The organism is Pseudomonas pichavaramensis (assembly GCF_050473265.1).
Classification (GTDB): Bacteria; Pseudomonadota; Gammaproteobacteria; order Pseudomonadales; family Pseudomonadaceae; genus Aquipseudomonas.
The window spans coordinates 403,701-460,092 of sequence record NZ_JBJKFJ010000001.1 but is presented as its reverse complement, the minus strand read 5'-3'; the positions used below and the strand labels follow the sequence as shown (position 1 = coordinate 460,092).

Genomic DNA, 56,392 nt, shown 5'->3' with positions numbered 1-56,392 from the left:
CTCAGGGTGCGCCGGTGTACGCAAAGCAACCCGGCCGAGTTGAACAACAGGATATAAGTGCCACGACCAATCAGGCGACGCTCGCGCAATTCGGCCCGTGATACGCCGCCCAGCGGTTGATCCTGCTCGTCGACCCAGGCGACCCGCTCCTGATCCGAAGCGGCGCGATGCGCCGCCTCGGTCGCCGAGATCGCGTCCATCAACCCTGGCTCAGCAACTGGCGCAGGTCGATGATGCCGGCGTTGGCGCGGGAGATGTAATTGGCCATCACCAGCGAGTGGTTGGCCAGGATGCCGTAGCCACTGCCATTGAGAATCATCGGACTCCACAAGGTCGCCTGCGCGGCCTCCAACTCACGAATGATCTGGCGCACGCTAACGGTGGCGTTTTTCTTCGCCAGCACATCGGCGAAATCGACTTCGATGGCACGCAGCAGGTGCGCCAGCGCCCAGGCCTGACCACGGGCTTCGTAGAACACGTTGTCGATCTGCAGCCACGGTGTTTCATACACACCGCCCTCGCCTACGACACCGGACTCCTCGGCATCGTTGCCGACTTCCAGACTGCTGTTCAGGCGCACCTGACCAACGCTGGCAGACAGGCGCTGAGACAGCGAGCCCAGGCGTGTACCGGCATCGCCCAGCCAGTTGTTCAGGTTGTCGGCACGGGTATAGAACTGCGCGTTGCGCTGACCCGAATCGGCCAGACGGGCGAGATAACGATCGAGCGCCTTGATGCCTTCGCGGTATTCCGACTCGGAGGCCGGCAACGCCCAGCTCTTGTTATCGAAGTGAAAACGCGGCTCGGCCTTGGCCAGATCCGGGTCCTCGGTCGATTGCGACTGCGAACGGGAGAAATCCTTGCGCAGCGCCCGGGAAAAATCGCGCACCTGCACCAGAACGCCGTATTCCCAGCTTGGCATGTTGTCCAGCCACAGACCCGGCGGCGCCAGGTCGTTGGACAGATAGCCGCCCGGTTTGTCGAGCAGCGTGCTGGCAACCTGCTTGAGGGTTTCCACCGTGGTGTAACCCGTGACCATCTGCCGCTGCGCCTGCTGCGCCGAGGCCTGAGCGTGTTGTTGCACCTGAAAGGCGTTCGGCTCCTGGCTCCAGTACCAGCCCACGACCAGCGTCACCAGCAGATACACTCCGAGCAGCCCGCCGAGCGCGCGTCCGATCAGGCTGGTGCTGCCGCGCTCGCGCCCCAGTTTCGCGGTCTTGTCGGCATCGTCAGGCGAGCTCGCCGCGCGATTCTTCCAGTCCAGCATGGCAGTGTCCTTTTTAAGCGAATTCGAATGTTCGACCACAACCCGACCAACGGGTTGCGACCTGTTCCGCACTATAAGGCAAGCTCGCAGCAAAACGCAGGGCGTCGGGGCAAACTTACCACTGGTAAGGATGGCAACGGTTTTGCGGCTTCCCTGGGCGGAGCCGCAAATGAACTACCCCGGCAGCTTCGAAAATCCTTCTACTGCCGCTCGCTGGCGAGGTCAGAAATTGTTCCAGGCAATTTTTTGTCGCCTATTCGACAGAAATACCGCCGTCAATTGATCGGCGGCAATGCCAGTGCCCTCAACAAGTGATAGCATCAAGCCACTACTGACTTAACCACATATAGAAGTCGGCCCATGACCGAGCACCCGGACCCCAGTCGCGATCGCCTCAAGCATCACTTCGCCCAGCGCGTGATTCACCAGGCGCGCCAAGTGCTTGAAGTCTGGCAGCGCCTGCAACGCAGCGAGTGGAGCGACGCCGGCATGGCCGAGCTGACCGAGGCCAACCTGCGCCTGCTGCGCTATGCCGAGCGCTTCGAGCAAATCGAGCATGCCCATCTGGCTCAGGACATCAGCAGCAGTCTCGATGAGGTGGTGAACAATCGCGGCCGTCTCAACAGCTCGCTGATCGCCAGGCTCAACAAGGCCATGCAACGGCTGTCGAGAACCGGGTTGCGCCACAACGATGCCTTCGAGCAGACGTTCCTGCCGCCACTACGCAAGCCTGTGTACCTGGCACTGCAGGACAATCAGCGCGCCGAACGCCTGGCGCAACAGCTCGAATTCTTCGGCCTTGCTGCCCAGCCGCTCAGCGATGAACGCGCGTTTCGCGCGGCCATCACCGAACGCCATCCAGCCGCCATCGTCATGGACGTCGACTTCGCAGGTGCCGGCCTGGAGCTGGCGGACTCGATCCAGCAGGGCCTGGAACAGAAGATTCCGCTGCTGTTCTTCAGCCACTGCGATACCGATACACCGACCCGACTGGCAGCCGTACGCGCTGGCGGGCAGGAGTTCTTCACCGGTTCGCTGGATGCCTCGAGCCTGCTCGAACGCATCGAGGTACTGACCCACGTCTCGCAGTACGACCCGTACAAGGTGCTGATCGTCGACGACTCCAAGGCCCAGGCCACGCATACCGAGCGCGTGCTCAACAGCGCGGGGATTCTCACTCACACCCTCACCGAGCCAATACGGGCGATGGATGCGCTGGCCGAGTTCCAACCAGACCTGATCATCCTCGACATGTACATGCCCGAGTGCAACGGCACCGAGCTGGCCAAGGTAATACGCCACAACGACCGCTACGTCAGCGTACCGATCATCTATCTTTCGGCCGAGGACGACCTGGACAAACAGCTCGATGCGATGAGCGAAGGCGGTGACGACTTCCTCACCAAGCCGATCAAGCCACGCCATCTGATCGCCACCGTACGCAACCGGGCAGCACGCGCACGCAACCTCAAGGCGCGCATGGTGCGTGACAGCCTCACCGGTCTGTACAACCACACGCACACCCTGCAACTGCTCGACGATGCCTGCTACCGGGCACGCCGCGACGAGCAGCCGCTGGCCTTCGCCATGCTCGATATCGACCACTTCAAGAAGGTCAACGATACCTATGGCCATCCCATGGGCGACCGAGTGATCAAGAGCCTGGCGCTGTTTCTCAAGCAACGCCTGCGCAAGACCGATCACATTGGCCGTTACGGTGGAGAGGAGTTCGCCGTGGTGCTGCCGGATACCGACGAGCAATCGGCACTCAGGGTGCTGGAGGAAATTCGCCAGCGCTTCGCCGAGATCCACTACCCCGCGCAGCCGCAGGACCTTTCGTGCACCTTCAGCTGTGGTATCGCCATGCTCCAGCCAGACCTGGACGGCAACGAACTGTCCAAGCGCGCAGACGAAGCGCTGTACAAGGCCAAGCACGGCGGCCGCAACCGCGTCGAGCTGTACAGCAACGACTGAATTGAGACGCCCCGGCAAGCGCGCGCGCAAAGCGCTACAGCCCGGCTGAAACGAATCCCAGAGGCGTACAGGGACGTACCGCACATAACGTGACGCAGCTCACGCAGTCATCAGCCTGTAACCAAACCGAAATAACCTCGTTCGCATCGTTAAGTCGTCGATCGAGCCTGCCATGCGCCTCAAGCTGCTCACCAACCTCAATACCTTGCTGCTGGTCACTGTCTGCGTCGCCCTGGCCGCAACCCTGTGGTGGTCGCAGCGAGCACTGCAGCAGCCGGTACAGCTGATGGAGCGCTACCTGACACTGTCGCAGCAGTTTCAGCATGAGGTCGCCGACAACATCCAGGCTTATCTGGCCAGTGGCAACGCCGTGCAGCACAGCACTGCAACCCAGGCTCTGGATGACTTCCAACAGGCACTCGACCAACTACCACGGCAGCTCGCCGACGGGCTGCTGCCAAGCCTGGAACAACTGCGCGAGTTCAGCACCACCCAGTTGCTGGCCGCAGGCAAACTGGCCGGCGATCCACAAGGTCTGTTGCTGCAGGCAGAACGAGAGATGCTCGCCGCACTGGAACAGCTTGCCCAGTACGCCGATAGCGCCAACACGGCCGCCGCCAACAGCTATCGCAAACCACTGCAGGAAGCGGGCTCACGCCTGCTGAAACTCGCTCATGCGCGGGAGCGCTTCATCAACCAGGGCCGCAGCGAGCTACTGGGCGATGTGGAACGCGAACTCAAGGCCCTGAGTCAGCAGGTGGAAACGCTGGAGGCGCTGCCACTGCTGGGTGTGCAGGAGGCGGACAGCTCCGCCAGCATCGGTTTTGCCGCCCTGCTGGGTCTGGACGACAACCAGCAGGAACAGCAGACGCAGGATCGCGGCGTCGACCTCAAGCGCGAACTGGGCACGCTGGTCCGGCGCTATCCAGGCGAATTGCAGCGCACACGCGAACTGGTCGAGCAACGCCAGCAACTCGCCATGACCACCCACGAACGTGTGACCCAGGTGCAGCAAGCCCTGGCAGAGCTGGAGCCACTGGTGAAGGCCGAGTACGCCCGCATCCAGGGCGAGGTTCGGGTGATTCAGGGGTTGATGATCGGCCTGATCCTGCTTATCGCCCTGGTCATCGATCGCCTGCAGCGACGCCTGTCACAGGTGCTTGCACGACTGGTCCCGGCTCTGTCGAAGTGGGCCAATGGCGATTTTGCAGAAGAGATCGCCATCGACTCACGCACTCGCGAGCTGCGCGACATCGAAGATTCGCTCAACCACCTGCGCCGTTACCTGGTCGAACTGGTCGCCAGTATCCGCGGCCACGCCGAACAGGTGGCCGGCTCCAGCCGCACGCTGGCTGAGCTCAGCGGCGGGCTGCATAGCGGCGCCGAACGCCAGGCTGGCGATACAGCGCTGATTCGCGATGCCCTGGGCGAGCTGGAGGCGACCATTGGCCAAGTGGCGCAGGATGCCAGCCAGACCGCTGATGCCAGCCGCGATGCCGACCGCGCCCTCGTACAAGGTCAGCAGGTCATCGGGCAAAGTCTGGAAGGACTGCACGCGCTGGTCACCGAGGTTCAGGGCAACGCCCAGGCCATCGAACGCCTGGCGGAGGAGACAGCGACCATCGGTGGCGTGCTGACGGTGATCCGCGGCATCGCCGAGCAGACCAACCTGCTCGCTCTCAACGCCGCCATCGAAGCGGCACGGGCCGGTGAGGCTGGTCGCGGCTTCGCCGTGGTTGCCGATGAAGTCCGTTCGCTGTCACAGCGCACCGGCAGCGCCACGGCGGAAATCCAGGAAGTGATCGGCCGCCTGCAGCAGGCTGCGCACCAATCGGTGCAAGCCATGCGTGCGCAGGTCGAACACGCCGAAGCCACTGCCGGCAAAGCCGAAGCGGCCGACGGCGCACTGGACGAGATCGTCAGCGCGATTCGCACCATCGCCAGCATGGCCGAGCGTATCGCTGAAGCCACCGCACAGCAGAGCGATGCGGTCGGCGAAATTCGCGAGCACGGTGAGCGCATTCACCAGATGGGCGATGACAACCTGCAACGTATCGGCCAGGGCCGCAGCCAGGGCGAACAGCTGCTGCACCTTGGCAGTCAGTTGCACAGCGCTGTGCAGGCGTTTCGCGTATAGCGCTGCGGCACGTCAGCGCACCCAGGGAACTCGGCCTGCCGCGGCTTATCCAAGCGACGCCCATGCGCACAGAGCGCCACCCGGCCAGAGAGGCAAAATGGGCATGGACGTTTCCGGTATCATGCCGCCATCCTCCGCCGAGATATTCGTCCGATGTCACTGCGTCGCCTGCTGTTACCCCTGCTTCTGCTGTGCCTGAGCCTGCCCGCCAGCGCCAACCTGTTCGACCAGCGCCCGGCCGCCTCGCCGCTCGGCGCGCCGCTGAACAACAGCAGCGATTTCCTGCCGGTACGCGAAGCCTTCAAGCTGAGCCTGGTGAGCAGCGATGCGCAGGGCGTGACCCTGCGCTTCGTCGCGACCGAGGGTTACTACCTCTACCGCCACCGCCTGAACTTCAGCGTGGAGCCGGCCGATCTTGCCCTCGGTGCAGCCGAACTGCCTGCAGGCAAAGCCAAGCACGACGAGTTCTTCGGCGATGTCGAGGTCTACTACGGCGTGCTCGATGTTCGCCTACCGCTGGATAACCCGGACAATCGCCCGCTGCGCCTGCAAGTCGGCTATCAGGGCTGCGCCGACAAGGGCCTGTGCTACCCGCCCGAGACCGAATTCATCGAAATCGGCGACATGCCCGCCAGCACGGCGAAGAACGCTACCGACCCACAGCAGGCGGGCTGGGACTGGAAAGATCTGGCACTGTTCTTCCTCGCCGGGCTGGGGCTGACCTTCACCCCCTGCGTGCTGCCGATGCTGCCGATTCTCTCCGGTGTGGTACTGCGCGGCCGACCGAGCAATGCCCGCGGGCTGGTCCTGTCACTCGCCTACGTGCTGCCGATGGCGGCCTGCTATGCCGTGCTCGGTGCACTGATGGGCCTGTTCGGCGCCGGCCTCAACCTGCAGGCGATGCTGCAGTCGCCCTGGGTTCTGGTGCCCTTCGCCGCCTTCTTCAGCTTGTTCGCCATGGCCATGTTCGGCGTCTTCGAACTGCGTCTGCCGGCCTTCATCCGCGAGCGCCTCGATCAACGCGCCAACCAGACCCGCGGCGGCACCATCGCCGGGGCGGCAACGCTCGGCGTGCTCTCCAGCCTGATCGTCTCGCCCTGCATCACCGCGCCGCTGACCGCGCTGCTGCTGTATATCAGCAGTACCGGCGACGCCGTCGGTGGCGGCCTGCAACTGTTCGCCCTAGGCCTGGGCATGGGTACGCCGCTGGTGCTGTTCGGTGCCGGCGGCGGCGCCCTGCTGCCGAAGTCCGGCCCGTGGCTGGTCACGGTGCGCAACGCCTTTGGCGTGATGCTGCTGGGCGTTTCCGTCTGGCTGCTCGAACGCGTGCTGCCGGGCAGCCTGAGCCTGGCCCTGTGGGGCCTGCTGGCCGGCGGCGTGGCGGTGTTCCTTGGCGCCATGGAGTTCGGCCCGAAAACCCACCGGCAGAAACTCGGCCAGATTCTCGGCCTGGCGCTGCTGGTCTATGCCCTGGCGGCCTGGGTCGGCGCCCTGCAGGGTGCTAGCGACCCATTGCAGCCACTCGGCCAGTTGCAGACTGGCAGCGCTAGCCAGAGCAATACCAAGAGCGGAGCCTGGCAGACCCTGAGCAGCCCCACCGAACTCGATGCGGCGCTGGCCGCAGCCAAGGCAGCCGGGCAACCGCTGCTGCTGGACTGGTACGCCGACTGGTGCATCAGCTGCAAGGTGATCGAGCGCGAGGTGTTCGGCAATGCCGAGGTCGGCAGCAAGCTGGGCGACTGGCGCCTGATTCGTTTCGACATTACCGAAAGCAACGCCGCCCAACGCGCCCTGCTCGATCGCTATCAGCTGTTCGGCCCGCCGGCCATTCAGCTTTTTTCTGCCCAGGGTGACGAATTGCGCGATCTGCGTGTCGTAGGAGAGGTCGATGCCGCCACCTTCGCTGCACGCCTTGATCAGGCCGACAGCCGCCAGACGGCTCGCTGAGCGTCAAACGCCAGTAACACCAGGTTTATTGAATTCGCCTGGCAACGACCAAATCCAGCGCTATAGTCATATTTCTGCCGCAAACAGCGGGCATCGTGTCGACTATTGCTGACATCGCGCAGCTGCGGCATAGTCCTGCGCAGCCCGAACAACAAGGAACGCGTCCATGGCCACTCTTCTGGTGCTGCACGGCCCCAACCTGAATCTGCTGGGCACCCGTGAGCCCGACAAATATGGCGCCACCACGCTGGCCGAGATCAACCAGGATCTGGAGCAGCGCGCCCGCGAGGCCGGGCACCACCTGATGTACCTGCAGAGCAATGCCGAGTACGAACTGATCGACCGCATCCACGCAGCAAAGGGTGAAGGCGTCGACTTTATCCTGATCAATCCTGCCGCTTTTACCCACACAAGCGTCGCATTACGTGACGCGTTGCTGGCAGTGAGCATCCCATTCATCGAAGTGCACCTGTCCAACGTGCACAAGCGTGAACCTTTCCGCCATCACTCCTACTTTTCCGACGTTGCAGTAGGGGTGATCTGCGGCCTTGGCGCCAGCGGTTATCGGCTGGCCCTGGAAGCGGCACTCGAACAACTGGCCGGGCGCGCCTGACGCGACGCCCGGTAGACAAGTCCTACCTCACCTCTGGGAGTTGACCCTTCATGGATATCCGTAAAGTCAAGAAACTGATCGAGCTGCTGGAAGAATCCGGTATCGACGAGCTGGAGATCAAAGAGGGCGAAGAGTCCGTACGCATCAGCCGTCACAGCAAACAACCGGCCTATGCCGCCCAACCTGTCTACGCACCGGCCCCGGTCGCTGCTCCGGCTGCCGCCCCGGCCGCTGCCGCCAGCGCTGAAGCCGCTCCGGCTGCTGCACCGAAGCTGAACGGCACCGTCGCTCGTTCGCCGATGGTCGGCACCTTCTACCGCGCTGCTTCGCCGACCTCGGCCAACTTCGTGGAAGTCGGTCAGACCGTGAAGAAAGGCGACATCCTGTGCATCGTCGAAGCGATGAAGATGATGAACCACATCGAGGCCGAAGCCAGCGGCGTGATCGAGTCCATCCTGGTGGAAAACGGCCAGCCGGTTGAGTACGACCAGCCCCTGTTCACCATCGTTTGATGCACGGGGAGCCTGCAATGCAGAAGCTGGAGAAAGTCCTTATCGCCAACCGTGGCGAAATCGCCCTGCGTATCCTGCGCGCCTGCAAGGAACTGGGCATCAAGACGGTGGCCGTGCATTCCACCGCCGACCGTGAACTGATGCACCTGGGCCTGGCCGACGAGTCCGTCTGCATTGGTCCGGCGCCCGGCGCGCAGTCTTACCTGCACATTCCGGCGATCATCAGCGCAGCTGAGCTCACCGGCGCCACTGCCATTCACCCGGGTTACGGCTTCCTCGCCGAGAACGCCGACTTCGCCGAACAGGTGGAGAACTCCGGCTTCGCCTTCATTGGCCCGAAAGCCGATGTGATTCGCCTGATGGGCGACAAGGTGTCGGCCAAGGACGCCATGATCAAGTCCGGCGTGCCGGTGGTGCCTGGCTCCGACGGCCCGCTGCCGGAAGACGAGGAAGAAGCCCTGCGCATTGCCCGTGAAGTGGGCTACCCGGTGATCATCAAGGCCGCCGGTGGCGGTGGTGGTCGCGGCATGCGCGTGGTGCACAAGGAAGAAGACCTGATCAAATCGGCCAAGCTGACCCGCACCGAAGCCGGTGCTGCGTTCGGCAACCCGATGGTCTATCTGGAGAAATTCCTCGGCAACCCGCGTCACGTCGAAGTCCAGGTACTGTCCGACGGCCAGGGCAACGCCATTCACCTGTATGACCGTGACTGCTCGCTGCAGCGTCGCCACCAGAAGGTGATCGAAGAAGCCCCGGCCCCGCTGATCGACGAGAAGGCCCGCGCCGAAGTGCTCAAGCGCTGCGTCGATGCCTGCGTCGAGATCGGCTACCGTGGCGCCGGCACCTTCGAGTTCCTCTACGAAGATGGCCGCTTCTACTTCATCGAAATGAACACCCGTGTTCAGGTGGAGCACCCGGTTACCGAAATGGTCACTGGCATCGACATCGTCAAGGAGATGCTCAGCATCGCCGCTGGCAACCCGCTGTCGATCAAGCAGGAAGACGTGAAGATCCTCGGTCACTCGGTCGAGTGCCGGATCAACGCCGAAGACCCGGACAACTTCATGCCCAGCCCAGGCAAGGTCAAGCACTTCCATGCTCCGGGCGGCAATGGCGTTCGTGTCGACTCGCACCTGTACAGTGGCTACAGCGTACCGCCGCACTACGACTCGCTGATCGGCAAGCTGATCACCTACGGCAAGGATCGCGACGAGGCCATGGCGCGCATGCGCAATGCCCTGGACGAGATCGTCGTCGACGGCATCAAGACCAACGTGCCGCTGCACCGCGACCTGACCCGCGACAAGGGTTTCGTCAAAGGCGGCGTGAACATCCATTACCTGGAAAAGAAACTGGGTATGGACAAGCACTGAGCACGTCCTCGGAACACGGAAAGGGAGCGGCCAAGGCCGCTCCCTTTTTGCATTCTCACGCACAGGATGAACAACATGAACGGACTCACCCCGGAGCAGCGCAAGGCTGCTTCCATTGCCAGACTCCAGGCCACCGACATTCCCTACATAGACCACCTGCCGATGATCGAAGCGGCCAGCGACGTACGCGTGCGCAGCAAAGAGGAAATCGCCCGCCGCGCCATTGCCTGCCTGGTCACCATTCAGGCGGCATGCGACCGCAATGCAGGCAGCTACACGGCAGAAGCCGCGCAGTGGTGCCAAGAGCTGCTGGAACAGTATGGCGTGACTGAACTGACAGCCGCCGAGGTGCAGATCCTCAACAATCAGGGTGAACGGCAGGATGTGATCAATATGGTCTGGAAGTACGAGGCCTACTGGGTGCTACTCTGGGCCTTGGGTATCGTCGAACGACTGGACTTTCCCGACCACACCATCGACTGCGACTTCGCTATCCAGGCCGTTTCACAGCACGAGAGCTTGGCGGCATTTCTGCAGCAAACTCATCTGCGCGATATCCACAGCATCCTCGATGAGGCCGACCTGATCTATCGCTATCACTGGGCCTGCGTCGACGCCCGTCTGAAACAGGCCCCTATGCCGGCGAACATGAACGCAAGCGTAGTCATGGAACGCCACGCCGCTTTAAACTGGCTAATCGATAACGACGGTCAGGACGATTGGGACAATCCCGACGTCAGCACCTGAATCACTCCATTGCAGCCGCCTTCATGGCGCCTGAGTTAAACCCGCTGCGCCGCTCCGGCCTGCGCAGCCTGCACAGAGAAGCGCCCATGCCCTGGTTACAAGTCCGTCTCGCCATTACCCCCGAGCAGGCGGAAACCTACGAAGATGCCCTGCTGGAAGTGGGCGCCGTGTCTGTGACCTTCATGGATGCCGAAGATCAGCCAATCTTCGAACCAGACCTGGGCACCACGCCGCTGTGGTCGCACACCCATCTGCTGGCGCTGTTCGAAGCCGACACCGATGAAACCGCGCTGCTTGCTCACCTGGCACTGCTGTGTGGCGGCACGCTGCCCGAGCATCAGGTCGAACGCATCGAAGACCAGGACTGGGAGCGCAGTTGGATGGATAACTTCCAGCCGATGCGCTTCGGTCAGCGCTTGTGGATCGTGCCGAGCTGGCACGCCGCCCCCGAGCCGAACGCAGTCAACCTGCTGCTCGACCCTGGCCTGGCCTTCGGCACCGGCACCCACCCGACCACCGCATTGTGCCTGGAGTGGCTCGATGGTCAGCCGCTGGAAGGTTGCGACGTGATCGACTTCGGCTGCGGTTCGGGCATCCTCGCCATCGCCGCCCTGTTACTCGGCGCGCCACAGGCGATCGGTACAGATATCGACCCGCAGGCGCTGGAGGCCTCGCGCGACAACGCTTCGCGCAACGGCATCGACCCGGCCCGTTTCCCGGTCTACCTGCCGGCAGACATGCCCCAGCAGCCTGCCGACGTGGTGGTCGCCAACATCCTCGCCGGCCCGCTGGTTTCCCTGGCACCTCAGATCACCACGCTGGTCAAAGCCGGTGGACGCCTGGCTCTGTCGGGCATCCTCGCCGAGCAGGCCGAGGAAGTCCGCGCCGCCTATGAAGGGGCGTTCGACCTCGACCCGACGGCCGTCAAAGAAGGCTGGGTAAGGATCAGCGGCGTCAGACGCTGATCCGTACACAGTCGTTGCGTTAGACTAGCCGCCAGGATTTTTCGGACCCGCGCATGAGCGAAAGCCACGTCACCCAGTGCCCAAATTGCCGTACCAGCTTCCGCGTCAGCCAGGCGCAGCTGGCCGCGGCGCATGGTGCAGTACGCTGCGGTGCCTGCCTGCACGTGTTCAACGCCGCCGAGCAACTGTTCGGCCCTCGTGCATCCGCGCCTGCGTCCACAGCAGCGCCGGCCAGCCCAGTGACCAGCAAAGCGCAGCCCAGCGCCAAGACCCACACGCCCAAGCCGGCCGACGATACGTTGTGGATTCATGACGACCTCGACCTGGATAGCCTCGACCTCGACGAGGAACTGGCCAAGCTGGAAGAGCAGGAACAGCAGCTGTCGCAGCAGTTTCTCGCCCTTGAGCACGCGCCACGCTACGCAGAAAACTTCGCTAACAGCGGCGCCGTGCACGATGACGATGACACGCACGACGAGGCCTGGGCCGAAGCACTGCTGCGCGATGAGCAGGTAAAACGCGACCGCCTCGAGCTGCAGCCAGCTCAAGAGCCGGTGGCGACAGAACCCCCGCCGAGCAAAGCTGAAGCCGAGTTCGTTGCAACGCCCACGCGCACCCTCAGCGCTATCGACGATCTCGAAGACGCTGAGCAGCCGCGCCTTGGCGAGCTCGATCAGGAACAGCAAGAGGCTGACGCGGCCGATGCTCTGCAACCAGTCGAAGGCGACGCGAACAAGCCGGCCCGTAGCGAACCGGGGCTGCGCGAAGAGCGCCTGTTCGATCTCGACGACGAACCCCTGCAACTCGACTGGCAGCAGCCACAGGGCACATCCTGGGGACGCGTGCTCGGCTGGGGGCTGCTCAACCTGCTGGCGGCAGGCGGCCTGTTGGCGCAATACACGGCCTACAATTTCGATGAACTGGCGCGACAGGATCGCTATCGCCCGTGGTTCGAGCAGCTGTGTCCAAGCATCGGCTGCAGCCTGCCGTCGAAAGTCGACATCGAGCAGATCCGCAGCAGCAACCTGGTGGTGCGCAGCCATCCGCAATTCTCCGGTGCGCTGATCGTCGACGCCATCCTTTATAACCGGGCCCCTTTCGCCCAACCGTTCCCTCTGCTGGAAATGCGTTTCGCCGACCTGGGCGGACAACTGGTCGCCAGTCGCCGCTTCAAACCCAGCGAATATCTCGCTGGCGAGCTGGCCGGACAGAGCGAAATGCCGCCGCAGACGCCTATCCATATCTCGCTGGATATCCTCGACCCGGGCGCCCGCGCAGTGAACTACAGCCTTAGCTTCCATTCCCCTGAATAGCCTGCAAGCCACGCAGCGCCTGGGAAAAGGCCGTTCATCTAACTACTGGCGATAAGCCCATAGCTGTTCAGAATTTGTTCAAAACAGCCTTTATCCGGTCATCCAGAGCGGGTATCATGCCCACCCTTTCGCGAGCACCGACCCAGCATCGTTTCCCCTGAGGAGACGGTGATGGCCAAGTGTTGATCGCCCTTGTCTCAACTGCGAACCAACAAGCAGGGACGCCCCATGTCGGCCCCACGTATTGGCCCTTACACATTGCCCAATCTGTTGATCCTGGCCCCCATGGCCGGTGTGACCGATCGCCCGTTCCGCCAGCTGTGCCGCAGCCTCGGTGCCGGCCTGGTAGTGTCGGAGATGGTCACCAGCGATGTGCGCCTGTGGAATAGCCGTAAGTCCAGCCTGCGCTTGCTGCATGCCGGTGATCCCGAGCCACGCTCGGTGCAGATCGCCGGTGGCGACCCGCAGATGCTCGCCGAAGCGGCGCGCAAGAACGTCGAACTGGGCGCGCAGATCATCGATATCAACATGGGCTGCCCGGCCAAGAAGGTCTGCAACAAGGCCGCCGGCTCCGCCCTGCTGCGTGACGAGCCGCTGGTACGCGAGATTCTCGACGCCGTGGTCGGCGCCGTGAACGTACCGGTGACCCTGAAGATTCGCACCGGCTGGGACCGACAGAACAAGAACGGCATCACCGTGGCGAAGATCGCCGAGGATGCCGGCATCAGCGCACTGGCCGTACACGGCCGTACCCGCGCCGACCTGTACACCGGCGAAGCCGAGTACGACACCATCGCCGCCATCAAGCAGGCGGTATCGATTCCGGTGTTCGCCAATGGCGACATCGACTCGCCACAGAAAGCCAAGGCCGTGCTCGACGCCACGGGTGCTGACGCGCTGCTGATCGGTCGTGCCGCCCAAGGCCGGCCGTGGATCTTTCGTGAAATCGAGCATTACCTGCGCACCGGCAGCACCCTGCCAGCACCGAGCCTGCTCGAGGTGGAACGCATCCTGCTAGAGCACCTGGCCGCACTGCACGCCTTCTACGGCGAATTGATGGGCACGCGTATCGCCCGCAAGCATGTCGGCTGGTATCTGGCAACCCTGCCGGGCGCCAGGGAGTTTCGCGCCCAATTCAACCGTCTGGACAGTACGGACGCACAGTGCGCCCACGTTCGCGCGTTCTTCCGCGAACGGCACGATGATGGAAACGAGGTGGCCGCATGACGTTGATGACAGAGACCCTAGTGAGTGGAATTGCACCCGTGAGTGACAACACCAGCCTGAAACAGCACCTGAGCACGCCAAGCGAAGAGGGTCAGACCCTGCGCGGCGCCGTGGAGAAGGCGCTGCATAACTATTTCGCCCACCTGGAGGGCGCAGACGTCACCGACGTGTACAACCTGGTGCTCACCGAAGTGGAAGCGCCGCTGCTGGAAACCGTCATGAATTACGTGAAAGGTAACCAGACCAAGGCCTCCGAGCTGCTCGGTCTCAACCGCGGCACGCTGCGCAAGAAGCTCAAGCAGTACGACCTGCTGTAACCCTGAACTCCTGAAAAGGGCGGCCCGCATGAGCCGCCTTTTTTGCTGATATCCCCGCTCTGATGGATAGTGATATGACCGACCAGACCACCCTTCTGCCCGTCCGCCGTGCGCTGATCAGCGTCTCCGACAAGACCGGTGTCCTCGAATTCGCTCGCGAACTGGCCGCCCTCGGCGTCGAGATCCTCTCCACCGGCGGCACCTACAAGCTGCTCAAGGACAATGGTGTGGCTGCCGTGGAAGTGGCCGACTACACCGGCTTCCCGGAAATGATGGACGGCCGGGTGAAGACCCTGCACCCGAAAATCCACGGTGGCATCCTCGGCCGTCGCGCCCTCGATGGCGCGGTGATGGACGAGCACGGCATCAAGCCGATCGACCTGGTGGCGGTCAACCTCTATCCCTTCGAAGCCACCGTGGCCAAGTCTGACTGCGACCTGGCTGACGCCATCGAGAACATCGACATCGGCGGGCCGACCATGGTCCGTTCCGCTGCGAAAAACCACAAAGACGTGGCCATCGTGGTCAACACCGGTGACTACGCTGGCATCCTCGCCTCGCTGAAAGCCGGCGGCCTGAGCTACGCCCAGCGCTTCGACCTGGCCCTGAAAGCCTTCGAACACACCGCTGCTTACGACGGCATGATCGCCAACTACCTGGGCACCATCGACCAGGCCGCCGAGACCCTGTCGACCGAAGCCCGTGGCGCCTTCCCGCGCACCTTCAACAGCCAGTTCGTCAAGGCGCAGGAAATGCGCTACGGCGAGAACCCGCACCAGAGCGCGGCGTTCTATGTCGAGGCGAAGAAAGGCGAAGCCAGCGTTTCCACCGCCGTGCAGCTGCAGGGCAAGGAACTGTCGTTCAACAACGTGGCCGACACCGACGCCGCGCTGGAGTGCGTGAAGAGCTTCGTCAAGCCAGCCTGCGTCATCGTCAAACACGCCAACCCGTGCGGCGTGGCCGTGGTTCCGGAAGACGAAGGCGGCATCCGCAAGGCCTACGACCTGGCCTACGCCACCGACACCGAGTCGGCCTTCGGCGGCATCATCGCCTTCAACCGCGAGCTGGACGGCGAAACCGCCCGGGCCATCGTCGAGCGTCAGTTCGTCGAAGTGATCATCGCGCCGAGCATCTCCCAGGCAGCCCGCGACGTGGTCGCCGCGAAAGCCAACGTGCGTCTGCTCGAGTGCGGCCAGTGGCCGGCCGAACGTGCCGCTGGCTGGGACTTCAAGCGCGTCAACGGCGGCCTGCTGGTACAGAGCCGTGACATCGGCATGATCAAGGCAGAAGACCTGAAGATCGTCACCCAGCGCGCGCCGAGCGAGCAGGAAATCCACGACCTGATCTTCGCCTGGAAAGTGGCCAAGTTCGTCAAATCCAACGCCATCGTCTACGCCAAGAACCGTCAGACCGTCGGCGTCGGCGCCGGCCAGATGAGCCGCGTCAACTCCGCGCGCATCGCCGCGATCAAGGCCGAGCACGCCGGCCTGCCGGTACCGGGCGCCGTCATGGCCTCGGACGCCTTCTTCCCGTTCCGCGACGGCATCGACAACGCGGCCAAGGCCGGTGTCACCGCCGTGATCCAGCCGGGTGGCTCGATGCGCGACAACGAAGTGATCGCCGCTGCCGACGAAGCCGGTATTGCCATGGTGTTCACTTCGATGCGTCACTTCCGCCATTGATCGACAGGTGGATGGCTTCGTCCATCCACCCTACGTCACGCGAAATGTGTAGAACGTAGCCCGGATGAAATCCGGGGACGCCCTAATTGAAAGCCCCGGATTGCATCCGGGCTACGCTCAGGAGACCCCCATGAACGTACTGATCATCGGCAGCGGCGGTCGTGAACACGCCCTGGCCTGGAAAGTGGCGCAGGACAAGCGCGTCGAGAAAGTCTTCGTCGCCCCCGGCAACGCCGGCACCGCCGTCGAAGCCAAGTGCGAGAACGTCGCCATCGACGTGCTGGCCATCGAGCAACTGGCGGACTTCGCCGAGAAGAACGTCGCCCTGACCATCGTCGGCCCGGAAGCGCCGCTGGTCAAAGGCGTCGTCGACCTGTTCCGCAAGCGCGGCCTGGACATCTTCGGCCCCACCGCCGCCGCTGCCCAGCTGGAAGGCTCCAAGGCCTTCACCAAGGACTTCCTGGCCCGCCAGAACATCCCCACCGCCGCCTACCAGAACTTCACCGAAGTCGAGCCGGCCCTGGCCTACCTGCGCGAGCAGGGCGCGCCGATCGTGATCAAGGCCGACGGCCTGGCCGCTGGTAAAGGCGTGATCGTCGCCATGACCCTCGAGGAAGCCGAGGAAGCCGTACGTGACATGCTCTCCGGCAACGCCTTCGGCGACGCCGGCGCGCGCGTGGTGATCGAGGAATTCCTCGACGGCGAAGAAGCCAGCTTCATCGTCATGGTCGACGGCGACAACGTCCTGCCGATGGCCACCAGCCAGGACCACAAGCGCGTTGGCGACGGCGACACCGGCCCCAACACCGGCGGCATGGGCGCCTACTCGCCGGCTCCGGTGGTCACCGCCGACGTGCACAAGCGCGTCATGGACGAAGTGATCTACCCGACCGTGCGCGGCATGGCGGCCGAGGGCAACGTCTACACCGGCTTCCTCTACGCCGGCCTGATGATCGACAAGAGCGGCGCGCCGAAGGTCATCGAGTTCAACTGCCGCTTCGGCGACCCGGAAACCCAGCCGATCATGTGCCGCCTGGAAAGCTCCCTGGTGCTGCTGGTCGAGGCCGCGCTGGCCAAGGCGCTGGACAAGGTCGAAGCGACCTGGGACCCGCGCCCGACCGTGGGCGTGGTGCTGGCCGCCGGTGGCTACCCAGGCGACTACGCCAAGGGTGAAGTGATCGAGGGTCTGGACGAAGCCGCCAAGCTCGACGGCAAGGTGTTCCACGCCGGTACCGCGCTGAAGGACGGCCAGATCGTCACCAGCGGCGGCCGTGTACTCTGCGCCACCGCCATCGGCGCAAGCGTTGCCGACGCTCAGCAGCAGGCCTATCGCCTGGCCGAGAAGATCAGCTGGAGCGGTATGTTCCACCGCAACGACATCGGCTACCGCGCCATCGCCCGCGAACGTGGTGAAGGCTGATTGGCTGACAGACCCGCTTGCGGCTCGCGCTCACAGGTCTGCCATGGCGGCTCGGAAGTCAGCCGCCATGGCGATCAGGTCATAGCGGAACGCCCGAAGCCGCTCGCGTTGCCAGTTAGTCTGGCGAGTCACAAAAAATCGCAGGGTGCGTTTTTTGACGCTGGTTCCGCCCGCGACCCGAAGGCTGGCCGTCAGGGATGACAGGTCACAAAAAGCCGGTCTGCACCGTATTCCCCCAAGCAAATGCTTGGCTATAATCCGGCCACTTATATAGAAGGACTTGCCCGTGCGCCGGCTCAGGATTGCCATTGGACTCATCGCCAGCTTGCTGCTGCTCGGCCTCGCCGTCACAGCAAGTGCGGGTGCAAGCCCGACAAGCACAGCGACGTGGTCCTACCTGGTCGACGCCAGCGCCCGACTGGGCCTCGATGAAGTTCGCGCCCAGCGTCAGCAGTTCAAACCGCTGTCCAAACAGTCCTTCACCTTCCCTCCCAGTGATCACGCTGTCTGGCTGAGAGCCGAACTGGCCCCGCAGCAGGAACCGGTGTGGCTGTGGATCTTCTCGCCGCGCGTCCAATACCTGGACTACTACCTGCTCAGAGACGGGCAGCTCGAGCAGAACCTGCATACCGGCGAGGCCATGCCGCTGGACTCGCGCCCGTTGCCCTCGCGCTTCTACCTGATGCCGCTGCCCAACGATGGTCAGATGCGTGTCGCTTATGTGCGCCTGACCTCCAACCATCCACTGATGACTTGGTTCAAGGTGATGGACCAGGCCGAGCTAGTGAGCCTGGAGAAACCCGCCTACCTCTATGGCATGCTTTTCGGCGCACTCCTGCTGCTGACGCTCTACAACCTCATTCGCTTCCTCTACACCCGCAGCGTTAGCGGGCTGTGGTTGGCCGGGGTGAACATCGGTCTGGCCATCTGCTCGTCGGCCAACCTCGGCATATTTGCCCAGTGGCTGCCCAGCCTGGGTTACAACCAATCGCTGATCGCCGATCTTTCTGCGCTGTTCGCTGCCTTCAGCGCTCTGGCTTTTGGTCTGAGCTTCTTCCGCAGCACCCCAGCCCAGAACAACCCACTGAACCGTCTGCTGGTGGGCAACGCAGCATTGGTATTGGTCTACGCGCTGTGCATCGCCGTCACTGGCCTGTTCTGGTTCAGCTCGCTGGTCTACCTGCTGGTGGTCCTCAGCTCGCTCAACCTGTTGCTGGTCAGTGCTCTACACTGGCGCTCCGGCTACCAACCGGCACGACTGATTGCCGTCGGCATGCTGGTATTCAACCTGGGCTTCGGCTTCTTCGTACCAATATTGCTCGGCTTCGATCAGTTGAACCCGGGCTGGCTGGTACTCGGTGTGTTCAGCGTCGCCACGCTGGCCGGGCTGATCCTCAGCGTATCGCTGACCGAACGCCAACGACAGATCCAGCAGGACACCCTGCAGGAAAGCACTGCCCTGGCAGCCAGCAGCGCGGAGCTGCGCGCCAAGGCCGAATTCCTGGCCAAGATCAGCCACGAGATCCGCACGCCGATGAACGGCGTACTGGGCATGACCGAGCTGCTGCTGGGCACGCCGCTGTCAGCCAAACAGCGTGACTATGTGCAGACCATCCACAGCTCGGGCAATGAGCTGCTCACCCTGATCAACGAGATTCTCGATATTTCCAAGCTCGAATCCGGGCAGATCGAGCTGGACGACGTGCAATTCGACCTCGGAGCCCTGATCGAGGACTGCCTGGATATTTTCCGTGCCAAGGCCGAACAGCAGAAGGTCGAGTTGATCAGCTTCATTCAGCCGCAAGTGCCACGGGTGATAAGCGGTGACCCGACCCGCCTGCGCCAAGCCCTGCTGAGCCTGCTGGACAATGCCTTCAAGCAGACCGATGAAGGCGAGATTCTGCTGGTGGCCGCGCTGGATAGCAGCGATGGTCAATACCGTCTGCGCGTCGCCGTACAGGACAGCGGCCGACCGCTGCTCCCGGAGGAGCGCGATGCCCTGCTCAACGCCGAATTGCAGAGCCGCGACTTTCTCTCCGCCACCCGCCTGGGCGGGCGCCTCGGCCTGATCATCGCGCGCCAGCTAGTGCGTCTGATGGGCGGCGAGTTCGGCATCCAGGGCAGCGGCAACCAGGGCACCACCCTGTGGCTGACCCTGCCGCTGGACGCCGCGCGCCTGGAACAACCGGAAACCGATCTGGACAGCCCGCTGCAGGGCGCACGCCTGCTGGTAGTGGACGACAACGACACCTGCCGCAAGGTACTCATGCAGCAATGCAACGCCTGGGGCATGCAGGTCAGCGCCGTGCCTTCCGGCAAGGAGGCCCTGGCCCTGCTGCGTACCAAGGCGCACATGCGCGAATACTTCGATGCGGTGCTGCTCGATCAGGACATGCCTGGCATGACCGGCATGCAACTGGCGGCGAAGATCAAGGAAGACCCCAGCCTCAATCACGACATTCTGGTCATCATGCTCACCGGTATCAGCAATGCGCCGAGCAAGGTGATTGCGCGTAACGCTGGGATCAAGCGCATCCTGGCCAAACCGGTAGCCGGCTACACGCTCAAGACCACCCTGGCCGACGAACTGGCGCAACGCCCCAACGACACCCCCGCGCAAGCCGCCCCCACACCGGTGAGTGCGCCGCTGAACGTACCGGCCGACTTCCGCATCCTGGTGGCCGAAGACAACAGCATCTCCACCAAGGTGATCCGCGGCATGCTCGGCAAGCTCAACCTGAAGCCGGATACGGCCAGCAACGGCGAGGAAGCCCTCAGCGCAATCAAGGCGCAGCCCTACGACCTGGTGCTGATGGACTGCGAAATGCCGGTACTCGACGGTTTCTCTGCCACCGAACAGCTGCGCGCCTGGGAACAGAGCGAACAGCGCCCGCGCACCCCGGTGGTGGCGCTGACCGCGCATATCCTCAGCGAGCACAAGGAGCGCGCCCGTGCCGTGGGTATGGACGGTCACATGTCCAAGCCGGTGGAGCTTTCACAGTTGCGTGATCTGATCGAACACTGGATTGCCGAACGCGAACTACGCCGTCAGCGTGACGCGCTGCCACACTGATCGTCCTCTTTACCTTCCCTGCCTTTCTGCGAGCCTGCCACCATGGCATCCGAGTTGTTCAGCCTGTACCTGAAGATGCTGGTGCTCTATAGCCCCTTCTTCGTCCTCTCCTGCTTCATCGGCCTGAGCCGCGGCTACACCCTCAAGGAGCGCAAACGCCTGGCCTGGAAGGTGGCGCTGGCCACACTGATCGCCAGCGTGCTGCTGTACTTGTTCGGCAAACACATCTTCACCCTGTTCGGCATCACCATCGATGCCTTCCGTATCGGTGCCGGCTCGGTGCTGTTCATCTCTGCCCTGGGCATGGCCCAGGGCAAGTCGGCGGTGCAGAGCGACAATGTGCAGCAGGACGTCACCATCGTGCCGCTGACCATTCCGCTCACCGTCGGCCCCGGCACCATCGGCGCCCTGCTGTTGATGGGCGCCAGCCAGCCGCACTGGGATGACAAGCTGGTAGCCGTGGCGGCGATCTTTCTCGCCAGCCTCACCGTGGGCGTGGTGCTGTACCTGTCCAACCAGTTCGAGCGCCTGCTCGGCGAGCAGGGCCTGCAGATCGTCAGCCGCCTGATGGGCCTGTTCGTCTGCGCTCTCGCCGCGCAGATCATCTTTACCGGGGTGAAGAATTACCTGGTGCCGTAAGACGGCGAGCTTCGAGCCCTCGGTGCGCATGGCGCACCCTACCGCACGCCTGCAGGCCCGACGATCCCGTAGGGTGCGCTATGCGCACCCGCCGATCCATGCACCATCCGCTTACAGCGCGGCCCCAGCACGGTGCACCTCTCCTCGACGGCGCTCCTGCCCGCAATCTCAAAAATCACCTAACCACATGAAATAAAAGACTTTATAAGAAACTGGCATTCACATTGCTCTGACGATCCTAACTTGGATACAAGATGGAATCTCAAAGCATGTTCAACACCCCGATCGCTTTCACCCTCGTGCAGTGGCAACAGGCCTACCGCGACGGCCAATCGCCTGCCGAACTGCTGCACGCCCTGCGCCGGGAACTGCGCGCTGACGACAACGCCTGGATCGCCCTGGCCAGTGAAGCCCAGCTCAACGCTCAACTCGCTGCCCTGGCCAGCGCGCTGGAGGGCGTAGCAGGCGACAACAGCAAGCTGCCACTGTACGGCGTGCCCTTCGCCATCAAGGACAATATCGACGCTGCCGGCTGGCCGACCACCGCCGCCTGCCCCGAGTTCGCCTACACGGCCAAGGCCGATGCCACCGTGGTCGCACGCCTGCGCGCTGCCGGCGCCATCCTCATCGGCAAGACCAACCTCGACCAGTTCGCTACTGGTTTGGTCGGCACGCGCTCGCCGCACGGTGCGGTGCCCAACAGCTTCAACCCGGATTACGTCAGCGGCGGGTCCAGCTCCGGCTCGGCCAGCGTGGTCGCACGCGGCCTGGTGCCCTTCTCTCTGGGCACCGACACTGCCGGCTCCGGCCGCGTGCCGGCAGGCTTCAACAATATCGTCGGGCTCAAGCCGACCAAGGGCTGGCTGCCCAACACCGGCCTGGTGCCGGCTTGCCGCACGCTGGACTGCATCTCGGTGTTCGCCCTGACCGTCAGCGATGCGCTTGCAGTGGCCAACATCGCCGGCGGCTATGACGCCGCCGATGCCTACAGCCGCCAGAACCCGAACAACGCCAAGGTCGGCATGCCTGCCAAACCACGCCTGGCAGTGCCGGGCAACCCCGAGTTCTTCGGCGACAGCCAGAACCAGGCCGTCTATGAAACCGCCCTGGGCAAACTGCGCGAACTGGGCGCCGAGCTGGTGGAGATCGATTTCACCCCCTTCCAGCAGCTGGCCGAGCAGCTTTACTACGGCCCTAGGGTCGCCGAACGCACCGTCGCGGTGGAAGGCGTGAACCCCGAACACATCAACCCGGTGGTGCGCGGTATCGTCGACAACGGTCACAAGTACAGCGCCTGCGACGCCTACAAGGCCGAGTACATCCGCGCTGAACTGAGCCGTGTGATCAACGACGCCCTGGCCGGCTTCGACGCCATGGTGGTGCCGACCTCGCCGACCATCCGCACCCTGGCCGAGATGGACGTCGAACCGGTGCTGTACAACAGCCAGTTCGGCACCTACACCAACTTCACCAACCTCGCCGACCTGTCGGCCCTGGCCTTACCGGCAGGCCTGCGTGCCGATGGTCTGCCAGCCGGCATCACCCTGATCGCCCCGGCCTGGCACGACCAGGCGCTGGCCGCCTTCGGCCAGCGCTGGCAGCAGGCCGTCGCTCTGCCGCTGGGCGCCACCGGCAAGTCGCTACCGGCTCAACAGGTGAGCAGCAAACCAGCACCGGGCAGCATCCGTGTCGCCGTGGTCGGCGCACACCTGACCGGCATGCCGCTGAACTTCCAGCTCACCAGCCGCGATGCGGTACTCGTGGAACAGACCACCAGCAGCGCCAACTACCGCCTCTACGCTCTGCCCGGAACGGTGCCACCCAAGCCAGGCCTGGCGCGGGTTGCCGAGGATGGCGCCGAGATCATCGTCGAACTGTGGGACGTACCGCAGGCGCGCTTCGGCGAGTTCGTCGCTGAGATTCCACCGCCACTGGGCATCGGCAACCTGGAGCTGGCCGACGGCCGCTGGGTCAAGGGCTTCATCTGCGAGCCCTATGCGCTGGACAGCGCGCGCGACATCACCCACTTCGGCGGCTGGCGAGCCTTTATCGCCAGCACCAAGGCCTGAGTTCGCCGATGTCGCGTACCAGCCCGCGTCCACCAAGCCTGGCTGAGCGTATCTACGCTCAGCTCAAGGACGACATCTTCGAGTTCCGGCTGATGCCCGGCGACCGCTTTTCCGAAGGCGAGATCGCCGAGCGCATGAGCGCCAGTCGTACACCGGTGCGCCAGGCACTGCATCGCCTGCAACGCGAAGGCTTCCTCGAGGTGCACTTTCGCAGCGGCTGGCAGGTGCGCCCGCTGGACTTTGCCCTGTTCGACGAGCTGTACGAGCTGCGCATCGTGCTCGAACTGGAAGCCGTACGCCGTCTTTGCCAACGCCCCACGGACGAACATCCGCCTGCACTACAGAAACTGGAGCGCACCTGGATAGTGCAAAAAGAGGATCAACTGCAAGACGGTGCAGCCGTTTCACGCCTCGACGAGGCGTTTCACTGCCAGTTGCTCGAAGCCGCCGGTAACCGCGAGATGGCCCGCGTACACCGCGAGGTCAGCGAGAAGATCCGCATTCTAAGGCGGCTGGACTTCACCCAGGCGCAACGTATCGACCTGACCTACGCCGAGCACGCGCAGATTCTTCAGGCAATCCTGACTCATCACTCAGAAGAGGCACAGCAATTGCTCAAGAGCCATATAGAGGTCAGCAAGGCAGAGGTGCATTCGATCACCTTGCACAAGCTTTACGCAGCCAGACAACGCGTGGAGCAGATGCCGGCATAACCGAGCCATGACCTTCACTGCATGACCCATAACAACGCTGTCCACTTACTCACACTTGTGAATGGAGATCGCACCATGCAACGTCGCAGCCTGATCAAGGCCTTTACCCTTTCCGCTTCCATCGCCGCCATGGGCCTGAGCTGGTCCATCCAGGCCGCCGAGACCATCAAGGTCGGCATCCTGCACTCGCTGTCCGGCACCATGGCCATTTCCGAAACGTCGCTGAAAGACATGGCGCTGATGACCATCGACGAGATCAACGCCAAGGGCGGTGTACTCGGCAAGCAACTCGAACCGGTGGTGGTCGACCCGGCGTCGAACTGGCCGCTGTTCGCCGAGCGTGGTCGCCAGCTGCTGACCCAGGACAAGGTCGCCGTGACCTTCGGCTGCTGGACCTCGGTCTCGCGCAAATCGGTGCTGCCGGTCTACGAAGAACTCAATGGCCTGCTGTTCTACCCGGTGCAGTACGAAGGTGAAGAGATGTCGCCGAACGTGTTCTACACCGGTGCAGCGCCAAACCAGCAGGCCATCCCAGCCGTGGAATACCTGCTCAGCGAAGACGGCGGCGGCGCCAAGCGCTTCTTCCTGCTGGGTACCGACTACGTCTACCCGCGCACCACCAACAAGATTCTGCGCGCCTTCCTGCACAGCAAGGGCATCGCCGACAAGGACATCGAAGAGGTCTACACCCCCTTCGGCCACAGCGACTATCAAACCATCGTCGCCAACATCAAGAAATTCGCCGCGGGCGGCAAGACTGCCGTGGTCTCCACCGTCAACGGCGACTCCAACGTACCGTTCTACAAGGAACTGGCCAACCAGGGCCTGGAAGCCACCGAAGTACCGGTCGTGGCCTTCTCCGTGGGTGAAGAAGAACTGCGTGGCATCGACACCAAACCGCTGGTCGGCCACCTGGCGGCCTGGAACTACTTCCAGTCCGTGGAGAACCCGGTCAACGACAAGTTCGTCGCCGACTGGAAAGCCTACGCCAAGGCCAAGAGCCTGCCGAACGCCGACACCGTGGTCACCAACGACCCAATGGAAGCCACTTACGTAGGCATCCACATGTGGGCACAGGCCGTCGAGAAAGCCGGCACGACCGATGTCGACAAGGTGCGCGAAGCCATGGCCGGCCAGGAGTTCGCCGCGCCGAGCGGTTTCACCCTGAAGATGGACGAGAAGAACCACCACCTGCACAAGCCGGTGATGATCGGCGAGATCCAGGATGACGGTCAGTTCTCCGTGGTCTGGGAAACCGACGGCCCGATCCGCGCCCAGCCGTGGAGCCCCTTCATCGAAGGCAACGACAAGAAAGCCGACACCCCGGTGAAGTCGAACTAAGGCACAAGCCCCTCTCCCCCGGCCCCTCTCCCGCATGCGGGCGAGGGGAGACAAGCGGCACGGAGCGATGCACTGCACCGTGCCCGTCCCCTCTCCCCCCTTTCTTTTATGAATAGGGGGAAAGGGCTGGGGAGAGGGTCGCCGTAGCCCGGATGCAATCCGGGACGCTCACCCCGGATTGCATCCGGGCTACGCCAAGGACACCTTATGCCCACTGCCCTTATCCGAATTCTCCTCAGCCTGCTGCTGTTGCTGCCTCTGGCCGCGACCGCCAGCGAGGCTGACGATTTCGCCGCAGCCAACGCCAGCAAGCAGGCCAAGCTTCTGCAAAGCTGGGCTGCAGCCCCCACCCTCGAGCGCATGCCGCTGCTGCAGGCCCTGCAGCAGGGCCGTGTCGCCAGCGACGCCGACAAACGCGCCTTCATCGATCAGGACGGCACCTGGCAAGCCGCCGCTGGTGAGGGTGAAGCCAACGGCACACCGCGCAAGCTGCGCCTGAACAACCGCCTGCGCGGCCTGATCGGCGTGGCCGTCGCCAGCCATCAGTTGCTCGACGATACCGCGGCCGTGCGCCTGGAAGCGGCCCAGCAACTTCAACGCAACACCCCGCCCAACCTGCTGCCCCTGCTGGAAAGCCGCCTGAGCATCGAAGCGGACGAAGCCGTGCAGGACGCCATCACCCTGGCGCTGGCCAACCTGCAACTGAGCGACGCGGATCCAGCCGTGCGTCTGGCTGCCGTCAAACGCCTGGGGCAAACCGGCGATCCGCTGGCCCGTACTCGTCTGCAGAGCCTGCTCGATGGCGATGAAAGCGATGCCAACGTGCGCGCCGCAGCCGAGCAAAGCCTGGCCCAGGTGAAGAAAAAACTGCTGATCGGCGAACTGCTCGGCCAGGCCTTCAGCGGCCTGTCGCTGGGTTCGATCCTGCTGCTCGCAGCGCTCGGCCTGGCCATCACCTTCGGCCTGCTCGGGGTGATCAACATGGCCCACGGCGAGATGCTGATGCTCGGCGCCTATACCACCTACGTGGTGCAGCTGGCCTTTCAGAAACTCGCCCCCGGCTACCTGGAACTCTATCCGCTGGCGGCGCTGCCCATCGCCTTCGTGGTCACTGCCTGCATCGGCATGGCGCTGGAGCGCACAGTGATCCGCCATCTCTACGGCCGCCCGCTGGAAACCCTGCTGGCCACCTGGGGCATCAGCCTGATTCTGATCCAGCTGGTACGCGTCACCTTCGGCGCGCAGAACGTCGAAGTGGCCAACCCCGCCTGGCTGTCCGGCGGTGTGCAGGTGCTGCCGAATCTGGTGCTGCCCTACAACCGCATCGTCATCATCGGCTTCGCGCTGTTCGTCGTGCTGCTGACCTGGCTGCTGCTGAACAAGACGCGTCTGGGCCTGAACGTGCGCGCCGTGACGCAGAATCGCAACATGGCTGCCTGCTGCGGCGTGCCCACCGGCCGCGTGGACATGATGGCCTTCGGTCTCGGTTCGGGTATCGCTGGCCTCGGCGGTGTCGCTCTCAGCCAGATCGGCAACGTCGGCCCTGACCTCGGCCAGAGCTACATCATCGACTCCTTCCTGGTGGTAGTGCTCGGCGGCGTCGGCCAACTGGCCGGCAGCGTGCTGGCCGCCTTCGGCTTGGGTGTGGTGAACAAGTTCCTCGAACCGCAGATCGGTGCCGTGCTCGGCAAGATCCTTATCCTCGCGCTGATCATTCTGTTCATCCAGAAGCGTCCGCAAGGCCTCTTCGCTCTCAAAGGACGGGTGATCGACTGATGAACGCGATAAATCAAACGCTACTGGCCCGCGCCAGCGCCAAGCTCGGCCCCCGCGTATCCATCGCCGTCGGCCTGCTGGTGCTGGCGGTACTGCTGGCCATGCCGTTGCTGCACCTGCTGCCGGCCGAGCATGCCCTGCACGTGACGGCCTACAGCCTGACCCTGGTCGGCAAGATCCTCTGCTACGCCATCGTCGCCCTGGCGCTGGATCTGGTCTGGGGTTACGCCGGCATGTTGTCGCTGGGCCATGGTCTGTTCTTCGCCCTCGGCGGCTACGCCATGGGCATGTACCTGATTCGCGAAGCCGCTGGCGATGGCCTGCCGGCGTTCATGAGCTTCCTCGCCTGGAACGAGCTGCCCTGGTACTGGTACGGCACCTCCAGCTTCCTCTGGGCCATGTGCCTGGTGGTACTGGCGCCCGGCCTGCTGGCCCTGGTGTTCGGCTTCTTCGCCTTCCGCTCGCGGATCAAGGGTGTGTACTTCTCGATCATGACCCAGGCGCTGACCTTCGCCGGTATGCTCCTGTTCTTCCGCAACGAGACCGGCTTCGGCGGCAATAATGGCTTTACCGGTTTCACCCGCATCCTCGGCTTCGACATCACCGGCCAGGGCACTCGCGCCACGCTGTTCTTCGCCACCGTACTGCTGCTGGTCGCCAGCCTGTACCTGGGCTTTCGCCTGGCGCGCAGCAAGTTCGGCCGGGTGCTCACTGCATTGCGTGACGCCGAGAACCGCCTGATGTTCTGCGGTTACGATCCGCGCGGCTACAAGCTGTTCATCTGGGTGCTGAGTGCAGTGTTGTGCGGCCTGGCCGGCGCGCTGTACGTGCCGCAGGTCGGCATCATCAACCCCAGCGAAATGGCCCCTACGCAGTCCATCGAAGCGGCCGTATGGGTCGCTCTCGGCGGCCGTGGCACGCTGATCGGCCCGCTGCTCGGCGCCGGCCTGGTCAACGGCATGAAGAGCTGGTTCACCGTGGCCTTCCCCGAATACTGGTTGTTCGCCCTGGGCGCGTTGTTCATCGTCGTCACCCTGTTCCTGCCCAAGGGAGTGATTGGCCTGTTGAAGAAGGAGAAGGATCAATGAGAGCCACTCCGGTACCCGAAACCATGCTCGAAGCCGCTTTTGACCCTACCGGCCAGGCGCTGGACACCGGCAAAAGCGTCGGCAAAGGCGTCAACGTCCGTCATGGCACCATCCTCACCCTGGAAGACATCAACGTCAGCTTCGATGGCTTTCGCGCGCTGACCGACCTGACCCTGTACATCGGCGTCGGCGAGTTGCGTTGCATCATTGGCCCCAACGGCGCCGGCAAGACCACCATGATGGACGTGATCACCGGCAAGACCCGCCCGGACAATGGCGTGGCCTACTTCGGCGAACAGTACGACCTGACCGCCATGAGCGAGGTGGAAATTGCCCAGGCCGGTATCGGTCGCAAGTTCCAGAAACCCACGGTATTCGAGGCACTCTCCGTATTCGAAAACCTGGAGCTGGCGCAGAAGACCAACAAATCGGTGTGGGCCAGCCTGCGCGCCAGACTCAGCGGTGAGCAGAAGGACCGCATCGAGGAAGTGCTCACCACCATCCGCCTGGACGCCTCGCGCAACCGCTCGGCCGGCCTGCTCTCCCATGGCCAGAAGCAGTTTCTCGAGATCGGCATGCTGCTGATGCAGGAGCCGCACCTGCTGCTGCTCGACGAACCAGTAGCGGGCATGACCGACGCCGAAACCGAGTTCACTGCCGAGCTGTTCAAGTCGCTGGCGCGCAAGCACTCGCTGATGGTGGTCGAGCACGACATGGGCTTCGTCGGTTCGATCGCCGACCACGTCACCGTGTTGCACCAGGGCAGCGTGCTGGCCGAAGGCTCGCTGGAGCAGGTACAGAATGACGAGCGGGTAATCGAGGTTTATCTGGGTCGCTGACAGTCGGTGCGCACGGCGCACCCTACCCGACGCGGTTTATCCGTAGGGTGCGCCGCGCGCACCGCATGCTTAAGGACATCGATATGCTGCAAGTCCAACAACTCCACCAATACTACGGCGGCAGCCACATCCTGCGTGGCCTGTCGTTCGACGTGAAGGTCGGCGAGGTCACCTGCCTGCTCGGCCGCAACGGCGTGGGCAAGACCACCCTGCTCAAATGCCTGATGGGACTGATCCCGGCCAAGGACGGCAGCGTGCAATGGGAGGGCAAGGCCATCACCGGCTTCAAACCGCACCAGCGCGTACACGCCGGTATCGCCTACGTGCCACAGGGCCGCGAGATATTTGGCCGCCTAACCGTGGAAGAAAACCTGCTGATGGGCCTGTCACGCTTTCCCGGCAGCCAGGCCAAGGTGGTGCCGGAGTTCATCTACGAACTGTTCCCGGTGCTGCGCGAGATGAAACACCGCCGTGGCGGCGATCTCTCCGGCGGCCAGCAGCAGCAGCTGGCCATCGGCCGCGCACTGGCCAGCCAGCCGCGCCTGCTGATCCTCGACGAGCCCACCGAGGGCATCCAGCCCTCGGTGATCAAGGAGATCGGCGCGGTGATCAAGAAGCTCGCCGCCCGTGGCGACATGGCCATCCTGCTGGTCGAACAGTTCTACGACTTCGCCGCCGAACTGGCCGACCAGTACCTGGTGATGAGCCGTGGCGAGATCGTCCAGCAAGGCCGCGGCGAGAACATGGAAGCCGAAGGCGTACGCGGCCTGGTGGCGATCTGACGAGCGCCCCTGTGGGAGGAGCTTCAGCCGCGACAGCTTTGCTCGCCGCTGAAGCTCCTCCCACAGAGATCCGCTACCCGGCGAAATCAGACCCCTCACGCAGCAACTGACGCTTCACGCTTTCCAGGTGCAGATGTGCGCTCTCGGCATTGCCCTGCAGCATCTGCCGGCAGGCGGCGCTGGCGATCTCTGCCGAGACGGCCTTCAGCGGCCGGCCGCTGGCCATGGCCTTGAGCTGCACCTCGGCGGCGCGCTCCAGGTAGTAGAGATCATCCCAGGCCTCGGCGATGCTCGGCCCCAGCACCAGCGGGCCGTGGTTCTTCAGCATCAGCACATCGGCGTTACCCGCCGCACGGGCGATACGCTCGCCTTCCGCGTAATCCAGTGCCAGGCCCTGATAGTCCTCGTCCACCGCCAGGCGTTCGTAGAACTTCAACGCCGTCTGCCCGGCCCAGACGAAAGGCTCGCCTTCCAGCATACACAGCGCCGTGGCATGCGGCATATGCGTATGGAACGCCGCCATGGCGCGCGGATGCAGGCGATGCAACTGAGCATGGATGAAGAACGCCGTGGCCTCCGGACGCCCCTCGCCCAGCAGCACATGGCCGTCGAAATCGCAGATCAGCAGCGACGACGCCGTGACCTCGGCAAACGCCAGCCCATAGGGGTTGACCAGAAACAGGTCAGGCCGCCCCGGCACCACCACGGAAAAGTGATTGCAGATGCCCTCGCCCATGCCCAGCTGCGCCGCCATACGAAAGCAGGCCGCCAGGTCGATGCGCGCCTGGGCAATGGCCGGGCTGTCGAGCCCCGTTGCGGACGCCACCGGGGCGGTGTTGATCTGAAATGCGTGAGCCATATGCGCCACTCCTTGAACCGATGGCTACAGCCTAGCGCGCACGCGATGCCTGCCTAGGGACAGTTGCCCCGCGCCGATGAGCCAGCGGCTCTGACTCGCTGACGGGCAGCATCTGGCCCTACGGCACAACGCTGCTTTGTTCCTATGGTGAGGCCATCTGCAACGGCCAGTCTGAGGTCATCATGAGCACATCGATCAGCAACCAGTACGTCCACGATCTGGACCGCCAGCACGTCTTCCATTCCTGGTCGACCCAGGGCGCCCTCAACCCGCTGGTGATCGCCGGCGGCGAGGGCTGCACCCTGTGGGACTACTACGGCAAGCGCTATCTCGACTTCAGCAGCCAGCTGGTCAACACCAACATCGGCCATCAGCACCCCAAGGTCATCGCCGCCATTCAGGAGCAGGCCAGCAGCCTGGTGACCATCGCCCCGGCCACCGCCAACCTGATGCGTGGCGAGGCCGCCAAGCGCATCCTCGCCCGCGCCCCGGCCGGTTTCTCCAAGGTGTTCTTCACCAACGCCGGTGCCGATGCCAACGAAAACGCCATGCGCATGGCGCGCCTGTACACCGGCCGCGACAAGATTCTCTCCGCCTACCGCTCCTACCATGGCAGCACCGGTGCGGCCATCGTCGCCACCGGTGATCCGCGCCGGGTGCCCAACGAATACGCCCGTGGTCATGTGCATTTCTTCAACCCCTACCTGTACCGCAGCGAGTTCAACGCGGCGAACGAGGAGGAGGAATGCGCGCGCGCCCTGCAGCATCTGCGCCGGGTGATCGAATGCGAAGGCCCAGGCGCGATTGCCGCAATCCTGCTGGAAAGCATCCCCGGCACCGCCGGCATTCTGGTACCGCCCAAAGGCTACATGCAGGGTGTGCGCAAACTGGCCGACGAGTTCGGCATCCTGCTGATCTGCGACGAGGTGATGGCTGGTTTTGGCCGTACCGGCAGCTGGCTGGCACTGGAACACTTCGATGTGGTGCCGGACCTGATCGTCTTCGCCAAGGGCGTCAATTCCGGGTACGTGCCAGCCGGCGGGGTGATGATCTCCCAGCCGATCTGCGCCTACTTCGACACGAACTTCTTCCCTGGCGGCCTGACCTACTCCGGCCACCCGCTGGCCATGGCCGCCATCGTCGCCACCCTGGACGCCATGAGCGAGGAAGGCATGGTGGAGAACGCCCGCGATATCGGCGCACAGGTACTTGGCCCGGGCTTGCAGAAGCTCGCCGAACGCTACCCGATGATCGGTGAGGCGCGTGGCGTCGGTCTGTTCTGGGCGCTGGAGTTCGTCAGCGACGTGCGCCTGAAAACGCCGATGCCGGCAGCAGTGATGCAGGAGATGAAAGCAGCGTTGACCGCGCGCGGCCTGCTCAGCTTCGTGGTGGAAAACCGTATCCACGTGGTGCCGCCATGCATCGTCAGCGCCGCACAGGTGAACGAGGCGCTGGCGATCTTCGACGAGGTGTTCGCCCTGTTCGCGCCGCGTTTCGGCTGACGCCATAGCCCTTATGTAGGAGCCCGCTTGCGGGCGATCTCGGCACATCGCCGGCAAGCCGGCTCCTACAGCGCCGCCTGATAACCGTCGCGGCTGAAGCCCCTCCCACAGTGTCACGGGGCGTTTGTGGGAGGGGCTTTAGCCGCGACCGCCCTTCACAACCCCGCCAACACCTCGCCCAGCTTCTGCACACCCGGACGGATGCGCTCGGCGTCGATGGCATGAAAGCCCAGACGCATGAAGTGGGTCGGCGCAGGGCCGTCGCCGAGGAAGAACTGCGCACCGGACTCGATCAGCACGCTGTGCTGCGCCGCCGCCCAGGCCAGCCGCTGCGTGTCGATGCCCGCAGGTGCGGCCAGCCAGCAGGCGCTGGCGCCCGGGCTGCCCATCGGCTGGCATTCACCGAGGTCACTGCGCAGGGCCTGATAAAGCAGCTCGCGGCGCCGGCAATGCTCCTCGCGAAAACGCCGCAAATGCGCGTCGTAATGCCCCTGGGCGAGAAAGTCGGCGAGCATGCGCTGGTTGTTCAGCGGCGGGTGGCGATACATCAGCCGGCGCAATGCGCGTAGCTCGTCGATCAGTTCGGCATCGGCGACCAGATAGCCGATGCGCAGACCCGGCGAGAAGGCCTTGGACAGGCTGCTCATGTAGATCACCCGACCACTGCTGTCGCTGGCCTTGAGCGCCGGCAGTGGATGGTTGTCGAGGTTGAATTCGGCGTCGTAGTCATCCTCGATCAGCACCTGGTCGTGCTGGCGAATCTGCCGCAGCAACTCGTCTCGCCGCGCCGCGCTCATGGCCACGCCAGTGGGCACCTGATGGCCCGGCGTCACGTAGAGGTACTGACAGTCATCCAGGCGCTGGTCCACCACGAGTCCCTGGTCATCGACATCCTGCAGATGCACCTTGGCGCCGTGCAGGTCGAAAATGCTCGCCGCATCGCGAAACCCCGGGTTCTCCATGGCCACGCGTACCCCGCGCGCCATCAACAGACTGGCCAGTAGATAAAGAGCATTCTGCGAACCAAGGGTGACCAGGATCTCGTCGGCACGCGCCCAGATGCCACGCTTGGGCAGCACGCGGGTGCGCAGTTGCTCGATCAGTTGCTCATCGTCCCGGTCGAAATGGTCGCCCAGCCAGCTCTGGTCGCGCTCGCCACTCAGATTCTTGCGTGACACCTCGCGCCAGCGTTCGAGCGGGAACAGCTCACTGATCGGCTGGCCGTAAATGAAGGGATAGGTGAAACGGCTCCAGTTGCTCGGGCGCAATACGCCGTGCTTCAAACTGGGCTGCATGCGAAAGCGCGCGGCCCAATCCGGGGCAGTCGCGGCACCACTGTCATCGGATGGCTCCGGCTTACTCAGAGGCGTCATGCGTAACACGGCATCACCGGCCTGCCCACAGTAATCCGGATGCAGGTAATAGCCGCTGCGCGGCCGGCTGATCAGGTAGCCGTTGTCGAGCAGGCTCTCGTACACCAGCGCCACGGTATTGCGCGACACAGAGAGCTGCTGGGAGAGCTTGCGGCACGATGGCAGCGGCTCGTCAGCCGGGAAGCCACCACCGAGAATGGCCGACACCAGCGACTCGCGAAGCTGCTCCTGAAGGCCGCGCTGACGGTCGAAATCGAGGTGGTAGAAATGATCGATCATGGCGTTTCCCAATCAGGCGACAACCTTCAAACGTAGCAAGTAGCGCGCCATCGCCGCTGGCCAGAACAAAGGCAAAAACTGCCCCTATCGCGAGCTTGTTGCGCGTCTCTAAGGTGAAAACGAAACCGCCGTCGAGCGGCCTGGACACCACCTCTGGAGCACGCCCATGAAGCCATCGAACACCGATTCAAAACCCTTCGCTCTGCTGCGCAAACTGGCCCTGGCCACTTGCCTGGTGGGCGTCTCGCTGAGCGCCCATGCCGACCTCGACGATATCAAGTCCAAGGGCACGATGACCGTCGCCACCGAGGACGACTACGCGCCCTTCAACTTCATCGTCGACGGCAAGCCGGAAGGTTTCCACAAGGAGCTGCTGGAAGATCTCAAGGTCTACGCCAAGGAACAGGGCTTCGAGGTGAAGCAGGAAATCCTGCCCTGGACCGGCCTGCTCGCATCGGTGTCCTCGGGTCAGTACGACATGGCCTTCACCGGTGCCCTGGTCACCGACGACCGCCTGCGCGTATTCAACTTCGCCCCGCCCTTCGCCTCGGCCCAGCATTTCTATGTCAAACGCGCCGGCGATGACAGCCTCAGCGACATCGCCAGCCTGTGCGGCAAGACCGTCGGCGTGCAGGCCGGCAGTGCCCTGCTCGCGCGCCTGCCGGAACTGAAGAAGATGATGGCTGACGAAGGCTGCGAAATCGGCACCGTGACCGAATACCCGTCCTACCCCGAAGCCTATGCAGACCTGGCCAACGGCCGCCTGGACTATGTGGTCAATGCGCTGATCTCGATCAACGATCTGGTCAAGACCCGCGGCGACACCTTCGCCAAGGGCATTGCCGTATCCGGTGATGGTTTCGCTGGCTGGCCAGTACCCAAGAGCAGCCCGGAGTTGCTGCAGTTTCTTACCGGCTTCATGAATCAGGTGCGTGACAACGGCCGCCTGGCCGAGCTGCAGACCAAATGGTTCGGCGAAGCCTTCCCGAGCATGCCCAAGGAGCCGATCACCAACGTCGAGCAGTTCCACAAACTTGCTGGTATGGAATGACATTGGCCTGAGGCCATGCCCCTGGCATGGCCCTCGTAGGGTGCGCCATGCGCACCAGTGTTAGCGCTGCCAGCGTTTCGGTGCGCACGGTGCACCCTACGCCTGCGTCCTGCGCAGTGCTCGCTCAAGGCACGCCATCTGGCCCTGACCTTGCTTGAACCCTCTGCATTCCCCAATCCCTGGAGCCCGACATGAACGGACAAGCCTGGTTGTTGCTGCTCGAAGGCGCCTGGACGACTTTGTGGATCTCCTCGATCGCCATCGCCCTGGGCGTGGTCATTGGCCTGGGCATCGCCCTGCTGCGCATGGCGCGCATTCCCTTCGTCGAGCAGCTGTTGGTGCTTTACGTCAGCCTGGCGCGCGCCACGCCGCTGGTCACCCTGGTGCTGTTCATCTTTCTCTCCGCGCCGACCTTCGGCCTGGCCATGGACCGCAACAGTGCAGCGATTCTCGCCCTGACCCTGAATACCGCAGCCTTCAATGCCGAAGTCTGGCGCACTGCGTTCATCAGTTTCTCCCGCGAGCAGAAGGAGGCCGCCATGGCCTGCGGCATGACCAATGGCGTGTTCTTCCGCCGCATCATGCTGCCGCAGATGATCACCAGCAGCCTGCCCGGCCTGGTCAACGAGATGTCCTTCCTGATCAAGAGCAGCCCGGCCATCGCGGTGATCGGCATCGTCGACCTGACCCGCGTGACCAATCGCATCAGCGCCGTGACCTACGAGCCGCTGCCGCCGATTCTCGCCGCCGCCCTGCTGTACATGCTGATCATCGGCGTCCTGCTCAAGCTGCAGGCCATCGCCGAAAAGAAAGCCAACCGCCTGGCCATGTGAGGACGCCACCATGACCGAATGGAGCATCATCTGGGAGGCGCGCGGCGCCTTCCTCAATGGCGCACTCAATACCCTGATCCTGTTCATCCTCTCGGTGCTGGCTGCCTTCGCCATCGGCTGCTTCACCCTCTACCTGCTAGAGGGTCGCGGCGTGCTGGCCAAGCTGCTGCGCGGGGCGATCAACCTGATGCGCATGCTGCCGTTTCTGGTACTGGCCTACCTGCTCTACTACGGCCTGCCGACCCTGGGTATCAAGCCGAGCGCCTGGGGTGCCGGCCTGGTGGCGCTGGCGCTGTACCACGCGGCCTACTTCGCCGAGATCCTGCGCGGCGCACGCCTGGTGCTGCCGCTCGGCCAGGTCGAAGCGGCCAAGGCGCACGGCTTTCGCCCCGGCCGCCTGTTCTGGCGCATCATCCTGCCGCAGCTGGTGATCAAGACCCGCCCGCTGCTCGGTAATCAGCTGATCTACGCCCTCAAGGACACCGCCTTTCTCACCATCATCACCGTGCAGGAGCTGACCGCCGCCGCCAACTCGGTGCAGGCCACCTATTTCATTCCCACCGAAGCGTTCGTGGTGGTCATCGCCCTGTACTGGGTCATCAGTATCTGCCTGGAACTGGCGCTCAAATGGGCGAGCCGGTTCGGCGCCAAACGAGGTTTCGAACATGCCTGAGGTACCCGCGGTCCAGATCGACAATCTTTCCAAGAGCTTCGACGGCGTAGAGGTCCTGCGCGATGTCTCACTGACCGTGAACAAAGGCGAGGTGGTCAGCGTGCTGGGCTCATCCGGCTCGGGCAAATCCACCCTGCTGCGCTGCATAAACTGGCTCGAGGAGCCTGATCGCGGCACTATTCACATCGCAGGCCAGCGCATCGGCATCGACGCTCAGGGCAAGCGCATGAACAACCGCGACCTCGCGGCAATTCGCGCCAGAACCGGTATGGTGTTCCAGAGCTTCAACCTGTGGCCGCATCTGAACGTGTTGCAGAACGTCATGGAAGCGCCGATGCAAGTAAAGAAGATGCACAAGGACGAGGCCCGCGCCATTGCCCAGACGCTGCTGGAAAAGGTCGGCATGGAGCAGAAGGCGGAGGCTTATCCCTATACCCTGTCGGGCGGCCAGAAGCAGCGTGTGGCGATTGCCCGCGCCCTGGCCATGAGCCCTGAGGTGATCCTGTTCGACGAGCCGACCTCGGCACTCGATCCGGAACGGGTCGGCGAAGTACTGACGGTGATGAAGAACCTCTCTAGCGAGGGCTACACCATGATCGTGGTGACCCACGAAATGGAGTTCGCCCGGGCGGTTTCGGATCAGGTGGTGTTCCTGGAGAAGGGCCTGCTGATCGAGAAATCCGCACCGGAAAAGTTCTTCACCAACCCGGAAACAGAACGCGTGCGCAAGTTCCTCGAACTGTCCGCATGACCGCACCCGGCCTCAGGCCGGGCGCTAAATCGCACTATCGAAATGAGGTTATTCATGAGCAAGGTGGCATTCATCACAGGCGCAACATCCGGCTTTGGCCGCGCCACGGCGCGCCGCTTCGCCGAGGCAGGCTGGACCCTGGTGCTCAGCGGTCGCCGTCTGGAGCGTCTGCAGGAGCTGAAAGCGGAACTGCAGGACAAGGTGGCGGTGCACATCGCCGCCCTCGACGTACGCGATGCTGCAGCCGTACAGGCCATGGTCGACGCCCTGCAGGCGCCGTTCGACCGGATCGACGTACTGGTCAACAATGCCGGCCTGGCGCTGGCCCCGGAAGCCGCACAGAAGGTCGCACTGCAAGACTGGCACACCATGATCGACACCAACGTCACCGGCCTGGTCAACGTCACCCACGCGGTGCTGCCCAAGCTACTGGAGATCGGCAAGGGCACCAGCATCATCAACATCGGTTCGGTAGCCGGTGAATGGCCTTACCCGGGCGGCCACGTCTATGGCGCGACCAAAGCCTTCGTCAAACAGTTCAGCTTCAACCTGCGCTGCGACCTGGTATCCACCGGCGTACGCGTTACCGATATCGCCCCGGGCATGGCCGAAACCGAATTCACCCTGGTCCGCACCAAGGGCAATCAGGCGGCCTCCGATGCGTTGTACAGCACCACCACGCCGCTGACTGCAGAAGACATCGCCGAGCAGATCTTCTACGTCGCCACCCTGCCGGATCACATCAATATCAACCGCCTGGAAATCATGCCCAGCCGTCAGGCCTGGTCGCCCTTCGCCGTCGACCGGGATTGACGGAGGAGCCTCTGTGGGCGGGTCATCAACACCGATCCGCCCGTAGGGTGCGCCGTGCGCACCGCAGCAACAGATACTTTTCGGTGCGTGGCGCGCCCTACAAGATCGCCTTCAGCAGGCTGCCCAACGACAGCAACACCAGCAAGCCACCGACCAGCACCCGCAGCGGTAACGGCTGCCAGCGCGGATGTAGCCACTGGCCGAGCAGGTTGCCGGCCAGCGCCGGCAATGCCAGCTCCAGCGCCAGCCGCCACAGCGCGCCGTTCAGCACCCCCGCGAGTCCTAACCCGATCAGCGCAGCGCTACTGCTGGCGAGGAAGAACAACACCGCCGTGCCACGCAACTGGCGTGCATCGAGACCGCTGCGCAGCAGGTAGATCATCAAGGGCGGGCCGCCGGCCGAAGCCATGGTAGTCGCCAGTCCTGATGTCAGCCCCGCCAACCAGGCCATGCCCTGGCTCACCGGCGCGGCAACGGAAGGCCGCCATAACACCAACATGCCCCCGCACAAACACAGCACCGCCACCAGCGGCGCCATGATGCTGGCCGGCAGCCACAGCAACAGCCAGGCGCCCAGCGGCACCGCCAGCAGCATGCCGACCAACAGCCGCCCCAACACGCGCCCGTGTACGGCTCGTAGCGCAGCCGGCCAGAGCGTCACACTGCAGGCAACATCGAGGATCAGCGCCACCGGCACCGCTTCGGCTGGCGGCAATCGCAACATCAATCCCAGCGCCATCAGCATGGCGAAGCCAAAACCGCTGTACCCGCGCACCACTGCAGCAGCAAAGGCAATCAAGACGAACATGTGCGCTCCAAACGAGTCGATCTCCCGACTCTAGGCTCAGGCTTCACTGGCGGGCAGGGCCAGATGCGCCAGCGCTACTGGCCACCGCAATCAGACACATTCGAAACGCACCGAATTGGTTCAGGGCACGCCTCTTGCTTGCCCACTCGGTCAACTATCCTGTGGAACCCCTGCCCTGCCATGAATCTGCCTGCCGCCCTGTTCACGCCGAGCTGGCCCGCCGAACTGGAACTGGCCTATGCCCGTCACGGAGAGCGCACCACTCCAGTGCAAAGAAGGCACAAGGGCCCACTTAGAGTGCAAAAGCACCTGCATGCCGAAGGGCCGGAAGTTTGCCAGCACATCATCGTGCATCCGCCCGGCGGCATTGCGGGTGGCGATACGCTGGATATATCCGCACACGCGGGTGAGAACACCTGGGTCCAGCTCACCAGCCCGGGGGCTGCCAAGTGGTATCGCGCCGCTGGCGTCGCCCGGCAAGACCTGCGCCTGAGCGTAGAGGCTGGCGCCACGCTGGAGTGGCTGCCACAGGAAACCATCATCTATGCCGGTGCTCAGGCCGAAATGCATACGCAGATCGACCTGCACGATGACGCCCGCCTGTTCTACTGGGACATCATCGCCCTCGGCCGCCCCGCCGCCGATGAGCGTTTCAACAGCGGCCATTTTCAGGCCGCGCTGGATGTCCGCCGAGACGGCAAGCGGCTCTGGCACGAACGGCAGCGTGTAGTCGGCGACGACGGCCTGCTCGACTCGCCCATCGGCCTCGACGGTCAGCCGGTGTTCGCCACTCTGCTGGTGAGCGCTGACATCGATAACGAGTTGCTGGAGCGCTGCCGAGAATTGAAGATCGACGGTGTACGCGGCGACCTCAGCCAACTTTCGGGGCTGCTGGTGGCCCGCTGCCTGGCCTGCGAAGCGCTCAAAGCGCGCGCCTGGCTGATCGCCCTGTGGCACCTGCTGCGCCCGGCGCTGCTAGGACGCGAGGCAGTGCCACCCCGAATCTGGAGCACATGAGCACAACGAACATGTAGGAGCCGGCTTGCCGGCGATCAATAGAGGCCTAATCGCCGGCAAGCCGGCTCCTACAAATGCAGTACAACCACGCCAGAGTGGAACACCACCAGGCGACCGAAGCACTATCGCGGACAAGGCACAGCCTTGCCGCTCCAAGACTGGAGCCGTCATGGATTTGTCACCAAGAGAAAAAGACAAGCTGCTGATCTTCACCGCCGGCCTGGTGGCCGAGCGCCGCCTGGCCCGCGGGGTCAAGCTGAACTACCCGGAGGCCATGGCCTACATCTCCGCCGCCCTGCTCGAAGGCGCCCGCGACGGTCAGACCGTGGCCGAGCTGATGCACTTCGGCACCACCCTGCTGACCCGCGAGCAGGTGATGGAAGGCGTGCCGGAGATGATCCCGGAAATCCAGATCGAAGCCACCTTCCCCGATGGCACCAAGCTGGTGACCGTCCATCAGCCGATCGCTTGAGCCATGAGCTACTCGATCGTTGATGCCAGCGAAGCTGATCTGCCGGGCATCCTCGCCATCTACAACGACGCGGTGGAATTCACCACAGCGATCTGGAACGAGACGCTGGTGGACCTGGCTAACCGTCGTGCCTGGCTGGCCGAACGCACAGCCGCCGGTTTTCCCGTGCTGGTGGCGCGTGATGCCGCCGGTGAAGTGCTCGGCTACGCCAGCTACGGCACCTGGCGCAGCATCGAAGGCTTTCGCCAGACCGTCGAGCATTCGGTCTACGTACGCGCCGACCTGCGCGGCAAAGGGCTCGGCCCCGCGCTGATGCAGGCGCTGATCGAACGCGCCCGCACCGCCAACCTGCACGTCATGGTCGCCGCCATCGAGTCAGGCAATGCCGCCTCGATCCGCCTGCACCAGCGTCTTGGTTTTGTCACCACCGGGCAGATGCCCCAGGTCGGCCGCAAGTTCGGCCGCTGGCTGGATCTGACCTTCATGCAACTGATTCTGGAGTGAACACGCGATGATCCCGGGCCAATACCAGATTGCCGACGGTGAGATCGAACTCAACGCCGGCCGCCGCACCCTCAGCCTGTCGGTCGCCAACAGCGGCGACCGACCGATTCAGGTCGGCTCGCACTACCACTTCTTCGAGACCAACGACGCCCTGCTGTTCGACCGCGCAGCCACACGCGGCATGCGCCTGAATATCCCGGCCGGCACCGCGGTGCGCTTCGAGCCGGGACAGAGCCGCGAGGTAGAGCTGGTCGAGCTGGCCGGCGCGCGCCGCGTGTTCGGCTTCGCCGGCCGGGTCATGGGCGATCTTTGATGGGCGCAGTAGGGTGCGCCATGCGCACCACAAGCAACGCGGATAACAACGGTGCGCACGGCGCACCCTACGGGACGAGCCAATGAAGATCAGCAGACAAGCCTACGCCGACATGTTCGGCCCCACCGTCGGCGACAAGGTGCGCCTGGCCGACACCGACCTGTGGATCGAAGTGGAAAAGGACTTCACCACCTACGGTGAAGAAGTGAAATTCGGCGGCGGCAAGGTGATCCGCGATGGCATGGGCCAGGGCCAGCTGTGCGCCGCCGATGTGGTCGACACGCTGATCACCAACGCCCTGATCATCGACCACTGGGGCATCGTCAAGGCCGATGTCGGCCTCAAGGACGGGCGCATCGCCGCCATCGGCAAGGCCGGCAACCCGGACATCCAGCCCGATGTGACCATCGCCATCGGCGCCGGCACCGAAGTCATCGCCGGTGAAGGCATGATCCTCACCGCCGGCGGCATCGACACCCACATCCACTTCATCTGCCCGCAGCAGATCGAAGAGGCGCTGATGAGCGGCGTCACCACCATGATCGGTGGCGGCACCGGCCCGGCCACCGGTACCAACGCCACCACCTGCACCTCCGGGCCGTGGCACATGGCGCGCATGCTGCAGGCTGCCGACGCCTTCCCGATGAACCTCGGTTTCACCGGCAAGGGCAACGCCTCACTGCCCGAGCCGTTGATCGAGCAGGTCAAGGCCGGCGCCATCGGCCTCAAGCTGCACGAGGACTGGGGCACCACCCCGGCGGCCATCGACAACTGCCTGAGCGTGGCCGATCAGTACGACGTGCAGGTGGCGATCCATACCGACACGCTGAACGAGTCCGGCTTCGTCGAAACCACCCTCGGCGCGTTCAAGGGCCGCACCATCCACACCTATCACACCGAGGGCGCCGGTGGCGGCCACGCGCCGGACATCATCAAGGCCTGCGGCTTCCCTAACGTGCTGCCGAGCTCGACCAACCCGACCCGGCCGTTCACCAAAAACACCATCGACGAACACCTGGACATGCTCATGGTCTGCCACCACCTCGACCCGAGCATCGCCGAGGACGTGGCCTTCGCCGAAAGCCGCATCCGCCGCGAGACCATCGCCGCCGAAGACATCCTGCATGATCTCGGCGCGTTCTCCATGATCAGCTCCGACAGCCAGGCCATGGGCCGGGTCGGCGAGGTGATCACCCGCACCTGGCAGACCGCCGACAAGATGAAGCAGCAGCGCGGCCCGCTGCCCGAGGACGTGCCGGGCAACGACAACTTCCGCGCCAAGCGCTACATCGCCAAGTACACCATCAACCCGGCGATCACCCACGGCATCAGCCATGAGGTGGGCTCGATCGAAGTGGGCAAGTGGGCCGACCTGGTGCTGTGGCGCCCGGCCTTCTTCGGCGTCAAACCGACCCTGATCCTCAAGGGCGGGGCGATTGCCGCCAGCCTGATGGGCGACGCCAACGCCTCGATCCCGACGCCGCAACCGGTGCACTACCGGCCGATGTTCGCCAGCTACGCCGGCAGCCGCCACGCCACCAGCATCACCTTCATCAGCCAAGCCGCGTTCGACGCTGGCGTGCCGCAGCAGCTCGGCCTGCAGAAGCAGATCGGCGTGGTCAAAGGCTGCCGCGAAGTGCAGAAGACCGACCTGATCCACAACGGCTACCTGCCGAATATCGAGGTCGATCCGCAGAACTATCAGGTCAAGGCCGACGGCCAGCTGCTCTGGTGCGAACCGGCCGAGGTGCTGCCGATGGCGCAGCGGTACTTCCTGTTCTGACGAAGGAGCCGGGCGTCATGCCCGGCTCTCGCTTGTTCTGTCAGGACGCCTGCTTCATCTCGTCGTAGGCATCGAGATAGTCACCGGCCAGTTGCTGCTTCTCCTTGTCGCGAAGCAGTTTGCCGGCCATCTGGAAGAAGGTGTGTTCCTCCTCCTTGAGGTGGTGTTCCACCTTCTCCGCCAACGCCTTGGCTTGTGCCAGCCAACTGGGGCTGCTGGGATCGGTGTCTTCCAGATCCTCGATCATTTCATCCATCTGATGATGCTCGGCAATCGCGTGGCGTGACAGATCAACGCCCGCATCCTGCTGCATCAGAGGGATATAAAAATGGCGTTCCTCCGCCACCGAATGCACCGCCAACTCCTGCTTGAGCTGGGAGAACAGGGCGTGGCGTTCGCGGCTATCGCCCTGGGTGGCGACCAGCTTTTGCGCAAGTTCACGCTGAATGTCATGGCTGATGCGCAGGGCTTCGAAAATCGTCATGCAGGCACCTCTTCCTGAGTCACGGTCGTAGTAGCACTAGACCATCAACTCGGCCATAGGTGCCGTAGCGCTTGCTCAACGCAACTGGCTGTCCTTGCTGCCGCGACGGTTGTAACCGGTATATGCGGCGTTTTCCCGGTCGTGTTCGGTCTGGCATTTCACGCACAGCCGCACACCCGGGATCGCCTGGCGGCGAGCCTCGGGAATGACAGCATCACATTCTTCGCAATGCTGCAGGCTCTCGCCTTTCGGCAACTGACTGCGAGCACGCGCGACGGCGTCCTCGATACTGCTGTCGATCTGTTCCTGCACTGCGCTGTCGCTTGCCCAACCACCAGCCATGTCGCGTCTCCTTGCCTGTACAGCGCAGATATGCACCCGCGACAGGCGAAGTGCAAGTGCTGCTCGTCGCTACTCGCGCACTTCCATGAACTCCTTGGCCCAGGCCATGTAGTCCTCGGGCATGGTGTACTTGTGCGTCAGTTCGGTAGCGTTGAGGTCGCAAGGCTGGGCGCCACGCTGCTCACGCAGGCAATCGTAGGTCGCCTTGATGGCGGCGAAGTAGGCGGCGTGACCATTGACCACGATACGCACGCCCAGGCTCGCCAGGCGCTCATTGTCGCGCAGCTCGGGGTTGCCGTAGGTGACCAGCATCAGCGGCACCTTGAGGCCAGCGGCGATCTGCTCCAGGTGAGCGAAGTCCTTCACTCCGACCAGGCAGATGCCATCGGCACCAGCTTCTTCATAGGCACGGGTGCGGCGAATCACTTCGTCCACCTCCAGTACGCCGGCATGGGTGCGGGCGATGATCGACAGGTCAGGATCGATGCGCGCTTCCAACGCCGCGAGAATCTTGCCGACGCCTTCCTCGATGCTGATCAGGTCGGTGGACTTACGGCCGAACTGCGCCGGCAGCAGGGTGTCCTCGATGGTCAGCGCGGCCACACCGGCGCGCTCCAGTTCGACCACGGTGCGCATCACGTTGAGGGCGTTGCCGTAGCCGTGGTCGGCGTCGGCAATTACCGGCAGGCGCGCGACACGACCGATGCGTGCGGCCTGTTCGACGAATTCGCTAAGGGTAATCAGGGCAAAGTCCGGCGCGCCGAGCACCTGCAGCGAGGCGACGGAACCTCCGAGGATACCGACCTCGAAATCGAGATCGGCGGCGATGCGGGCGGACATGGGATCGAAGACCGAAGCGGTGTGATAGCAGCGGTCGGAAGCCAGCAGGGCACGAAAGGCACTGCGTAGCTCATGGTGGGATGCACGTTGCAGGATGGGCATGGGGCGTATTCCAAAGTCGGTTGAATCGCTTTTTCTCTTTTTAATAATCGCGTAGACGTGACGAATGCTAGCGCAAGGCACTTGCTGCCAGCTTTCAGGCAGGCCTACGAGGCCGATAACCAGCAAATTATCGGCCAGCCAGCTCGGCAGGCAGTGCCGGGAAGAATCCACCGCCGGTCAGCAGACCGTAGGCCATCCAGCCGGCGACGGCCAGATAGAACAGACGCGGTAGCCAGGTCGCCAGCATCTGTTGCTGCGAGGCCAGCTGCTGCGCCTGCATGTGGGCAAAACGCAGCAGCGCCTCTCCTGGCCGCCCCGTCGCCTCACCGGTATTGAGCACGCCGACAAGCATGGATTTGCCGGTGAAGGACAGCGCATCGAAAGCACGCGCCAGCGACTGCCCACTGCCAACCCGAGGCGCAAGACTGGCGAAATCCCGCCGCAACCGCGCGTTGCTCATCACGCTGCAGGCGCGTGGCAAGGCATCGAGTACGGGCATTCCGGCTTCCAGCAAGAGGCCGAGGCTATCGCAGAAGCTGCGCAGGTCCGCCTGCCGCTGCAGGCTACCCAGCACGGGCAGCGCCAGCAGCAGATCATCGAGCGGGCCGGGGCGATCCGCCCTTCTCCGTTGCCAACGTCGCCACACTGCCCGCCCGAGCAGAAACAGAGCCGCCAGCCACAACAGCGGCAGCAGTACAGCCAGCAGATAGCCGCCGGCACTCAGGCTACCGCCGACCAACGCCGGCAATGGTTTGACCGCCAGCGCCAACAGCAACACGGCAAGTGGCAGCAGCAGGCGGGATAACAGGTCACTGGCGTTACGCGCCTGCTGCGCATAACGCTGCGCCAATTGCTGGTAGGTATGCGTCAAGGCGCCCGCCTCCTGCGCAGCGCGCACCAGGCTGCTTTCCAATGGCGTGAACACGCCACTCAACTGGCCGGAACTCGCCAGATCACGCCCGCCACCGACCATCTGCCGCAGACGTTTCAGCGCCGGCTCGTGACGCGCACCCAATGTCAGGCTGGCCAGTGCCCTGTCGATGGGTACCCCAGCCTGTTCCATGGCATGCAGGTGGGTGAACAACTCAGCGCGGCTACGTAGAGCGAGCGCGGGAAGACGACGCGACATGATCGAACTCGATACCGAATACAGCACGCAGGTTAACCAGTCGCGATACCGCTCGCTATGGCTCGATTGGCGGCATCGCCGCGTGCGGCAGCCAGCGTTTGAGAATCGCGGCGAGGCTGCCGTCCTCGTGCATCTGCTGCAGCGCACGCTGCCACCGCACGACACGCACCACCGAGGTCTGCGGAGAAAAGGCGATGTAATAAGCAGAGCGCATGAACGGCACATGCGCCGTGACGTCCTGTGGTTTCAAGCCAACGCTGGCCAGCTCACCCGCCAGGGTCAGATCCTCGGTCGCGATCAGTTGCACCCGACCGTACCTGAGCATGGTCATCATCTGCTTGGGGGTTGGTACGCCGTAAAGATTGGTGAAGCCGCGCGCACTCAGCGTCTCAAAGGTGTACCACTGTTTGGGCAGCGCCAGCGGTCCGCTGGCGGCCGCCTGCTGCAGCGTGTCGAAGGTCAGGTTACGCGACTTCAGGGAATAGAAGCTGGTGGTGCCGACCACGATGGGGCCAACCCAGAGAAATTTGTTTTCTCGCTCTGGCGTACGCACCGTGGAAAACAGCGCGATGTCTGCTTGCTGCTGGGCAAGATGAAGGGCACGAGTCCAGGGCAACAGCTCGATTTGTCCGCCATCACCGGTGCGCGCCATCAGGGCCCTGACCACCTCCACGGAAAACCCGCTGGGCTCACCGTCGCGCATGAAGCTCATCGGCGGCGCTTCTTCGGTGAGCAAGCGCAGTTCGGCGACCACTGGCGCGCATATCAGAAGCAGGTAGCCACACAACACCCTACGCCAGCGCTTGCCTGTCATCCGGCCCCCTCACTGCGGTTGCGCAAGGCTGAACCCCGTCATCACTCAGTCCCCAGTAACTCGGCCAGCTCCCGTTCCCGCGCAGAAGGAAACCAGCGTCGATAGATACGCTCCAGGCTACCGTCCTGTCGCATGCCCTCCAACGCCTCCTGCCAACGCGCAACGAGGCGGGGGTCGGTGCTCAGGGAAAAGGCAATGTAGGAATGATTGGGCATCAGATCGAACTGCTCCTGCAGTTGCTCGGCGTGCATGCCCTGCTCGGCAAGCATCGTATCGAGGGTCAGGTTGTTGGCGATAAGCAGTTTGACGCGACCATGGCGAAACATGCGCAGCATGTCTTGCGGCGTCGGAACACCGTAAAGACTCTCCACCCCTTTCTCGAGCAGTACCTCGTAGCTGTACCATTGCTTGGGCACTGCCAAAGTTCCCAAGCGCGCCACATCGCTCAGACTGGCAACCCGTATCCCTGCATCCTTGTGGCTATAGAAGCGCGTATGACCATGAGCAATGGGCCCGACCCACTGAAACTCAGCTTCGCGTTGTGCTGTACGCACAGTAGAGAAAAGCGCAGTGTCGGCTTGCTGCCGCGCCTTGTGATAGCCCCGAGTCCAGGGCACCAGCTCGATGCGCGCCGAATCACCTGTGCGCTGGATCAGCGCTTCGACCACGGCCACCGCCATGCCGCTCGGCTGGCCGTTCTCCAGGTAACTGAACGGCCGATAATCCTCCGTGTACAACCGTAACTCAGCGGCCGCAGGGTTCGCAGCAAGACCGCAAAGCAACATCAGGATGTAGACCTTGTACTTCAGGTTCATTGCATACCACCGTCAAGATCGCGCCCTACAGCGATTTCAGGGCGGTCAGGCAGTCGATGATAAATATCTGCGTCGCCTATCACCATGGCGACTCTGATGCAGCCATTTCGGAGAGATCGCGCGAGGTTACCACTCGCGGCTCGAGTAACAGCTGCAGAGGCGCGGCAGCCCGTTCACCGCTCAACGCCCGCTGCACCAGACGTACCGCATGATCGCCCATGGCCTGCGGCTGTTGCAGGAGCAGGGCCTGAATCTGCCCGTCACGCAATGCATCGAACAGCAGCTCACCGCCATCGAACCCGACAAACGCCACCTGCCCGGCCTTGCCCAGTTGCCGCAGCGCCGCAAGGGTCGCACGACTGCTGTTGCCGTTAGGGCTGAACACGCCATCCAGCTCGGGCAACATCCGCGTCAGCGCCTCGACTATGCGCTCGCGATCGCCGCCAACATAATCATCGAATATCACCTCCAGGCCAGAGGCACGTGCTGCCAGCAGAAAACCGCGCTCACGTTCCTGGGTCGACTGCAGTCCAGGTTGCAGGCGCAACAGCGCCACACGCTTGCCCCTGCCCAGCCGCTCGGCCAGTTGCTGCCCGGCCAGCTGGCCAGCCAGAAAATTATCGGTGGCAACCAGCGCATGGGCACCGTCGCCGGCCACGGCACGATCGATATAGACCGTCGGGATGCCCTTCGACTTCAAATGCGTGACACGCTGGTCGATGGCCTCGCCGACCGGCGCGATGATCAGGGCAGTGCAACCATGCGCGAGCACATGATCGATCAGCTGGAGTTGGACCTCGACGCTGCCCTCACGAGTGGGAGCACGTGTATACAGCTCCAGTTGCAGCTCGTCGGCGGTGCGCCGCGCGCCGGCCTCCAGGTCGTGCCAGAACGCAGAGGTACCTGCCGGCACCAGACCGACACAATCACGCGCCGAAACCAACCCCGGCCAGAGGAGGAAAGCACTCAGCAGCACGCAGACGGAAGCAGGAATTCTAGGCATGTTCGACTCCCGAGCAATGCCAGCATTTTAGCATCGCCACCGATAACGCAATGCCTGTCGCCGAGCTGTCTACTCACACTTTTTCACAGTCAAAACCGACGGTCGGGCTAGCCCTGACGCGCCAGGCAGGCGATCATCCGAGTTCCGCCGCAGACTCCAGCTACCATGACCGCCACCACTGACAACCACACGCCGACGCACAAACCTCGCCCACTGATCGACCTGGCCATCAGCATCCTGATTCCCTCGTTCATCCTGATGAAACTGAGCGGCGAACATCGTCTGGGAGCTGACGGGGCGCTGTTGCTCGCACTGGCATTTCCGCTGGGTTGGGGCGCGTTCGAGCTGATCAAGTACCGCAAATTCAACTTCATTGCCCTGCTCGGCCTGATCAGCGTGGCGCTGACTGGCGGCATCGGTCTGCTGCACCTGGATACGCAATGGCTGGCCGTGAAAGAAGCGGCCATCCCCGGCCTGATCGGCATCGCCGTGCTGGTCTCCACGCGCACCCGCTACCCGCTGATTCGCACGCTGCTGTTCAACAAGACCGTGCTCAACGTCGACAAGATCCATCAGCGCCTGGAACAGGGCGGCCACGTCGAACATTTCGAAACGCGGCTGATGCGTGCCACCTACTGGCTCAGCGGCACCTTTTTCTTTTCCTCGGCCATGAACTACGTGCTGGCCAAGTGGATCGTCATCAGTCCGGCCGGGACCGAGGCCTTCAATGACGAACTTGGACGCATGACCCTGCTCAGCTACCCGATGATCGCCATCCCTTCCATGATCATGCTGATGGCCATCTTCTACTACCTGTGGAAAACCATTCATGGCCTCACCGGCCTGAGCCTGGAAGACATCATGGCCAACGCCAACCAGGAATCGCAGCCCTGAGGTGCGCCGGCCTTCGGGCCGGCCTCCTTGAGCATGCTCGGCTTTTCCGCCTATCCGGCCCTGTTTCTCTCCGCCTTCGGCGCGGCGACGCTGTTGCCGCTGCAATCCGAAGCGTTACTGGTCGCACTGCTGCTGGCAGATCAGCATTCCCCCTGGGCTCTCTTGCTGGTGGCGACCCTGGGCAATGTACTGGGCTCATGGGTCAACTGGCTGCTGGGGCGCTCCATCGAGCGTTACCGGCAAAGGCGCTGGTTTCCCGTCAGCCCGCATCGCTTGCAACAGGCACAGGCCTGGTATGCCCGCTATGGGCGCTGGTCTCTGCTGCTGAGCTGGATGCCGGTGATAGGCGACCCATTGACGCTGGTCGCCGGCGTGATGCGCGAACGCCTGTGGGTATTTCTGTTTATCGTCACCCTGGCCAAGGCCGGCCGCTACATGGTACTGGCCGCACTCACCCTGGCCTGGATATGAACGTATCCGCACAATCGCTGACACAGCTAGTAGTAGCGCAGAGCCGCTTGCCAGTTGAGTACCGGTTGAGCCTCCCTGATACTGCGCAGCGCGCGATGGGGGTTAGCCCCCCAAAGGTGCATTGCCAGATGGCCTCCGGGCCAATCAACAGCAGCCTCGGCAGAGGACTGCGGCCCTTGAACCCAGGCCAAGTGAACGAGGAATAGCGGTGTCCGTCGCAGAAGCCAAACCCAAGCTGAAACGCAGCGATCTGATCTGGACCCTGATTGGGCTCAGCGCCGTGGTGTTGTCCGGTTTTCTGCTTTACCGCGAACTGCGCAATATCTCTCTCGAAGAAATAAAAGGCAGTCTCGAAGCGATTTCCCTCATGAACTGGGCGCTGGCCGCCATCGCCACGCTCGGGGCGTATTGGGCTCTGGCCTGGTACGACCGCATCGCCGTGGCTCATCTGGGCAAGCAGATTCCCTGGCGCTTCATCACCCTGTGCTCCTTCACCACCTACGCACTGGCCCACAATATCGGCGCCTCGGTTTTCTCCGGCGCGGTGGTGCGCTACCGCGCCTATCGCAGCAAGGGCCTTACACCGCAGGAAATCGGTGTGCTCATCGTGTTCTGCTCCTTCACCTTCGTCCTTGGCACCCTGTTCGCCAGTGGCTGCGTACTGATCGCTCAGCCTGACCTGGTCCATCGGATCACCAAGGTCACGCCCCTGCTGTCGGTGATCGTCGGCAGTGCCCTGCTGTGCCTGGTTGCGCTTTACGTGCTGGGCTCCTGGCGTCAGTTCAAACCCTGGACGCTGGGCAAACTGCACGTCGAATACCCGCGCCTGCCTATCGTCTGCCGGCAATTGCTGGCAGGCCCGCTGGAACTGCTGTGCGCGGCGGCGATCATCTACTTCGCCCTGCCCGCCGACAACCATCCTGGCTATCTGGTGGTGCTCGGCGTTTTCCTCGCCTCGTTCTCCCTCGCACTGCTCTCGCATGCGCCCGGGGGGCTCGGTGTGTTGGAGGTCACCTTCCTTGCCGCTTTGCCAGAAATACCTGCAGCGGACGTGCTTGCGGCACTGATCGTGTTCCGCTGCCTGTACCTGCTGCTGCCTTTCGGCCTGTCGCTGCTGGTGGTACTGGGTTTCGAATGGAGTCAATGGAAGCAGAGGCGACACAACGCCAACCTTCCTTCCTGACGAGTGACTCGCAGCCATCGCGCTGCTGACATAGAATGCGCGGCCGTTTTCGTGGCTCGCCTGCCTTGGTGACCACGCTCCGGGTCGTCGCCATGCGACGTCGTCACTCTTCCCGGTAATCTTTCTGGCTACGCGTAACATGTCCTTTTCCACTCCCGCCCGCGCCTGCGGCATCGACTTCGGCACCTCCAACTCCACCGTCGGCTGGCTGCGGCCCGGCCACGACAACCTGCTGGCGCTGGAGGACGGCAAGATCACCCTGCCCTCGGTGATCTTCTTCAACACCGAAGAACGCCGCCCGGTCTACGGCCGCCTGGCCCTGCACGAGTACCTGGAAGGCTACGAAGGGCGCCTGATGCGCTCGCTGAAGAGCCTGCTCGGCTCCAAGCTGCTGAAAAGCGAAACCACCGTGCTGGGCAGCGCGCTGCCGTTCAAGGACCTGCTCGGGTTCTTTATCGGCGAGCTGAAAAAGCGCGCCGAAGCCCATGCCGAACGCAGCTTCGAGGAAGTGGTGCTGGGCCGCCCGGTGTTCTTCGTCGATGACGACCCGGCCGCCGACCAGGAAGCGCAGAACACCCTGGTGGCCGTGGCGCACAAGCTCGGTTTCAAGGACGTGTCGTTCCAGTTCGAGCCGATTGCCGCGGCCTTCGACTACGAGTCGACGCTGCAGCGCGAGGAGCTGGTGCTGATCGTCGACATCGGCGGCGGTACCTCGGACTTTTCCCTGGTGCGCCTGGCGCCGGAGCGCCATCACCTGGCCGAACGCCAGCAGGACATCCTCGCCACCGGCGGCGTGCACATCGGCGGTACCGACTTCGACAAGCAGCTGTCGCTGTCCGGGGTGATGCCGCTGTTCGGCTACGGCAGCCGGATGAAGAGCGACGCCTTCATGCCCACCAGCTACCACCTCAACCTGGCCACCTGGCACACCATCAACGCGCTGTACGCGCAGAAGACCCAGCTGGCCCTGCAGAACATGCGCTACGACATCGTCGACGCCACCGGCATCGACCGCCTGTTCAGCCTCATCGAACAGCGCGCCGGGCACTGGCTGGCGATGCAGGTGGAAGACAGCAAGATCGCCCTCAGCGAGCAGGACGCAAGGCCGATCGACCTGGCGCGGATCGAGCCGGGGCTGATTGCCGAACTGACCCGCGGGCTGTTCGAGGAGTCCATCGAACAGCTGCTGACGCGCATCCGCGCCAGCCTCGAGCAGCTGCTCAGCGACGCCGGCGTGCGCGCCGATCAGGTCGACACGCTGTTCTTCACCGGCGGCTCCAGCGGCGTGCCGGCGCTGCGCCAGAGCGTGGCGGCGATGCTGCCCAACGCCCGCAGCGTCGAGGGCAATACCTTCGGCAGCATTGGTAGTGGCCTGGCCATCGAGGCCAAGAAGCGCTACGGCTAGTTAGCGGCTGCGCGTCGGCCCTGCTGCGTTGAAAACAGGCTCGGAATGCTCATGTACAAAAGTACACTCCGCTTCCTCGCCTGTTTTCGCCTTGCATGGCTCTAGCTCGCAAGCTCACTTCATCACTCTAAGTTATGCTTGCCGCCCCACCGAATAACCGAGGAATGCCCCGATGAAAGCCCAGCTGGAAGAACTGATCGCCAAGATAAGCTCCGGCTGCCTGGCCGAGGACGAGATCGCCCGTATCGCCGACGAGGCCGCGCAGGCCTATGCCGATCCGGCGGCCTTCCTCGCCGCCAATCCGGACATCAACTACGACGACGACTTCCCCATCCCGCTGGGTGAATGGGTTGTGATCGGCAGCCTGCCGGACACCGTGCTGTTCCAGGCCGACAGCTATGAAGAGCTGTTCCAGCGCATCACCGAATCCTTCGGCCCGCAGGTGCAGTTCGTGCTCAAGGCCAAGCAACTGGCCAAGACCGAGCCGCTGAAGGCGCTCAACCGCATCCAGGTGCAACTCTCGGCGCTGTCGCCGGAAACCGGCGGCTACACGCTGCTGGACCTGAGCGAGCCACTGGACGACGAGCTCCAGGCAGTACTGGTGTACACCAGCGACCTGCCACGCGTGATGGAGCTGGCAGTGGAAGTGGGCATCTACGCGGCACCAGCGCTGCAAGCGGCGCAAAACGACGCTTGACGACAATCCGCCGCACAAAAACGAAAGGGGCCCGAAGGCCCCTTTTGCTTTGCTGACAAGCACAGCCGACTCACGGCCCGTACAGCGTTTCCGGCAGCCAGAGCGCAATCTGCGGGAAGGCCAACAGCAGGCCGAGGCCAATGATCTGCAGCACGATGAACGGAATGGCCGCCTTGTACAGGTCGTAGATGGTGATCTCAGGTGGCGCCACCGAGCGCATGTAGAACAGGTTGTAACCAAACGGCGGCGTCAGGTAGGCCGACTGCATGCTGACGATGAACAGCACTGCGAACCAGATGGTGTCGAAGCCCAGGGACTCGACGATCGGCACGAACAACGGCACCGTGATGAAGACGATGGCGAAGTCGTCGAGGAACATGCCCAGCACGAAGTAGCAGGCCAGCATCATGATGATGACCCACATCGGCGACAGGTCGGCATCCTGAATGATGTCCTGCAGCAGGAAGCCCGCGTCGAGGCCGATGTACACCTTGCTGAAGAAGATCGCCGCAATGGTAATCCAGATCAGCATACCCATCAGGCGGGTGGTGCTGATCAACACATCCTTGAGCATCGACCAGCTCAGCGTGCGATAGATCGCAGCGCAGACGATGGCACCGAAGGCGCCGATGGCGGACGCTTCCGAGGGTGCGGTGATACCGGAAATGATGCAGTAGAGCACCGTCGAGATCAGCGCCCCCGGCAGGATCAGTGCCTTGAGCGACTTGAGTTTGTCCAGCGCCCCGATCCGCTGCTCCTGCGGAACGGGCGGTGCCAGCGCAGGATTGATACGGCTGCGGATCAGGATGTAGAGAATATAGATGCCAGCCAGCATCAGCCCCGGCATCAAACCGGCGGCGAACAACTTGCCAACCGACTCCCGCGCCAGGAAGGCATACAGGATCATCAATACGCTGGGCGGGATCAGAAAGCCCAATGCACCACCGGCCATGATGGTGCCGGTCACCAGTCGTTTGTCATAACCGCGCTTGAGCATGGCGGGCAACGCGATCACGCCGAGGCTGACGGTCGCAGCGCCGGACACACCGGCCATCGCGGCGATCAATGCGCAGATGATGACGGTACCGATGCCCAGCCCACCGGGGATCTGGCCCATCAGCTTGTTCATCATCTCGAACAGATCGTCGGTGATACCTGATCTCTCCAGCATCAACCCCATGAAGATGAACAAGGGCAATGCCACCAAGAGGAAGTTGTCCATCGCATCGAACGAACTGATGGCCAACAGCTCGAGGCCACCGGTGCCCCAGAGGAAGTAGGCGAACACCACGCCTACGCTGAGTAGTGACCAAGCCAGCGGCGCCCCGAGCATCAACATGATGAACATGGCGCCGAACATGCCGGCGGTCACGAGTAACGGATCAAGTTCTGTCACCTTGAATTCCTTTGTAAACCTTGCGTTATCAGGCGTCAGTGCGCCCTTTGGTTAGGCCATTTGCGAATGGGTCGACGCACGCCTGCAGGTGCGGCGACGCGGACCGGAGCATCGGCAGCCGGCAGGGACACGGCCCTTGCTGATCCGGTATTGGCCTTCAGGCTTTCTCGGCTGTCAGGTTGAAAGCCACGCGCAGGTCCCGAATCCAGTGCGCGATGCTCTGCAGCAGCACCAGGCCTACGCCCAGCGGCAACATGGTCTTGAACGGGTAGATCGGCACGCCCCAGGTACTCTTCGATGACACCTCCTGGTTCTGCCAGGAATCCAGCGCGAATTGGCAGGCGATGTAGAAGAACACGCTGAAGATCACCAGCATGATGCCACCGGTGATGACATCCAGAACCGCACGGGTACGTATTGTCAGCAGGTGATAGATCACCTCGCTGCGTACATGCGCCTGATGCCGGTGGGTATAGGCGCCAGCGAGGATGCAGAAGGTGCCGTAGAGCATGGTGGTGCTTTCGTGCGCCCAGGAGGTCGGGCTGAGGAAAAAATAACGAGCTGCGATTTCGTACAGGAGGACGCCGATCATGGCAAGGCACATCCAGCAGATGGCCTTGCCAGTGAATTCGGATATCCCGTCGATTGCATCGAGCAAGCGAGATATCCCCGTCATCAGGCTCTCCCGGTAGCCTTGGCGGCTTCCTTGAGAATGTCGATGGCTTTCTTGTTACGTTCGGACTTGGCCGCTTCCTCTTCCCAGATGACCTCTGCGGCCTTGCGCAGACGGGCAGAATCTTCCGGCGGCAGCGCGCTCATCTCGAAATGGCCGGTGGTGGACGCATCGATCGAACCGCTGACCATCCAGGTGTGCATCTTGCTGGCGTGGTTGGCGAAGCCCAGCTCGATGCATTTGCGCTGCTCGTCGGTCAGTCCTTTCCACTTGTCCATGTTGACCAGAATCTGGTCGGTATAGCCCGGGCTGACCATGTTCAACGCCGTGTAGTACTTGGCCGCTTCGTAGAGTTTCATCGACAGGTACTCGTTGGTACCGGCGTAGATGACACCGTCGATGGTGCCGGTGCTCAGGCCGACATAGAGCTCGGAGCCAGGCAGGAACACGGTCGGGATGTCGAACTGCTGAAGGATCTTCGCCACGCTCGGGGTCGCGCGAATCTTCATTTTCTTCAGGTCATCCAGGCTGTTCACCGGCTGCTTGGTCAACAGGTCGAAAGGACCGCCCATGATTGGGCCCAGGTAGTGAACGTTGTGCTCGGCGTAGGCTTCGCGGATCAGACCGATCAGGCCCTTGGTCTCCATGACGTACATGGCTTCGTCGTAATTGGTCCAGGCGCCCGGCAGGCCGGCCTCGATCGAAGCGATATCCAGCTGGCCCGGCCAGTAACCGGCGTAACCCTGGCACATGTCGATGGTGCCCTTGCCGACAGCCTGGAACATTTCAGCATCCGGTACCAGCGAGCTGCCGGTGTAACGACGGATGCGCAGCTCGTCGTTGGAGGCGACTTTCACGTCGTTGACGAAAGCGTTGAAAACGTCGTTGGCCTCTTTGCCCCAGTAGGTCTGCATGCGCAGATTGACGGCGGCATTGGCGAAGGTTGCGCCCATTGCCAGAGGGGCGGCGGCGAGTCCGGTTGCGGCGGTCTTGATCAGATCACGTCTTTTCATGTTTGAGATGCTCCATTCCGTGTTATCGGTTATCAGTCTTATCGTTTTTATTCGAAACCTGAGGCTGATACTTTGGCCTTCTATCTCCAGCGTAGCGGCAGACAAGCGACCTTCGCTTACCTATTTGCGACGAAAGCTGCCCTGGCCGGGCTTCTGCGCCAGCGTGACGCAGGGTGCTTGCAGCGCTTCGCCTGTGACCTATAACACCCCACGCAGCGCCTTGTCGAACAACGCGCCGTACTGCTTGGCCGTATAGGTGATGGGGTTGGTGCCGGCTGACGGGTCC

Annotated in this window: 54 protein-coding genes and 1 pseudogene (2 of these 55 only partly in view); 39 read left to right on the top strand and 16 right to left on the bottom strand. The window is 63.3% G+C overall.

Annotation, left to right across the window (positions count from 1 at the left end; translation table 11 throughout):
• Window positions 1-200: the start of an NUDIX hydrolase gene (locus tag ACJRW5_RS02030; protein ID WP_484568864.1), read on the bottom strand. Its footprint begins 349 nt before the window's first position; the window shows 200 of its 549 coding nt (coding positions 1-200); the start codon lies at window positions 198-200; its stop codon lies beyond the left edge, outside the window.
• A complete protein-coding gene (locus ACJRW5_RS02025) occupies window positions 200-1,267 on the bottom strand; it encodes a DUF2333 family protein (protein ID WP_484568863.1) in 1,068 nt (355 codons plus the stop codon). The genes ACJRW5_RS02030 and ACJRW5_RS02025 overlap by 1 nt, the downstream gene beginning before the upstream one ends.
• 27 nt (window positions 1,268-1,294) lie before the next feature.
• On the opposite strand from ACJRW5_RS02025, the gene ACJRW5_RS02020 reads away from it, so the two are divergent.
• From ACJRW5_RS02020 to urtE, 23 genes and pseudogenes are all read left to right on the top strand, one after another.
• Entirely contained in the window at window positions 1,295-1,582 is a 288-nt protein-coding gene (locus tag ACJRW5_RS02020) for a hypothetical protein (RefSeq protein ID WP_484568862.1), read from the top strand.
• 45 nt (window positions 1,583-1,627) lie between these two features.
• On the top strand, window positions 1,628-3,241 hold the full coding sequence (locus tag ACJRW5_RS02015) for a diguanylate cyclase (RefSeq protein ID WP_484568861.1): 1,614 nt from the start codon (window positions 1,628-1,630) through the stop codon (window positions 3,239-3,241).
• Between the two features lie 1,621 nt (window positions 3,242-4,862).
• A pseudogene (locus tag ACJRW5_RS02010) lies at window positions 4,863-5,378 on the top strand (methyl-accepting chemotaxis protein); the annotation flags it as partial.
• Between the two features lie 153 nt (window positions 5,379-5,531).
• Complete coding sequence (locus tag ACJRW5_RS02005) at window positions 5,532-7,325, top strand: protein-disulfide reductase DsbD (RefSeq protein WP_484568860.1); 1,794 nt, start codon at window positions 5,532-5,534, stop codon at window positions 7,323-7,325.
• A 166-nt stretch (window positions 7,326-7,491) separates the two neighbouring features.
• Window positions 7,492-7,938, top strand: coding sequence for a type II 3-dehydroquinate dehydratase (aroQ, locus tag ACJRW5_RS02000; RefSeq protein ID WP_484568859.1), 447 nt, complete (start codon window positions 7,492-7,494; stop codon window positions 7,936-7,938).
• Window positions 7,939-7,988: 50 nt separating this feature from the next.
• Complete coding sequence (gene accB / locus ACJRW5_RS01995; RefSeq protein WP_484568858.1) at window positions 7,989-8,450, top strand: acetyl-CoA carboxylase biotin carboxyl carrier protein; 462 nt, start codon at window positions 7,989-7,991, stop codon at window positions 8,448-8,450.
• 17 nt (window positions 8,451-8,467) lie between these two features.
• The gene (accC, locus tag ACJRW5_RS01990) at window positions 8,468-9,823 is read left to right on the top strand and encodes an acetyl-CoA carboxylase biotin carboxylase subunit (protein ID WP_484568857.1); all 1,356 of its coding nucleotides are present in this window, start codon (window positions 8,468-8,470) and stop codon (window positions 9,821-9,823) included.
• A 75-nt stretch (window positions 9,824-9,898) separates the two neighbouring features.
• Complete coding sequence (locus ACJRW5_RS01985) at window positions 9,899-10,570, top strand: DUF4272 domain-containing protein (RefSeq protein ID WP_484568856.1); 672 nt, start codon at window positions 9,899-9,901, stop codon at window positions 10,568-10,570.
• An 86-nt stretch (window positions 10,571-10,656) separates the two neighbouring features.
• Window positions 10,657-11,535 (top strand): 50S ribosomal protein L11 methyltransferase, encoded by an 879-nt coding sequence (prmA, locus tag ACJRW5_RS01980; protein ID WP_484569138.1) that lies wholly within the window; start codon window positions 10,657-10,659, stop codon window positions 11,533-11,535.
• 53 nt (window positions 11,536-11,588) lie between these two features.
• Complete coding sequence (locus ACJRW5_RS01975) at window positions 11,589-12,848, top strand: DUF3426 domain-containing protein (RefSeq protein ID WP_484568855.1); 1,260 nt, start codon at window positions 11,589-11,591, stop codon at window positions 12,846-12,848.
• A 228-nt stretch (window positions 12,849-13,076) separates the two neighbouring features.
• Complete coding sequence (gene dusB, locus ACJRW5_RS01970; protein ID WP_484568854.1) at window positions 13,077-14,075, top strand: tRNA dihydrouridine synthase DusB; 999 nt, start codon at window positions 13,077-13,079, stop codon at window positions 14,073-14,075.
• Window positions 14,072-14,392 carry a DNA-binding transcriptional regulator Fis gene (gene fis, locus ACJRW5_RS01965; protein WP_037052576.1) on the top strand — a complete coding sequence of 107 codons (321 nt, stop codon included), beginning with the start codon at window positions 14,072-14,074 and terminating at the stop codon, window positions 14,390-14,392. Before dusB ends, fis begins: the two co-directional genes overlap by 4 nt.
• Before the next feature lie 74 nt (window positions 14,393-14,466).
• Window positions 14,467-16,074, top strand: a complete 1,608-nt coding sequence (gene purH, locus ACJRW5_RS01960; RefSeq protein WP_484568853.1) for a bifunctional phosphoribosylaminoimidazolecarboxamide formyltransferase/IMP cyclohydrolase — start codon at window positions 14,467-14,469, stop codon at window positions 16,072-16,074.
• 130 nt (window positions 16,075-16,204) lie between these two features.
• Window positions 16,205-17,494 carry a phosphoribosylamine--glycine ligase gene (gene purD, locus ACJRW5_RS01955; protein ID WP_484568852.1) on the top strand — a complete coding sequence of 430 codons (1,290 nt, stop codon included), beginning with the start codon at window positions 16,205-16,207 and terminating at the stop codon, window positions 17,492-17,494.
• 286 nt (window positions 17,495-17,780) lie between these two features.
• Entirely contained in the window at window positions 17,781-20,567 is a 2,787-nt protein-coding gene (locus tag ACJRW5_RS01950) for a hybrid sensor histidine kinase/response regulator (RefSeq protein WP_484568851.1), read from the top strand.
• Window positions 20,568-20,609: 42 nt separating this feature from the next.
• On the top strand, window positions 20,610-21,206 hold the full coding sequence (locus ACJRW5_RS01945) for a MarC family protein (RefSeq protein WP_484568850.1): 597 nt from the start codon (window positions 20,610-20,612) through the stop codon (window positions 21,204-21,206).
• Between the two features lie 269 nt (window positions 21,207-21,475).
• Entirely contained in the window at window positions 21,476-23,275 is a 1,800-nt protein-coding gene (gene atzF, locus ACJRW5_RS01940; protein ID WP_484568849.1) for an allophanate hydrolase, read from the top strand.
• An 8-nt stretch (window positions 23,276-23,283) separates the two neighbouring features.
• The gene (locus ACJRW5_RS01935; protein WP_484568848.1) at window positions 23,284-23,988 is read left to right on the top strand and encodes a GntR family transcriptional regulator; all 705 of its coding nucleotides are present in this window, start codon (window positions 23,284-23,286) and stop codon (window positions 23,986-23,988) included.
• Window positions 23,989-24,063: 75 nt separating this feature from the next.
• The gene (gene urtA / locus ACJRW5_RS01930) at window positions 24,064-25,329 is read left to right on the top strand and encodes an urea ABC transporter substrate-binding protein (RefSeq protein WP_484568847.1); all 1,266 of its coding nucleotides are present in this window, start codon (window positions 24,064-24,066) and stop codon (window positions 25,327-25,329) included.
• Window positions 25,330-25,536: 207 nt separating this feature from the next.
• Window positions 25,537-27,105: an urea ABC transporter permease subunit UrtB gene (gene urtB / locus ACJRW5_RS01925; protein WP_484568846.1), complete on the top strand. Its 1,569-nt coding sequence runs from the start codon at window positions 25,537-25,539 to the stop codon at window positions 27,103-27,105.
• Window positions 27,105-28,193, top strand: coding sequence for an urea ABC transporter permease subunit UrtC (urtC, locus tag ACJRW5_RS01920; RefSeq protein WP_484568845.1), 1,089 nt, complete (start codon window positions 27,105-27,107; stop codon window positions 28,191-28,193). Before urtB ends, urtC begins: the two co-directional genes overlap by 1 nt.
• Window positions 28,190-29,032 (top strand): urea ABC transporter ATP-binding protein UrtD, encoded by an 843-nt coding sequence (gene urtD / locus ACJRW5_RS01915; RefSeq protein WP_484568844.1) that lies wholly within the window; start codon window positions 28,190-28,192, stop codon window positions 29,030-29,032. The genes urtC and urtD overlap by 4 nt, the downstream gene beginning before the upstream one ends.
• An 83-nt stretch (window positions 29,033-29,115) precedes the next feature.
• Entirely contained in the window at window positions 29,116-29,814 is a 699-nt protein-coding gene (gene urtE, locus ACJRW5_RS01910; RefSeq protein ID WP_484568843.1) for an urea ABC transporter ATP-binding subunit UrtE, read from the top strand.
• A 73-nt stretch (window positions 29,815-29,887) separates the two neighbouring features.
• Here urtE and ACJRW5_RS01905 read toward each other — a convergent pair whose 3' ends face one another.
• Complete coding sequence (locus ACJRW5_RS01905; protein WP_484568842.1) at window positions 29,888-30,673, bottom strand: aldolase; 786 nt, start codon at window positions 30,671-30,673, stop codon at window positions 29,888-29,890.
• Window positions 30,674-30,855: 182 nt separating this feature from the next.
• On the opposite strand from ACJRW5_RS01905, the gene ACJRW5_RS01900 reads away from it, so the two are divergent.
• Complete coding sequence (locus ACJRW5_RS01900; RefSeq protein WP_484568841.1) at window positions 30,856-32,175, top strand: aminotransferase class III-fold pyridoxal phosphate-dependent enzyme; 1,320 nt, start codon at window positions 30,856-30,858, stop codon at window positions 32,173-32,175.
• Window positions 32,176-32,330: 155 nt separating this feature from the next.
• On the opposite strand, the gene pdxR is transcribed toward ACJRW5_RS01900, so the two are convergent.
• Window positions 32,331-33,827 carry a MocR-like pyridoxine biosynthesis transcription factor PdxR gene (pdxR, locus tag ACJRW5_RS01895; RefSeq protein WP_484568840.1) on the bottom strand — a complete coding sequence of 499 codons (1,497 nt, stop codon included), beginning with the start codon at window positions 33,825-33,827 and terminating at the stop codon, window positions 32,331-32,333.
• Window positions 33,828-33,993: 166 nt separating this feature from the next.
• On the opposite strand from pdxR, the gene ACJRW5_RS01890 reads away from it, so the two are divergent.
• From ACJRW5_RS01890 to ACJRW5_RS01870, 5 genes are all read left to right on the top strand, one after another.
• Window positions 33,994-34,878, top strand: coding sequence for a transporter substrate-binding domain-containing protein (locus ACJRW5_RS01890; protein ID WP_484568839.1), 885 nt, complete (start codon window positions 33,994-33,996; stop codon window positions 34,876-34,878).
• A 191-nt stretch (window positions 34,879-35,069) separates the two neighbouring features.
• The gene (locus tag ACJRW5_RS01885; RefSeq protein ID WP_484568838.1) at window positions 35,070-35,711 is read left to right on the top strand and encodes an amino acid ABC transporter permease; all 642 of its coding nucleotides are present in this window, start codon (window positions 35,070-35,072) and stop codon (window positions 35,709-35,711) included.
• A 10-nt stretch (window positions 35,712-35,721) separates the two neighbouring features.
• A complete protein-coding gene (locus tag ACJRW5_RS01880; protein ID WP_484568837.1) occupies window positions 35,722-36,384 on the top strand; it encodes an amino acid ABC transporter permease in 663 nt (220 codons plus the stop codon).
• On the top strand, window positions 36,377-37,135 hold the full coding sequence (locus ACJRW5_RS01875) for an amino acid ABC transporter ATP-binding protein (protein ID WP_484568836.1): 759 nt from the start codon (window positions 36,377-36,379) through the stop codon (window positions 37,133-37,135). Before ACJRW5_RS01880 ends, ACJRW5_RS01875 begins: the two co-directional genes overlap by 8 nt.
• Before the next feature lie 54 nt (window positions 37,136-37,189).
• Window positions 37,190-37,948, top strand: coding sequence for an SDR family NAD(P)-dependent oxidoreductase (locus tag ACJRW5_RS01870; protein WP_484568835.1), 759 nt, complete (start codon window positions 37,190-37,192; stop codon window positions 37,946-37,948).
• A 97-nt stretch (window positions 37,949-38,045) separates the two neighbouring features.
• Here ACJRW5_RS01870 and ACJRW5_RS01865 read toward each other — a convergent pair whose 3' ends face one another.
• Window positions 38,046-38,756, bottom strand: a complete 711-nt coding sequence (locus tag ACJRW5_RS01865) for a sulfite exporter TauE/SafE family protein (RefSeq protein ID WP_484568834.1) — start codon at window positions 38,754-38,756, stop codon at window positions 38,046-38,048.
• 180 nt (window positions 38,757-38,936) lie between these two features.
• Between ACJRW5_RS01865 and ACJRW5_RS01860 the strand changes: the two genes are divergently transcribed.
• The 5 genes from ACJRW5_RS01860 (at window position 38,937) to ureC (ending at window position 42,845) form a co-directional block, all read left to right on the top strand.
• Window positions 38,937-39,773, top strand: a complete 837-nt coding sequence (locus tag ACJRW5_RS01860; protein WP_484568833.1) for an urease accessory protein UreD — start codon at window positions 38,937-38,939, stop codon at window positions 39,771-39,773.
• 169 nt (window positions 39,774-39,942) lie between these two features.
• Window positions 39,943-40,245: an urease subunit gamma gene (ureA, locus tag ACJRW5_RS01855; RefSeq protein WP_074676143.1), complete on the top strand. Its 303-nt coding sequence runs from the start codon at window positions 39,943-39,945 to the stop codon at window positions 40,243-40,245.
• A 3-nt stretch (window positions 40,246-40,248) separates the two neighbouring features.
• Window positions 40,249-40,749, top strand: a complete 501-nt coding sequence (locus ACJRW5_RS01850) for an N-acetyltransferase family protein (protein ID WP_484568832.1) — start codon at window positions 40,249-40,251, stop codon at window positions 40,747-40,749.
• A gap of 7 nt (window positions 40,750-40,756) precedes the next feature.
• Window positions 40,757-41,062 (top strand): urease subunit beta, encoded by a 306-nt coding sequence (locus ACJRW5_RS01845; RefSeq protein ID WP_484568831.1) that lies wholly within the window; start codon window positions 40,757-40,759, stop codon window positions 41,060-41,062.
• Between the two features lie 82 nt (window positions 41,063-41,144).
• Window positions 41,145-42,845 (top strand): urease subunit alpha, encoded by a 1,701-nt coding sequence (ureC, locus tag ACJRW5_RS01840; protein WP_484568830.1) that lies wholly within the window; start codon window positions 41,145-41,147, stop codon window positions 42,843-42,845.
• Window positions 42,846-42,885: 40 nt separating this feature from the next.
• Here the strand turns inward: ureC and ACJRW5_RS01835 are convergent, their stop codons facing one another.
• The 7 genes from ACJRW5_RS01835 to ACJRW5_RS01805 form a co-directional block, all read right to left on the bottom strand.
• The gene (locus ACJRW5_RS01835) at window positions 42,886-43,329 is read right to left on the bottom strand and encodes a hemerythrin domain-containing protein (protein ID WP_484568829.1); all 444 of its coding nucleotides are present in this window, start codon (window positions 43,327-43,329) and stop codon (window positions 42,886-42,888) included.
• Between the two features lie 75 nt (window positions 43,330-43,404).
• The gene (locus ACJRW5_RS01830) at window positions 43,405-43,671 is read right to left on the bottom strand and encodes a DksA/TraR family C4-type zinc finger protein (protein WP_484568828.1); all 267 of its coding nucleotides are present in this window, start codon (window positions 43,669-43,671) and stop codon (window positions 43,405-43,407) included.
• Between the two features lie 69 nt (window positions 43,672-43,740).
• Window positions 43,741-44,604 (bottom strand): isocitrate lyase/PEP mutase family protein, encoded by an 864-nt coding sequence (locus tag ACJRW5_RS01825; RefSeq protein WP_484569137.1) that lies wholly within the window; start codon window positions 44,602-44,604, stop codon window positions 43,741-43,743.
• A gap of 136 nt (window positions 44,605-44,740) precedes the next feature.
• A complete protein-coding gene (locus ACJRW5_RS01820; protein ID WP_484568827.1) occupies window positions 44,741-45,742 on the bottom strand; it encodes a type II secretion system F family protein in 1,002 nt (333 codons plus the stop codon).
• 55 nt (window positions 45,743-45,797) lie between these two features.
• Window positions 45,798-46,556, bottom strand: coding sequence for a substrate-binding periplasmic protein (locus ACJRW5_RS01815; RefSeq protein WP_484568826.1), 759 nt, complete (start codon window positions 46,554-46,556; stop codon window positions 45,798-45,800).
• A gap of 41 nt (window positions 46,557-46,597) precedes the next feature.
• Complete coding sequence (locus ACJRW5_RS01810) at window positions 46,598-47,371, bottom strand: substrate-binding periplasmic protein (RefSeq protein ID WP_484568825.1); 774 nt, start codon at window positions 47,369-47,371, stop codon at window positions 46,598-46,600.
• 79 nt (window positions 47,372-47,450) lie between these two features.
• Window positions 47,451-48,374 carry a substrate-binding domain-containing protein gene (locus ACJRW5_RS01805; protein ID WP_484568824.1) on the bottom strand — a complete coding sequence of 308 codons (924 nt, stop codon included), beginning with the start codon at window positions 48,372-48,374 and terminating at the stop codon, window positions 47,451-47,453.
• A gap of 165 nt (window positions 48,375-48,539) precedes the next feature.
• On the opposite strand from ACJRW5_RS01805, the gene ACJRW5_RS01800 reads away from it, so the two are divergent.
• The 5 genes from ACJRW5_RS01800 (at window position 48,540) to ACJRW5_RS01780 (ending at window position 53,024) form a co-directional block, all read left to right on the top strand.
• A complete protein-coding gene (locus ACJRW5_RS01800; RefSeq protein WP_484568823.1) occupies window positions 48,540-49,268 on the top strand; it encodes a VC0807 family protein in 729 nt (242 codons plus the stop codon).
• A 33-nt stretch (window positions 49,269-49,301) separates the two neighbouring features.
• Window positions 49,302-49,739, top strand: coding sequence for a YqaA family protein (locus ACJRW5_RS01795; RefSeq protein ID WP_484568822.1), 438 nt, complete (start codon window positions 49,302-49,304; stop codon window positions 49,737-49,739).
• A gap of 208 nt (window positions 49,740-49,947) precedes the next feature.
• A complete protein-coding gene (locus ACJRW5_RS01790) occupies window positions 49,948-50,922 on the top strand; it encodes a lysylphosphatidylglycerol synthase transmembrane domain-containing protein (protein WP_484568821.1) in 975 nt (324 codons plus the stop codon).
• A gap of 139 nt (window positions 50,923-51,061) precedes the next feature.
• Complete coding sequence (locus tag ACJRW5_RS01785) at window positions 51,062-52,327, top strand: Hsp70 family protein (RefSeq protein WP_484568820.1); 1,266 nt, start codon at window positions 51,062-51,064, stop codon at window positions 52,325-52,327.
• A gap of 172 nt (window positions 52,328-52,499) precedes the next feature.
• The gene (locus tag ACJRW5_RS01780) at window positions 52,500-53,024 is read left to right on the top strand and encodes a hypothetical protein (protein ID WP_484568819.1); all 525 of its coding nucleotides are present in this window, start codon (window positions 52,500-52,502) and stop codon (window positions 53,022-53,024) included.
• 70 nt (window positions 53,025-53,094) lie between these two features.
• Here the strand turns inward: ACJRW5_RS01780 and ACJRW5_RS01775 are convergent, their stop codons facing one another.
• From ACJRW5_RS01775 to ACJRW5_RS01760, 4 genes are all read right to left on the bottom strand, one after another.
• On the bottom strand, window positions 53,095-54,420 hold the full coding sequence (locus ACJRW5_RS01775; protein WP_484568818.1) for a TRAP transporter large permease: 1,326 nt from the start codon (window positions 54,418-54,420) through the stop codon (window positions 53,095-53,097).
• Window positions 54,421-54,577: 157 nt separating this feature from the next.
• The gene (locus tag ACJRW5_RS01770) at window positions 54,578-55,096 is read right to left on the bottom strand and encodes a TRAP transporter small permease subunit (RefSeq protein WP_484568817.1); all 519 of its coding nucleotides are present in this window, start codon (window positions 55,094-55,096) and stop codon (window positions 54,578-54,580) included.
• Window positions 55,096-56,106, bottom strand: coding sequence for a TRAP transporter substrate-binding protein DctP (dctP, locus tag ACJRW5_RS01765; RefSeq protein WP_484568816.1), 1,011 nt, complete (start codon window positions 56,104-56,106; stop codon window positions 55,096-55,098). The genes ACJRW5_RS01770 and dctP overlap by 1 nt, the downstream gene beginning before the upstream one ends.
• A 198-nt stretch (window positions 56,107-56,304) precedes the next feature.
• Window positions 56,305-56,392 carry the final stretch of an iron-containing alcohol dehydrogenase gene (locus tag ACJRW5_RS01760; RefSeq protein ID WP_484568815.1) on the bottom strand. 1,082 nt of this gene lie beyond the right edge of the window, so 88 of the gene's 1,170 nt are visible here — the last part of the coding sequence; its start codon lies off the right edge, out of view; it ends in the stop codon at window positions 56,305-56,307.

What these genes read in the sequence shown, in the direction of transcription:
- dctP (WP_484568816.1), bottom strand. Translation starts at nt 56,106, where the DNA reads ATGAAAAGACGTGATCTGATCAAGACCGCCGCAACCGGACTCGCCGCC.
- ACJRW5_RS01795 (WP_484568822.1), top strand. Translation starts at nt 49,302, where the DNA reads ATGCTCGGCTTTTCCGCCTATCCGGCCCTGTTTCTCTCCGCCTTCGGC.
- ACJRW5_RS01845 (WP_484568831.1), top strand. Translation starts at nt 40,757, where the DNA reads ATGATCCCGGGCCAATACCAGATTGCCGACGGTGAGATCGAACTCAAC.
- urtE (WP_484568843.1), top strand. Translation starts at nt 29,116, where the DNA reads ATGCTGCAAGTCCAACAACTCCACCAATACTACGGCGGCAGCCACATC.
- urtD (WP_484568844.1), top strand. Translation starts at nt 28,190, where the DNA reads ATGAGAGCCACTCCGGTACCCGAAACCATGCTCGAAGCCGCTTTTGAC.
- ACJRW5_RS01810 (WP_484568825.1), bottom strand. Translation starts at nt 47,371, where the DNA reads ATGAACCTGAAGTACAAGGTCTACATCCTGATGTTGCTTTGCGGTCTT.
- dusB (WP_484568854.1), top strand. Translation starts at nt 13,077, where the DNA reads ATGTCGGCCCCACGTATTGGCCCTTACACATTGCCCAATCTGTTGATC.
- ACJRW5_RS01945 (WP_484568850.1), top strand. Translation starts at nt 20,610, where the DNA reads ATGGCATCCGAGTTGTTCAGCCTGTACCTGAAGATGCTGGTGCTCTAT.
- ACJRW5_RS01985 (WP_484568856.1), top strand. Translation starts at nt 9,899, where the DNA reads ATGAACGGACTCACCCCGGAGCAGCGCAAGGCTGCTTCCATTGCCAGA.
- ACJRW5_RS02025 (WP_484568863.1), bottom strand. Translation starts at nt 1,267, where the DNA reads ATGCTGGACTGGAAGAATCGCGCGGCGAGCTCGCCTGACGATGCCGAC.
- urtB (WP_484568846.1), top strand. Translation starts at nt 25,537, where the DNA reads ATGCCCACTGCCCTTATCCGAATTCTCCTCAGCCTGCTGCTGTTGCTG.
- accC (WP_484568857.1), top strand. Translation starts at nt 8,468, where the DNA reads ATGCAGAAGCTGGAGAAAGTCCTTATCGCCAACCGTGGCGAAATCGCC.
- ureC (WP_484568830.1), top strand. Translation starts at nt 41,145, where the DNA reads ATGAAGATCAGCAGACAAGCCTACGCCGACATGTTCGGCCCCACCGTC.
- purH (WP_484568853.1), top strand. Translation starts at nt 14,467, where the DNA reads ATGACCGACCAGACCACCCTTCTGCCCGTCCGCCGTGCGCTGATCAGC.
- ureA (WP_074676143.1), top strand. Translation starts at nt 39,943, where the DNA reads ATGGATTTGTCACCAAGAGAAAAAGACAAGCTGCTGATCTTCACCGCC.
- ACJRW5_RS02015 (WP_484568861.1), top strand. Translation starts at nt 1,628, where the DNA reads ATGACCGAGCACCCGGACCCCAGTCGCGATCGCCTCAAGCATCACTTC.
- ACJRW5_RS01890 (WP_484568839.1), top strand. Translation starts at nt 33,994, where the DNA reads ATGAAGCCATCGAACACCGATTCAAAACCCTTCGCTCTGCTGCGCAAA.
- ACJRW5_RS01820 (WP_484568827.1), bottom strand. Translation starts at nt 45,742, where the DNA reads ATGTCGCGTCGTCTTCCCGCGCTCGCTCTACGTAGCCGCGCTGAGTTG.
- ACJRW5_RS02005 (WP_484568860.1), top strand. Translation starts at nt 5,532, where the DNA reads ATGTCACTGCGTCGCCTGCTGTTACCCCTGCTTCTGCTGTGCCTGAGC.
- ACJRW5_RS01885 (WP_484568838.1), top strand. Translation starts at nt 35,070, where the DNA reads ATGAACGGACAAGCCTGGTTGTTGCTGCTCGAAGGCGCCTGGACGACT.
- ACJRW5_RS01975 (WP_484568855.1), top strand. Translation starts at nt 11,589, where the DNA reads ATGAGCGAAAGCCACGTCACCCAGTGCCCAAATTGCCGTACCAGCTTC.
- ACJRW5_RS01850 (WP_484568832.1), top strand. Translation starts at nt 40,249, where the DNA reads ATGAGCTACTCGATCGTTGATGCCAGCGAAGCTGATCTGCCGGGCATC.
- aroQ (WP_484568859.1), top strand. Translation starts at nt 7,492, where the DNA reads ATGGCCACTCTTCTGGTGCTGCACGGCCCCAACCTGAATCTGCTGGGC.
- atzF (WP_484568849.1), top strand. Translation starts at nt 21,476, where the DNA reads ATGTTCAACACCCCGATCGCTTTCACCCTCGTGCAGTGGCAACAGGCC.
- ACJRW5_RS01770 (WP_484568817.1), bottom strand. Translation starts at nt 55,096, where the DNA reads ATGACGGGGATATCTCGCTTGCTCGATGCAATCGACGGGATATCCGAA.
- purD (WP_484568852.1), top strand. Translation starts at nt 16,205, where the DNA reads ATGAACGTACTGATCATCGGCAGCGGCGGTCGTGAACACGCCCTGGCC.
- ACJRW5_RS01780 (WP_484568819.1), top strand. Translation starts at nt 52,500, where the DNA reads ATGAAAGCCCAGCTGGAAGAACTGATCGCCAAGATAAGCTCCGGCTGC.
- ACJRW5_RS01860 (WP_484568833.1), top strand. Translation starts at nt 38,937, where the DNA reads ATGAATCTGCCTGCCGCCCTGTTCACGCCGAGCTGGCCCGCCGAACTG.
- fis (WP_037052576.1), top strand. Translation starts at nt 14,072, where the DNA reads ATGACGTTGATGACAGAGACCCTAGTGAGTGGAATTGCACCCGTGAGT.
- ACJRW5_RS01865 (WP_484568834.1), bottom strand. Translation starts at nt 38,756, where the DNA reads ATGTTCGTCTTGATTGCCTTTGCTGCTGCAGTGGTGCGCGGGTACAGC.
- ACJRW5_RS01805 (WP_484568824.1), bottom strand. Translation starts at nt 48,374, where the DNA reads ATGCCTAGAATTCCTGCTTCCGTCTGCGTGCTGCTGAGTGCTTTCCTC.
- ACJRW5_RS01830 (WP_484568828.1), bottom strand. Translation starts at nt 43,671, where the DNA reads ATGGCTGGTGGTTGGGCAAGCGACAGCGCAGTGCAGGAACAGATCGAC.
- ACJRW5_RS01870 (WP_484568835.1), top strand. Translation starts at nt 37,190, where the DNA reads ATGAGCAAGGTGGCATTCATCACAGGCGCAACATCCGGCTTTGGCCGC.
- ACJRW5_RS01880 (WP_484568837.1), top strand. Translation starts at nt 35,722, where the DNA reads ATGACCGAATGGAGCATCATCTGGGAGGCGCGCGGCGCCTTCCTCAAT.
- urtA (WP_484568847.1), top strand. Translation starts at nt 24,064, where the DNA reads ATGCAACGTCGCAGCCTGATCAAGGCCTTTACCCTTTCCGCTTCCATC.
- ACJRW5_RS01875 (WP_484568836.1), top strand. Translation starts at nt 36,377, where the DNA reads ATGCCTGAGGTACCCGCGGTCCAGATCGACAATCTTTCCAAGAGCTTC.
- ACJRW5_RS01935 (WP_484568848.1), top strand. Translation starts at nt 23,284, where the DNA reads ATGTCGCGTACCAGCCCGCGTCCACCAAGCCTGGCTGAGCGTATCTAC.
- urtC (WP_484568845.1), top strand. Translation starts at nt 27,105, where the DNA reads ATGAACGCGATAAATCAAACGCTACTGGCCCGCGCCAGCGCCAAGCTC.
- ACJRW5_RS01900 (WP_484568841.1), top strand. Translation starts at nt 30,856, where the DNA reads ATGAGCACATCGATCAGCAACCAGTACGTCCACGATCTGGACCGCCAG.
- ACJRW5_RS01785 (WP_484568820.1), top strand. Translation starts at nt 51,062, where the DNA reads ATGTCCTTTTCCACTCCCGCCCGCGCCTGCGGCATCGACTTCGGCACC.
- ACJRW5_RS01815 (WP_484568826.1), bottom strand. Translation starts at nt 46,556, where the DNA reads ATGACAGGCAAGCGCTGGCGTAGGGTGTTGTGTGGCTACCTGCTTCTG.
- pdxR (WP_484568840.1), bottom strand. Translation starts at nt 33,827, where the DNA reads ATGATCGATCATTTCTACCACCTCGATTTCGACCGTCAGCGCGGCCTT.
- ACJRW5_RS01800 (WP_484568823.1), top strand. Translation starts at nt 48,540, where the DNA reads ATGACCGCCACCACTGACAACCACACGCCGACGCACAAACCTCGCCCA.
- accB (WP_484568858.1), top strand. Translation starts at nt 7,989, where the DNA reads ATGGATATCCGTAAAGTCAAGAAACTGATCGAGCTGCTGGAAGAATCC.
- ACJRW5_RS01905 (WP_484568842.1), bottom strand. Translation starts at nt 30,673, where the DNA reads ATGGCTCACGCATTTCAGATCAACACCGCCCCGGTGGCGTCCGCAACG.
- ACJRW5_RS01835 (WP_484568829.1), bottom strand. Translation starts at nt 43,329, where the DNA reads ATGACGATTTTCGAAGCCCTGCGCATCAGCCATGACATTCAGCGTGAA.
- ACJRW5_RS02020 (WP_484568862.1), top strand. Translation starts at nt 1,295, where the DNA reads ATGTTCGACCACAACCCGACCAACGGGTTGCGACCTGTTCCGCACTAT.
- prmA (WP_484569138.1), top strand. Translation starts at nt 10,657, where the DNA reads ATGCCCTGGTTACAAGTCCGTCTCGCCATTACCCCCGAGCAGGCGGAA.